This window comes from Olleya sp. UBA1516 (assembly GCF_002323495.1).
GTDB lineage: Bacteria > Bacteroidota > Bacteroidia > Flavobacteriales > Flavobacteriaceae > Olleya.
The window spans coordinates 116369-173820 of the sequence record NZ_DCQO01000020.1 but is presented as its reverse complement, the minus strand read 5'-3'; the positions used below and the strand labels follow the sequence as shown (position 1 = coordinate 173820).

At 31.8% G+C, this 57452-nt stretch carries 64 protein-coding genes (2 of these 64 running past the window's edge); 33 read left to right on the top strand and 31 right to left on the bottom strand.

The annotated features are described in order from the left end of the window. On the top strand, nt 1-136 hold the 3' end of the coding sequence (locus B2989_RS13140; RefSeq protein ID WP_292949249.1) for a universal stress protein. Its footprint begins 689 nt before the window's first position; only the last 136 of its 825 coding nucleotides appear in the window; the start codon falls outside the window, past its left edge; it ends in the stop codon at nt 134-136. A 25-nt stretch (nt 137-161) separates the two neighbouring features. On the opposite strand, the gene B2989_RS13135 is transcribed toward B2989_RS13140, so the two are convergent. From B2989_RS13135 to B2989_RS13100, 8 genes are all read right to left on the bottom strand, one after another. Beyond that, the gene (locus B2989_RS13135) at nt 162-797 is read right to left on the bottom strand and encodes a hypothetical protein (protein ID WP_292949247.1); all 636 of its coding nucleotides are present in this window, start codon (nt 795-797) and stop codon (nt 162-164) included. Between the two features lies 1 nt (nt 798). Next, the gene (locus B2989_RS13130) at nt 799-1242 is read right to left on the bottom strand and encodes a hypothetical protein (RefSeq protein WP_292949245.1); all 444 of its coding nucleotides are present in this window, start codon (nt 1240-1242) and stop codon (nt 799-801) included. 259 nt (nt 1243-1501) lie between these two features. After that, on the bottom strand, nt 1502-2875 hold the full coding sequence (locus tag B2989_RS13125; protein WP_292949242.1) for an MBL fold metallo-hydrolase RNA specificity domain-containing protein: 1374 nt from the start codon (nt 2873-2875) through the stop codon (nt 1502-1504). Nucleotides 2876-2879: 4 nt separating this feature from the next. Beyond that, complete coding sequence (locus tag B2989_RS13120; protein WP_292949240.1) at nt 2880-3725, bottom strand: ATP cone domain-containing protein; 846 nt, start codon at nt 3723-3725, stop codon at nt 2880-2882. 3 nt (nt 3726-3728) lie between these two features. Continuing rightward, nucleotides 3729-4562 carry a universal stress protein gene (locus tag B2989_RS13115; protein WP_292949238.1) on the bottom strand — a complete coding sequence of 278 codons (834 nt, stop codon included), beginning with the start codon at nt 4560-4562 and terminating at the stop codon, nt 3729-3731. 136 nt (nt 4563-4698) lie between these two features. After that, complete coding sequence (locus B2989_RS13110; protein WP_145001391.1) at nt 4699-5535, bottom strand: universal stress protein; 837 nt, start codon at nt 5533-5535, stop codon at nt 4699-4701. A gap of 86 nt (nt 5536-5621) precedes the next feature. Continuing rightward, on the bottom strand, nt 5622-6986 hold the full coding sequence (hemN, locus tag B2989_RS13105; protein WP_292949235.1) for an oxygen-independent coproporphyrinogen III oxidase: 1365 nt from the start codon (nt 6984-6986) through the stop codon (nt 5622-5624). A gap of 85 nt (nt 6987-7071) precedes the next feature. Beyond that, the gene (locus tag B2989_RS13100; protein WP_292949233.1) at nt 7072-7731 is read right to left on the bottom strand and encodes an HAD family hydrolase; all 660 of its coding nucleotides are present in this window, start codon (nt 7729-7731) and stop codon (nt 7072-7074) included. A 102-nt stretch (nt 7732-7833) separates the two neighbouring features. Between B2989_RS13100 and B2989_RS13095 the strand changes: the two genes are divergently transcribed. From B2989_RS13095 to B2989_RS13055, 9 genes are all read left to right on the top strand, one after another. Beyond that, nucleotides 7834-8607, top strand: a complete 774-nt coding sequence (locus B2989_RS13095) for a zinc-dependent peptidase (RefSeq protein ID WP_292949231.1) — start codon at nt 7834-7836, stop codon at nt 8605-8607. A 43-nt stretch (nt 8608-8650) separates the two neighbouring features. Then, nucleotides 8651-9283: a Crp/Fnr family transcriptional regulator gene (locus tag B2989_RS13090; RefSeq protein WP_145001399.1), complete on the top strand. Its 633-nt coding sequence runs from the start codon at nt 8651-8653 to the stop codon at nt 9281-9283. 64 nt (nt 9284-9347) lie between these two features. After that, nucleotides 9348-10142 (top strand): sulfite exporter TauE/SafE family protein, encoded by a 795-nt coding sequence (locus tag B2989_RS13085; RefSeq protein ID WP_292949229.1) that lies wholly within the window; start codon nt 9348-9350, stop codon nt 10140-10142. A 169-nt stretch (nt 10143-10311) separates the two neighbouring features. Next, nucleotides 10312-11727, top strand: coding sequence for an MBL fold metallo-hydrolase (locus B2989_RS13080; protein ID WP_292949227.1), 1416 nt, complete (start codon nt 10312-10314; stop codon nt 11725-11727). A gap of 226 nt (nt 11728-11953) precedes the next feature. Beyond that, nucleotides 11954-12223: a heavy-metal-associated domain-containing protein gene (locus B2989_RS13075; protein WP_292949225.1), complete on the top strand. Its 270-nt coding sequence runs from the start codon at nt 11954-11956 to the stop codon at nt 12221-12223. Nucleotides 12224-12233: 10 nt separating this feature from the next. After that, on the top strand, nt 12234-13232 hold the full coding sequence (locus B2989_RS13070) for a c-type heme family protein (RefSeq protein WP_292949223.1): 999 nt from the start codon (nt 12234-12236) through the stop codon (nt 13230-13232). Between the two features lie 11 nt (nt 13233-13243). Continuing rightward, nucleotides 13244-13540, top strand: a complete 297-nt coding sequence (trxA, locus tag B2989_RS13065) for a thioredoxin (RefSeq protein WP_145001409.1) — start codon at nt 13244-13246, stop codon at nt 13538-13540. Continuing rightward, a complete protein-coding gene (locus B2989_RS13060; protein WP_292949221.1) occupies nt 13540-14121 on the top strand; it encodes an SAM-dependent methyltransferase in 582 nt (193 codons plus the stop codon). Before trxA ends, B2989_RS13060 begins: the two co-directional genes overlap by 1 nt. 98 nt (nt 14122-14219) lie before the next feature. Next, the gene (locus B2989_RS13055) at nt 14220-14369 is read left to right on the top strand and encodes a hypothetical protein (protein WP_193600109.1); all 150 of its coding nucleotides are present in this window, start codon (nt 14220-14222) and stop codon (nt 14367-14369) included. A 79-nt stretch (nt 14370-14448) separates the two neighbouring features. Here B2989_RS13055 and B2989_RS13050 read toward each other — a convergent pair whose 3' ends face one another. Together B2989_RS13050 and B2989_RS13045 are read right to left on the bottom strand one after the other, a co-directional pair. Beyond that, nucleotides 14449-16545 (bottom strand): TonB-dependent receptor domain-containing protein, encoded by a 2097-nt coding sequence (locus B2989_RS13050; protein WP_292949218.1) that lies wholly within the window; start codon nt 16543-16545, stop codon nt 14449-14451. Between the two features lie 65 nt (nt 16546-16610). Next, complete coding sequence (locus B2989_RS13045; RefSeq protein ID WP_292949217.1) at nt 16611-16982, bottom strand: hypothetical protein; 372 nt, start codon at nt 16980-16982, stop codon at nt 16611-16613. Between the two features lie 192 nt (nt 16983-17174). Between B2989_RS13045 and B2989_RS13040 the strand changes: the two genes are divergently transcribed. From B2989_RS13040 to B2989_RS13020, 5 genes are all read left to right on the top strand, one after another. Further along, nucleotides 17175-17897 carry a peroxiredoxin gene (locus B2989_RS13040; protein ID WP_292949216.1) on the top strand — a complete coding sequence of 241 codons (723 nt, stop codon included), beginning with the start codon at nt 17175-17177 and terminating at the stop codon, nt 17895-17897. A gap of 72 nt (nt 17898-17969) precedes the next feature. Beyond that, entirely contained in the window at nt 17970-19316 is a 1347-nt protein-coding gene (locus tag B2989_RS13035) for an MBL fold metallo-hydrolase (protein ID WP_292949214.1), read from the top strand. Nucleotides 19317-19429: 113 nt separating this feature from the next. Further along, the gene (locus B2989_RS13030) at nt 19430-20761 is read left to right on the top strand and encodes a cytochrome ubiquinol oxidase subunit I (protein ID WP_292949212.1); all 1332 of its coding nucleotides are present in this window, start codon (nt 19430-19432) and stop codon (nt 20759-20761) included. Nucleotides 20762-20763: 2 nt separating this feature from the next. Next, nucleotides 20764-21837, top strand: a complete 1074-nt coding sequence (gene cydB, locus B2989_RS13025) for a cytochrome d ubiquinol oxidase subunit II (protein WP_292949210.1) — start codon at nt 20764-20766, stop codon at nt 21835-21837. 15 nt (nt 21838-21852) lie between these two features. Continuing rightward, nucleotides 21853-22149, top strand: a complete 297-nt coding sequence (locus B2989_RS13020) for a hypothetical protein (RefSeq protein ID WP_292949208.1) — start codon at nt 21853-21855, stop codon at nt 22147-22149. Between the two features lie 68 nt (nt 22150-22217). On the opposite strand, the gene pncA is transcribed toward B2989_RS13020, so the two are convergent. From pncA to B2989_RS13005, 3 genes are read right to left on the bottom strand one after another with little or no spacing between them, the layout of a single operon-like run. Continuing rightward, nucleotides 22218-22823, bottom strand: coding sequence for a bifunctional nicotinamidase/pyrazinamidase (gene pncA, locus B2989_RS13015; protein ID WP_292949206.1), 606 nt, complete (start codon nt 22821-22823; stop codon nt 22218-22220). Nucleotides 22824-22876: 53 nt separating this feature from the next. Further along, nucleotides 22877-24277, bottom strand: a complete 1401-nt coding sequence (locus tag B2989_RS13010) for a nicotinate phosphoribosyltransferase (RefSeq protein ID WP_292949500.1) — start codon at nt 24275-24277, stop codon at nt 22877-22879. 47 nt (nt 24278-24324) lie between these two features. Continuing rightward, nucleotides 24325-25323 carry a metal-dependent hydrolase gene (locus B2989_RS13005; protein ID WP_292949203.1) on the bottom strand — a complete coding sequence of 333 codons (999 nt, stop codon included), beginning with the start codon at nt 25321-25323 and terminating at the stop codon, nt 24325-24327. A 133-nt stretch (nt 25324-25456) separates the two neighbouring features. Between B2989_RS13005 and B2989_RS13000 the strand changes: the two genes are divergently transcribed. The 7 genes from B2989_RS13000 (at nt 25457) to B2989_RS12970 (ending at nt 33242) form a co-directional block, all read left to right on the top strand. Beyond that, nucleotides 25457-26764, top strand: coding sequence for a TolC family protein (locus tag B2989_RS13000; protein WP_292949200.1), 1308 nt, complete (start codon nt 25457-25459; stop codon nt 26762-26764). Nucleotides 26765-26875: 111 nt separating this feature from the next. After that, nucleotides 26876-27952: an efflux RND transporter periplasmic adaptor subunit gene (locus tag B2989_RS12995; protein WP_292949197.1), complete on the top strand. Its 1077-nt coding sequence runs from the start codon at nt 26876-26878 to the stop codon at nt 27950-27952. A gap of 229 nt (nt 27953-28181) precedes the next feature. After that, nucleotides 28182-31376 (top strand): efflux RND transporter permease subunit, encoded by a 3195-nt coding sequence (locus B2989_RS12990; RefSeq protein WP_292949194.1) that lies wholly within the window; start codon nt 28182-28184, stop codon nt 31374-31376. Nucleotides 31377-31544: 168 nt separating this feature from the next. Beyond that, the gene (locus tag B2989_RS12985; RefSeq protein WP_090838743.1) at nt 31545-31754 is read left to right on the top strand and encodes a YgaP family membrane protein; all 210 of its coding nucleotides are present in this window, start codon (nt 31545-31547) and stop codon (nt 31752-31754) included. Between the two features lie 93 nt (nt 31755-31847). After that, nucleotides 31848-32402: a YeeE/YedE family protein gene (locus B2989_RS12980; protein WP_292949186.1), complete on the top strand. Its 555-nt coding sequence runs from the start codon at nt 31848-31850 to the stop codon at nt 32400-32402. Nucleotide 32403: 1 nt separating this feature from the next. Further along, entirely contained in the window at nt 32404-32817 is a 414-nt protein-coding gene (locus tag B2989_RS12975; RefSeq protein WP_292949183.1) for a DUF6691 family protein, read from the top strand. A gap of 86 nt (nt 32818-32903) precedes the next feature. Beyond that, nucleotides 32904-33242, top strand: a complete 339-nt coding sequence (locus tag B2989_RS12970) for a DUF4870 domain-containing protein (RefSeq protein WP_292949180.1) — start codon at nt 32904-32906, stop codon at nt 33240-33242. Nucleotides 33243-33326: 84 nt separating this feature from the next. Here the strand turns inward: B2989_RS12970 and B2989_RS12965 are convergent, their stop codons facing one another. From B2989_RS12965 to B2989_RS12935, 7 genes are all read right to left on the bottom strand, one after another. After that, nucleotides 33327-33704 carry a hypothetical protein gene (locus B2989_RS12965; protein WP_292949177.1) on the bottom strand — a complete coding sequence of 126 codons (378 nt, stop codon included), beginning with the start codon at nt 33702-33704 and terminating at the stop codon, nt 33327-33329. Nucleotides 33705-33866: 162 nt separating this feature from the next. Continuing rightward, nucleotides 33867-34985, bottom strand: coding sequence for a DNA polymerase III subunit beta (gene dnaN / locus B2989_RS12960; protein ID WP_028283060.1), 1119 nt, complete (start codon nt 34983-34985; stop codon nt 33867-33869). Between the two features lie 85 nt (nt 34986-35070). Further along, complete coding sequence (gene gldG, locus B2989_RS12955; protein ID WP_292949167.1) at nt 35071-36750, bottom strand: gliding motility-associated ABC transporter substrate-binding protein GldG; 1680 nt, start codon at nt 36748-36750, stop codon at nt 35071-35073. Then, nucleotides 36731-37216, bottom strand: a complete 486-nt coding sequence (locus tag B2989_RS12950) for a hypothetical protein (protein ID WP_292949164.1) — start codon at nt 37214-37216, stop codon at nt 36731-36733. The genes gldG and B2989_RS12950 overlap by 20 nt, the downstream gene beginning before the upstream one ends. Before the next feature lies 1 nt (nt 37217). Next, nucleotides 37218-37931 (bottom strand): gliding motility-associated ABC transporter permease subunit GldF, encoded by a 714-nt coding sequence (gldF, locus tag B2989_RS12945; RefSeq protein WP_292949162.1) that lies wholly within the window; start codon nt 37929-37931, stop codon nt 37218-37220. 27 nt (nt 37932-37958) lie between these two features. Next, a complete protein-coding gene (locus B2989_RS12940) occupies nt 37959-38255 on the bottom strand; it encodes a putative quinol monooxygenase (RefSeq protein WP_292949160.1) in 297 nt (98 codons plus the stop codon). A gap of 42 nt (nt 38256-38297) precedes the next feature. Then, nucleotides 38298-39131 carry an SAM hydrolase/SAM-dependent halogenase family protein gene (locus B2989_RS12935; protein ID WP_145001443.1) on the bottom strand — a complete coding sequence of 278 codons (834 nt, stop codon included), beginning with the start codon at nt 39129-39131 and terminating at the stop codon, nt 38298-38300. A 108-nt stretch (nt 39132-39239) separates the two neighbouring features. Between B2989_RS12935 and B2989_RS12930 the strand changes: the two genes are divergently transcribed. Together B2989_RS12930 and B2989_RS12925 are read left to right on the top strand one after the other, a co-directional pair. Continuing rightward, complete coding sequence (locus B2989_RS12930; RefSeq protein ID WP_292949156.1) at nt 39240-40193, top strand: PhoH family protein; 954 nt, start codon at nt 39240-39242, stop codon at nt 40191-40193. Nucleotides 40194-40244: 51 nt separating this feature from the next. After that, complete coding sequence (locus tag B2989_RS12925) at nt 40245-41192, top strand: phosphoribosylaminoimidazolesuccinocarboxamide synthase (protein ID WP_292949154.1); 948 nt, start codon at nt 40245-40247, stop codon at nt 41190-41192. Between the two features lie 70 nt (nt 41193-41262). Here the strand turns inward: B2989_RS12925 and B2989_RS12920 are convergent, their stop codons facing one another. The 10 genes from B2989_RS12920 to B2989_RS12875 form a co-directional block, all read right to left on the bottom strand. After that, the gene (locus B2989_RS12920) at nt 41263-41805 is read right to left on the bottom strand and encodes a DUF4269 domain-containing protein (RefSeq protein ID WP_292949152.1); all 543 of its coding nucleotides are present in this window, start codon (nt 41803-41805) and stop codon (nt 41263-41265) included. 32 nt (nt 41806-41837) lie between these two features. Further along, on the bottom strand, nt 41838-42521 hold the full coding sequence (locus B2989_RS12915; RefSeq protein ID WP_292949150.1) for a haloacid dehalogenase type II: 684 nt from the start codon (nt 42519-42521) through the stop codon (nt 41838-41840). A 19-nt stretch (nt 42522-42540) separates the two neighbouring features. Beyond that, the gene (locus B2989_RS12910; protein ID WP_292949148.1) at nt 42541-42957 is read right to left on the bottom strand and encodes a hypothetical protein; all 417 of its coding nucleotides are present in this window, start codon (nt 42955-42957) and stop codon (nt 42541-42543) included. 10 nt (nt 42958-42967) lie between these two features. Next, nucleotides 42968-43630 (bottom strand): peroxiredoxin-like family protein, encoded by a 663-nt coding sequence (locus B2989_RS12905; RefSeq protein WP_292949146.1) that lies wholly within the window; start codon nt 43628-43630, stop codon nt 42968-42970. A 27-nt stretch (nt 43631-43657) separates the two neighbouring features. Further along, nucleotides 43658-44314, bottom strand: a complete 657-nt coding sequence (locus tag B2989_RS12900) for a DsbA family oxidoreductase (RefSeq protein ID WP_292949144.1) — start codon at nt 44312-44314, stop codon at nt 43658-43660. 51 nt (nt 44315-44365) lie between these two features. Then, nucleotides 44366-45037 carry a hypothetical protein gene (locus B2989_RS12895; protein WP_292949142.1) on the bottom strand — a complete coding sequence of 224 codons (672 nt, stop codon included), beginning with the start codon at nt 45035-45037 and terminating at the stop codon, nt 44366-44368. Nucleotides 45038-45040: 3 nt separating this feature from the next. Continuing rightward, nucleotides 45041-45355 carry an EthD family reductase gene (locus B2989_RS12890; RefSeq protein WP_292949140.1) on the bottom strand — a complete coding sequence of 105 codons (315 nt, stop codon included), beginning with the start codon at nt 45353-45355 and terminating at the stop codon, nt 45041-45043. 94 nt (nt 45356-45449) lie between these two features. Further along, nucleotides 45450-46001: a carboxymuconolactone decarboxylase family protein gene (locus tag B2989_RS12885; protein ID WP_292949138.1), complete on the bottom strand. Its 552-nt coding sequence runs from the start codon at nt 45999-46001 to the stop codon at nt 45450-45452. A 74-nt stretch (nt 46002-46075) separates the two neighbouring features. Further along, nucleotides 46076-46639 (bottom strand): TetR/AcrR family transcriptional regulator, encoded by a 564-nt coding sequence (locus B2989_RS12880; RefSeq protein ID WP_292949136.1) that lies wholly within the window; start codon nt 46637-46639, stop codon nt 46076-46078. An 85-nt stretch (nt 46640-46724) separates the two neighbouring features. Next, complete coding sequence (locus B2989_RS12875) at nt 46725-47813, bottom strand: heparan-alpha-glucosaminide N-acetyltransferase domain-containing protein (protein ID WP_292949134.1); 1089 nt, start codon at nt 47811-47813, stop codon at nt 46725-46727. 64 nt (nt 47814-47877) lie between these two features. On the opposite strand from B2989_RS12875, the gene B2989_RS12870 reads away from it, so the two are divergent. Further along, complete coding sequence (locus B2989_RS12870) at nt 47878-49254, top strand: alanine/glycine:cation symporter family protein (RefSeq protein ID WP_292949131.1); 1377 nt, start codon at nt 47878-47880, stop codon at nt 49252-49254. On the opposite strand, the gene B2989_RS12865 is transcribed toward B2989_RS12870, so the two are convergent. Continuing rightward, a complete protein-coding gene (locus tag B2989_RS12865) occupies nt 49251-50171 on the bottom strand; it encodes an AraC family transcriptional regulator (RefSeq protein WP_292949128.1) in 921 nt (306 codons plus the stop codon). The two genes, B2989_RS12870 and B2989_RS12865, sit on opposite strands and share 4 nt — an antisense overlap. A 173-nt stretch (nt 50172-50344) precedes the next feature. Between B2989_RS12865 and B2989_RS12860 the strand changes: the two genes are divergently transcribed. The 8 genes from B2989_RS12860 to B2989_RS12825 all read left to right on the top strand — a co-directional run. Then, nucleotides 50345-51844 (top strand): aldehyde dehydrogenase family protein, encoded by a 1500-nt coding sequence (locus tag B2989_RS12860; RefSeq protein ID WP_292949125.1) that lies wholly within the window; start codon nt 50345-50347, stop codon nt 51842-51844. A 69-nt stretch (nt 51845-51913) separates the two neighbouring features. Then, nucleotides 51914-52267 carry a DUF779 domain-containing protein gene (locus B2989_RS12855; protein WP_292949123.1) on the top strand — a complete coding sequence of 118 codons (354 nt, stop codon included), beginning with the start codon at nt 51914-51916 and terminating at the stop codon, nt 52265-52267. A gap of 158 nt (nt 52268-52425) precedes the next feature. Further along, nucleotides 52426-52845 (top strand): transposase-like zinc-binding domain-containing protein, encoded by a 420-nt coding sequence (locus tag B2989_RS12850; protein ID WP_292949121.1) that lies wholly within the window; start codon nt 52426-52428, stop codon nt 52843-52845. Nucleotides 52846-52951: 106 nt separating this feature from the next. Next, nucleotides 52952-54199: a hypothetical protein gene (locus B2989_RS12845; RefSeq protein ID WP_292949119.1), complete on the top strand. Its 1248-nt coding sequence runs from the start codon at nt 52952-52954 to the stop codon at nt 54197-54199. Nucleotides 54200-54211: 12 nt separating this feature from the next. Further along, nucleotides 54212-54472: a DUF4212 domain-containing protein gene (locus B2989_RS12840; RefSeq protein ID WP_292949116.1), complete on the top strand. Its 261-nt coding sequence runs from the start codon at nt 54212-54214 to the stop codon at nt 54470-54472. A 31-nt stretch (nt 54473-54503) separates the two neighbouring features. Further along, nucleotides 54504-56270, top strand: coding sequence for a sodium:solute symporter family protein (locus B2989_RS12835; RefSeq protein WP_292949113.1), 1767 nt, complete (start codon nt 54504-54506; stop codon nt 56268-56270). Nucleotides 56271-56437: 167 nt separating this feature from the next. Beyond that, entirely contained in the window at nt 56438-56632 is a 195-nt protein-coding gene (locus tag B2989_RS12830) for a hypothetical protein (RefSeq protein ID WP_292949111.1), read from the top strand. Continuing rightward, nucleotides 56625-57452, top strand: the beginning of a protein-coding gene (locus tag B2989_RS12825) for a sensor histidine kinase (protein WP_292949109.1). It continues 1863 nt past the right edge of the window; 828 of the gene's 2691 nt are visible here — the first part of the coding sequence; its start codon is at nt 56625-56627; its stop codon lies beyond the right edge, outside the window. Before B2989_RS12830 ends, B2989_RS12825 begins: the two co-directional genes overlap by 8 nt.

The following is a 57452-nucleotide window of genomic DNA, read 5'->3' as shown; positions in this document are numbered from 1 at the left end:
TTTGCAAACTAACACCATAGACTTTGAAGTGTTTATAATACAAAAAACTAGCTTTTTAGAACGTTTGTTTATGGGGTCTCCAATAACAAAACATAGTAAAATAGCTAGTGTTCCTTTATTTGTATTACACGACTAATAATAGGCGTGTGTTTAAAAAGTATTTATTCTATTTCAGGAATAATACCATCGTTTTCTAAGACTAATGTTAATAGTTTAGAGTAATCATTTACTGTTTGGTCAATGTTTTCTGGATCTACAATGTCAATATATCCTTTCCATATTAGTGTGCGGTCTTTTGTAGGACATAGACAATACACAGACGTTTCGGCATTATACACTTGATATTCTTTATAAGCATCCGGATTAAAAACCTGATCTTGATACATTAAAAAATCGTCATTAAATTTTTTATGATTTTTATCAAAATTAGAATAGTCTTTCTTGTATTGAATTTTGTTTTTTATTCCGGCTACTTTAGTAAAAATTACAGCATCAAAACCTTCCTCAATTAATTGATTTTCTAACACTTTTAATTCTGCGTCAGTTTTTTCTGATTCTAAAAAATCTGCTTCAAACTTATCTAAGCTAACAGAAGCATCAATCCCTCTAGCGATTAATTGTTTTTGTAATTTTTTTTCAAATTGTGATTTAGCAGTTTGATTGTTTGATAATGCCACAATAAAAACTTTTTGTAATGTGTAATCGCTGGCGTCTGGACTAATCCAACGCTCTCTTAATTGCGTGCTATCACATGCATATAGAGATATAAGTAATAATATAAGTAATGTTTTTTTCATATTATTTATTTAATAAGTGTTCGTCTTTTTCTGTTTTCATTAATCTTTTTACCAATTCAAAAACTTCAAACTTAACCGCTTTATAGTCGTAAAAAAAGGAACTCAGTGTCTTAGTTAACGTTCTATGGTCTTCTTTATATTGTTCTTCTTTTTCTATTTCATCCTTACCGTCCACCATTAAACTTAATTCTTTTTCATGCTTTGTTAAGTCGTTAATAAGTAGTTGATTACCTCTGGTAGTTCTAAGTAAAGCAGTGGTTACTATTTTGGCTCTAACTAATATTTCTGCCTCAATTATTTTATGTGTATAATCGGTCAGTAATTCTTCTAAAAAGATTTGTTCATCCTTTATAAAGTTAAGTTCTGATAACCATGTTTTAGACATGTTATGCATTCTTTCAGCACTATACCATTCTACAATTTTGGTTTTCTTTTCTGATTTCATAATTTAATTATTGTTTTAAAAAAAACAGGAAGTATAACATTGTCAACTTCCTGTTTATTGATTACAACTTTACGTACCACTTTTTGGTATTACTTTGACTTAGTAAACCGTTTAACAAAAAAATAATTTTTGTTGTTGATTAATAGCGTGTCGTGGTATTAATTATTGCAATCTCTTACTACTCAGTTATTATTTTCTATAGTTAAAGGTACTATTATTGTTAGTCTTAAACTATGATATATATCATGTAACTAACAGCTTACAATGTAATTTTAATCACTTCATTTAACGCTGGACAATAACTGTCCCATCCATAAATATCTTTTAATTTAACATGAAAGGCTTGTTGTGCAGTTGCCTCTCCATGGACTAAATAAATGGCTTTTGGTGTATTTTTGATAGCACTTAGCCAATCCAATAAACCTGATTGATCTGCATGAGCAGACAAACTATCAATATGTTTTACTTTTGCTTTAACAGGGTAATATTTACCATAAAATTTAACCTCATGTGTGCCTTCTTTTAATAAGCGTCCTCTGGTACCTTCTGCTTGGTAACCTACAAGTAAAATGGTTGTGTTGTCATGATCTATTAATTGTTGCAAATAAGTTAATACGCGTCCTCCTGTTACCATACCACTTCCTGCTATAATTATTTTAGAGCGTGGATCATCTATGGTTTTCCAGGTATCTGCATAAGAGGTAATAATATTAATATGATTACACATAGCTTCATAATCTGATGCTGACAATTTATGCCATTTTGGAAATTTTTTAAAAACCTCTAACACATTGTTTCCCATTGGGCTATCTACAAATATTGGAATGTTTGGAATTTTATTTTTTTGATATAATTTAAATAAAATAAACATTAGCATCTGTAAACGTTCTACCGCAAAACTTGGGATAATTAAATTACCTCTATCGTTTATGGTTTGTTTGATTATGTCAGTTAGTTTTTCTTCAATAGCCTCTTTAGGATGTAGTTTATCTCCATAAGTACTTTCTATAAATAAATAGTCTGCATTATCAGGACGTTTTGGGTCGCTAAGTAAATAATCATTTGTTCTACCTATATCTCCAGAAAATACAAAGCGTTTTCCATCAATAGTTAATTCTATAAATGTTGAACCTATTATATGACCATTATAATTAAATCTATAGGATATGTGATTATTAATACTAATCCATTTGTCTTGGGTTTGTACCTCAAATTTAGCCACAATTTGTTCTACCTCTTTTTGCGTATAAAAAGGTAATGCTGGATTATGTTTAGTGTAGTTTTCTGCATTAGCCTTTTTGGCTTCTTCTTCGTTTATTTTTGCGCTATCTTTTAAAATAATTTCGGCTATAGCCAAAGTTGGAGCAGTACCTATTATAGTGCCTTTAAACCCTTGTTTTATTAGTCTAGGTAAATAACCAACATGGTCTAGATGTCCATGAGTTAATAATATAGTTTGTATGGAAGACACATCTATTGGTAGTGGTTGCCAATTTAAAAGTCGTAAATCTTTTAAGCCTTGAAACAATCCACAATCTATTAATATTGAAGTATTAAAAGCTTCAATTAAATATTTGGATCCAGTTACTGTTTTTGCTCCTCCTAAAAAGGTAATGTTAACGTGATTATTCATAGCTTTATTTGGTATTACATAGTAACTTAATTTCGTTTAAAATTCTTTTTTTCCGTATTTCAGAGACGCCTAAATGATCTAAATAAAAGGCGTCATTTAATAAATCTTTGCAAAGGACAACCTCTCTGTTTAATAAAAACTGTTTTTCTCTTTTAGTTAATAATGTGGATGTTGTAATAGGGTAAAGTTTTAATTGATCGATACGCTCTTTTAACCCATTATTTAAAGGGTAATCCCAGCTTAATAAGTGTAAACCAATACAATTACCATATGTTTTTGCATCCTCTGTAAATCTTGTGTTTGTGACTACCCAACCTTGTGTCATAGTTGTGTTTGAGTGATATTTGATATTCCAGTTAAGTTGAATATCCTGAAATCTAGAATAGATATACATCGGTATTTTTACATTGCAATTTAATCCAGCTTCACCATGAAATTTGCACTCGACAAGTACTGTATTATTGGCTTTTGTTGCCAAAATATCGACCTCATGCTTCACACATTTTCCATTAATAATCTCGCCAACTTTAGTTGTATAACCTGAGGCTTCTAAAATGGCTGCTACATAACGTTCAAACGGAAATCCCGTAGGTCCTAACTCATAAATAGCTTTTTTTAATTTGTATTTAGACGCCAAGTGACTTTTGGTCGCCTTAAGCATAGCAAAAGCACGATTGTAAATTTCTTTAGTAGATATCCCTTGGTATAACTCATCTCTAACATTTGATGTGATTTTTTGGGCTAATGCTTTGTCTGCTCCAGATTTTATTAAAGAATTTTTAAGTTTATCTATAGAAAACTTAACGTGTTCTCCGGATGATTTTTTTATGTAAAGGTCCTGTGTTGTCATATTTTATTGGTTATCTGGAATAACTAAAAAAGGAATAGAGGGATTAAAGCCTATTTTTTTTATAACAGGTTCGTTTAAAAAACGTTCCATTATACTGTGTTTATAATTGACCATAATAAGTAAGTCGATATTTAAATCTTGTATAAATGTATTTATGATCTCAGCTTTTTTGTTATAATTGGGTACCGAATGGTAATGCGTTTTAAAACCTTGAAGTCCTTTTTGTAATATGGATAAATTATATTGTTGTAAAGGTGCCAAGTTATCATTAACCTGAATGTTGACAACCCTTAAGGTGGCATTGTTGTCGTAAGTAAAATCATTGATAGTTTTAATTTCTAAATCGGTATAAAACCTATTTAAATCTGTAGAGAAAACGATTTGTTTTATGGGTTTATAATCATATTGATCAGGTATAATTAAAATTGGGCATACTTTAATGGTGTTAACTAATCGCGTTGTATTACTACCAAAAAACAGTTGTTTGTTTCTTGAAGCACCTTTTGTACCCATAATAATTAAGTCTATTGGGTTTTCTGCAATATGTGCTTTTACTGCAACTTGTAAATCAATTAATTTTAGAACAGTCTTAAAGCTGTGATTAGCATTTGCATCACTAGATTCTATTTGGTCTTTAACTTCTTCTAGTTGTCGTTTACACTGCTGTATGGTGTTTTTTAAATATACATCTGACAAATTGGATAGGGAAGAGGCAGTTAACGGATTAGCATGTAATAAGTAAAATGTACAAACTTCGTATTTATACAATTTTACAGCGTAAACTATAGCACTCCATGCATTATCAGAAAAATCAGTAGGTAGTAAGATATGTTTCATATCCTTAAGTTTTAGGTTTACTTAAAGATATTTGATATAAATCTTATAGGATATGATATATATTAGTTTTACAAAAAAAGGGTATTAAAATGATAATTCATTTTAATACCCTTAAATATAACTAACTAAAAAAAAATTATTTAATACGGAAAGTGACTACAGGCAATGCAGCATGATTTGCAATGTCTTCAGAGATACTTCCTGATAAAAAGTGTGTAAATCCAGTACGACCATGTGTAGCAACAGCTATAGCGTCTGCACCAGAAACATTTGCGTAATTTAAGACTCCTTTTTCTACTGAGTAATCAGATATAAACTGTACTTCTGATAATTTATCTAAATTACCATCTGCTTTTTGTAAAAAGTTAGCAACCGTTTTTTCCATTTCAGAGGTGCTACTAAAGTTATCTCCTGGAGTATTGATATATACTAAATGTAAGTTTGAACCTAAAGTTTCAAATAACTTAGAAGCATTTAAATACGGAGTGACTGTTCCATCAGAAAAATCTGAAGCAAATACAACATTATCAAAACTTAAAGTTGTTGGTTTGTTTTTAACAACAAGTACAGGTATTTCTGCATGACGTACTACTTTTTCAGTATTTGAGCCCACAAAAATTTCTTTTAAACCACTACTACCATGAGAACCCATAACTATTAAGTCTGCATTATGTTCTTTAGCGACATCGTTTACTTCACTAAAAACTTTAAAGTGTTTAACTACAGGTGTTACTTTTACATCTTTTAAAAAGTCTTGATCTAAAAATTCTGTAAATCTATTTTCGGCTAATTTTAAAAAGAAAATAGTTTCTGATTGGATATCAGCTTCACCTTGGGTTAAGATGGTTTCAGAAATTTCTAACATGTGTAATGCAAATATTTCTGCATTATATTTTTTTGCCAATATAGCTGCTGATTCTAAAGCATATTTTGAATGTTCAGAGAAGTCTACTGGTACTATTATTTTTTTCATATTGATAGTTTTAAAGGTTGTGTTTTATGTTTTAAAGTTATCGATTGTGTAGGTAATTATCGAGCTTTTATAAATTAATTAACAGTCTAAATGGTCATGGAAAATAATTGCGTTTCTGGTTTGTTTCGCTGTAAAAGCAAATCAAAAGCCATACATATATTTCTAACAAACGGTTTTCCTTTTTCTGTAATAAAAATTTGATTTAATTCTATGTTTAATAAACCATCGTCTTGCATTTCTTTAAGCTTTAATAGGACTTCTGGTATGTCTTCAAAATATAAATTATTAGCCATCCAATTGGTTTTAAAGTGGCACATTAAATTTAAAATGTGCTGTCTAATAATTAAATCTTCCGAGGATAACATGTGTCCTCTAAAAACAGGAATACTGTTGTTTTCAATTAAATGATAATATTCTTCAATACCTTTTACGTTTTGTGCAAAAGCATACCAACTGTCACTAATAGATGAGACACCTAACCCTATCATCACTTTAGTTTTTGAGGCTGTATAACCCATAAAATTGCGATGCATAGTTTCGGTTTGACTTGCTTGATACAAACCATCTGTTTTAAGTGCAAAATGATCCATTCCAATATCATGATATCCTGCTTGTGCTAATAGTTTTTTACCTAATTGATATTGATTTTGTTTTATACTTGGTGTTGGTAAATCACTGTCTTTATAGCCTCTTTGTCCATTTCCTTTTATCCAAGGGACATGTGCGTAACTATAAAAAGCAATACGATCTGGCAATAATTGTTTTGTTTTTGTAATGGTGTCTTCGACATGTGCTTCCGTTTGAAAAGGTAAACCAAATATAATGTCATGGCCAATAGAGGTGTAACCTATTGTTCTGGCTAATTCTGTAACTTTTTTTACGTTTTCAAAGGGTTGAAATCTGTGTATGGCTTTTTGTACAATAGGGTTGTAGTCTTGCACACCAAAACTGACACGTCTAAATCCTAAATCAAATAACGTTTGTAAATGTGTTTTTGTGGTATTGTTAGGGTGACCTTCAAAACTAAACTCGTAATTATCTGCTAGTTTAGCTTTGTATTTAATACCATTGATTAAAATTTTTAAATTTTCAGAATCAAAAAAAGTAGGTGTTCCACCACCAAGATGCAGCTCTTTAATTACAGGTTTATCGCCTAATAAATCACAGTATAATTGCCATTCTTTTAAAACTGCATTTATATAAGGTAACTCTACATCATGACGTTTAGTGATACGTTTATTACAACCGCAAAACGTACAAAGACTCTCACAAAAAGGTAAGTGTATGTATAAGCTAATACCTTCAGTACTGTTGCTTTCGTCAAAAGCTTTTTTAAGGCTTAGTTTCCATTCTTTTAATGAAAAAGTATCTAAATCCCAATAAGGAACTGTAGGATAACTAGTATATCTAGGTCCAGCAACATTATATTTATTAACTAAAGACAAGCACATATTTTAACTATTTGATAAGTCAAAGTTAATGGGCTTGTGCCTTTTAAAATATGACATATGTCATACAGGTCGTAAAGCTTTAGTTTTAGTTTAGAATATTGTATATTTTGTTATACTGTATGTCCTTAAAGTGAGATACAACTAAATCTGCTTGTGTATAATCTTGGTTTTTAGAATGAAAACTATCATAACCAATACAATAGCTTCCTGCAGCTTTTGCTGCTTTAATACCATTGGTAGAGTCTTCAATAACTATACAGTGTTGCTGTAAATGACCAGCTAATTGTGCTGCTTTTTCAAATATTTCGGGATGTGGTTTTGAGGCTTTTAAATCTGCACCACTTATTTTAGCTTTAAAATATTGGTCTAAATCAAAACGTTTAAAAACATTATTTATAGTTAGCATAGATGCCGAAGAAGCTAAAACTAAGGTTAATCCATTACTATGATAGTCTTGTATTATATCCAATACACCATCAATAAGTTGTAAACTTGGATCACTATGAAAAAGATTTACAAATATATCACGTTTATATTGCACTAACTCCTCAGGCGCATTGTCTAGTTTAAATAGGTCACACATACGTTTACAAACATTAATTGTAGATTGTCCTGTAGTAGACTCATACAACGCCTCTGACACTTCAATTTTAAAATGATCAAACATTTTAAAGTAGGCTTTTTTATGTAAAGGTTCGGTGTCAACAATAACACCATCCATATCAAATAACACAGCTTTTAACATACGTTTTGTTTTTTGCGAAGATACTTAATATGTGGTTTTTTACCATAGATATATTTTTTAGTCTATTATAATTACAATATTTTGCGACAACACTTTTAAAATATGATTTACACCATTGTTTTTATAATTTTTATTGGGTTTATAATTTACGCTTTTGTGCTAATGAGGCCAAGGACAGTAAAACAAATTCCAAAACATTGGCACGCCATACTATTAGAAAAGGTTTTATTTTATAAAAAGTTATCTAAAGCAAATCAAGACGTGTTTAAAAAACGAATAGCGCTTTTTTTAACCGAAATAAATATTGATGGTGTAAATACAACAATTGATGAAACTGATAAATTACTAATTGCGTCTAGTGCTATTATTCCTGTTTTTGGATTTAAAGAATGGAGTTATAATAATCTATCAGGTATTATAGTGTATCCAGACAGTTTTAATGAAGATTTGCAATTTTCTGATATCGATAAAAACAGAAAAATTTTAGGAATGGTAGGTACAGGTAGGTATGAAAAACAAATGATTTTATCCAAAAAAGCAATTCGTTTAGCCTTTAATAATAAAACAGATAAGCATAATACACCTGTCCATGAATTTGTCCATTTACTGGATAAAATGGATGGAGAAACGGATGGTGTGCCTGAGTATTTTTTAGGTAAAGAATATATACAACCTTGGTTAGAGTTGATGCATACCGAAATGGAAAACATAAATAACGATACTTCTGATATTAGAAAGTATGGAGGAACAAGTCAAGCCGAGTTTTTTGCTGTAGCTTCCGAGTATTTTTTTGAACGTCCTAAGTTATTCAAACAAAAACATCCTGAGTTATATAAGATGTTGTCGTTATGTTTTCAACAACCAAAACAAAGTTAAATTAATTCAAATTAGTTAACTTTACAATTACAAAAAACAAACCATGTTAGAAGAGTTACAACAGCATTACGGATATTTATTTGAAGATGAATTAATTCAAGAAATTAATAATGTTGGTACTTATAAAGATATTCCTGAAGGATTTAAATTAATTGAAATTGGTGACTACATAAAAACAATGCCACTTTTAGTTAGTGGAGCGATTAAAATTTTAAGAGAAGATGAAGATGGTGATGAGTTAATCCTTTATTTTATAGAGCAAGGAGATACGTGTGCAATGACATTATCTTGTTGTTTAGGAAATTCTAAAAGCGAAATCAGAGCCATAGCAGAAACAGATACTAAGTTAATAATGATACCTGTTGCTAAAATGGAAGAGTGGTTAGGTAAATATAAGACTTGGCAAAAATTTGTCTTACAAAGTTATCATAATCGTATGTCAGAGTTGCTAGAAGCTATAGACACTATAGCTTTTTTAAAAATGGACGAGCGTTTATTTAAATACCTAAAAGACAAAGCAATGGTCAATCATAACGAGTTAATCCATGTGACACATCAACAAATTGCTAGAGATTTGCATACGTCGCGTGTGGTAATTTCAAGATTACTAAAAACACTGGAAATTGATGGTAAAATTGAATTGCACAGAAACAATATTAAGGTTTTAGATTTATAAGCGTAACAACTGTTACATATAATTACTATTTAAAATAGTAGTTTTGTTACCGATAATTTAACCTATGGATTTTACACAAATATTTACTTACGTTGCAGCTTTTTTAATTGGGGCTATTTTAGGTTTAATTGGCGGAGGTGGATCAATTTTAACAGTACCGTTATTAGTTTATTTTTTAGGATTTAATCCAATAATAGCAACAGCATATTCGTTATTTGTTGTCGGATCTTCATCACTTGTTGGTGTGGTTGAAAAATACCGTAAGGGATTAGTAGATTTTAAAACAGGCTTAGCTTTTTCTTTTCCATCATTTATCGCTGTTTTTGTTTCCAGAAGATATTTGGTACCAGCAATACCAGATGTGCTTTTTAATGTTGGAGATTTTGCTTTAACCAAAGATATGGCAATCATGATATTTTTTGCAATCATCATGTTTTTGGCAGCTTTTTCAATGATTAAAACAAAACAAAAAGAATCTGTTTCTGACGGTTCTCAACCTTATTACAAAACGTTTATTCAAGGTATAATAATTGGTGTTATAACTGGATTAATAGGTGCTGGTGGTGGTTTTTTATATGTTCCTGCACTAGTGCTTTGGGCTGGTTTGGATATGAAAAAAGCAGTCGGAACATCTTTAGTTATTGTAGCAATTAACTCATTAATAGGGTTTTCAGGAGATGTTCAAACCTTAGATATTGATTGGTTTTTTCTGTTAACTTTTTCCTCATTAACAATTGTTGGGATATTGGTAGGAGGTTATTTTTCTAAATTTGTTTCAGGAAAAAAACTTAAAAAAAGTTTTGGATGGTTTGTATTAGTAATGTCAATTTATATAATTTTAAAGGAGTTAGTATTTTAATTATGTATCTAAAGTTACTGTAAAAATTTAAAAACATTAGTAAATTTGAATAATTAAAAAAGATTTTTTAGCCTTACGGCGAATTTCTTTTAGTAAGAAAAATAGATTTAAAAATGAACCGAGCCATTTAGGCGAACACATTTTACAAAAACATAAAATAGAATTGAAAATGAAGATAGAGCAGATTTATACAGGTTGCTTAGCACACGCAGCATATTATATAGAAAGTAATGGAGAAGCAGCAATTATTGATCCATTAAGGGAAGTGCAACCATATATTAAAAGAGCACAAAAAGACAACGCAAAAATAAAGTACATTTTTGAAACGCATTTTCATGCAGATTTTGTGTCTGGACATTTGGATTTAAAAGAAAAAACAGGTGCTCAAATCGTATTTGGACCGACAGCACAACCATCTTATGATGCGGTTATAGCAACAGATGGTCAAATATTTGAAGTTGGAGACTACAAGATTAAAGCTATCCACACTCCAGGTCATACAATGGAAAGTACAACATACCTTGTTATTGATCAAAATGGTAAAGAACATGGTATAGTTACAGGAGATACGCTTTTTATAGGTGATGTTGGTCGTCCTGATTTAGCACAAAAAATAGCTTCGGATTTAACACAAGAAAAACTGGCAGGTTATTTATTTGATTCACTACGTAATAAAATAATGCCATTAAGCGACAACTTAATAGTGTATCCTAATCATGGTGCAGGTTCAGCTTGTGGTAAAAACATGAGTAAAGAAACTACAGATACTTTAGGAAATCAGAAAAAAGTCAATTACGCTTTGCGTGCAGACATGACTAAAGACGAATTTATTGCCGAATTATTAGATGGTTTATCAGAACCACCAGCGTACTTTCCTCAAAACGTTATGATGAATATTAAAGGTTATGAAAGCTTTGATAAAGTAATGACTAAATCTCAAAAACCATTAACACCAAAGGCTTTTGAAACAGCAGCTAACGAGACTGAAGCTATTGTTTTAGACGTACGTAATCAATCAGAATTTGTAAAAGGACATATTCCACGTTCTATATTTATTGGTATTGATGGTGGATTTGCGCCTTGGGTTGGTGCATTAATTGCAGATGTTAGTCAACCAATTTTATTGGTCATTCCAGAAGGAAGAGAAAAAGAGGTAATCACACGTTTGTCACGTGTTGGATTTGATAATGTAATTGGGTATTTAGAAGGTAGTTTTGAGGCGTGGAAAAGCGCAGGGATGGACTACGACACCTTAACATCAATCTCTGCAGAAGAGTTTGCAAAACGATACGAAGATAATAAAGACGTGGTTTTTGATGTTAGAAAAGATGGCGAATTTACTGCCGAGCATGTCGATGGAGCTAAACATACTGCGTTAGATAATATTAACAGTCATTTAAGCGAGTTTCCAGAAGACAAACCATTTTACATCCATTGTGCTGGTGGTTACAGATCTGTAATTGCAGCTTCAATATTAAAAAGCAGAGGTATCCACAATTTAATAGATGTGGCAGGTGGTTATGGTGCCATTAAAAAAACAGACATACCAAGAACAGACTTTGTTTGTCCTACAACATTAAAATAGTATTATAATTAATTTTATTAGTAAAAGCGCGTATTGCATTATTGTAATACGCGCTTTTTTGTGTAACATTAGTTACCGTTCAGGTGTATATATTGAGTTAACTTTATCTATTAATATAATGGTTTGCCTTACGGCGAAATAGTTTTACAAATCCTCAAACTTATATTAAAATTGAACCCAGCATTTTAGCGAACACATTTTACCAAAATTTAAAATAATATAAAAAATGAACACTTCAATAACAGTACAAAACTTAAAATGTGGTGGTTGTGCAAACACCATCTCTACAAAATTAGCGGAACTAGAAAATATCTCTGAGATTACAATAGATGTTGATAATAGTATAGTAGCGTTTAATCACAATAACCAAACGGAAGCTATAGCAGTAAAAGAACGCCTTAAAACGTTAGGTTATCCATCAATAGATGATGATAATAATTTGGTGTCTAAAGCTAAATCTTTTGTAAGTTGTGCTACTGGCAAGCTTTCAAAATAAAAAAAAGATTATGAAAAAATCCTATCTATTGGCTGCATTGACCTTGTTTTTATTAAGCTGCAATAATGCCAACAATAAAAAGCTTTCTGCTTTTGATTTACAAATGGAAGCCAATAAGCATCCAGGAAAAAAGTTAATGGAAATTAACTGCTATACGTGTCATAGCCCATCTGCAAGTCAGTCGGATAGGATTGGACCACCAATGATTGCCATTAAAAGGCATTACATTGATGAAAACACTACAAAAGCACAATTTGTAGAAAATATGCAAGCATGGATTAAAAATCCAAATGCACAAAATGCAAAAATGTTTGGCGCAGTAAAACGTTTTGGTGTTATGCCAAAACAATCCTTTCCAGAAGAGACAATTGCTAAAATAGCAGATTATATGTTTGATTATAATATTGATCAACCAGATTGGTTTGAAAAGCATTATAATGAAGAAAAAGGACATGGTAAAGGGTTTGGAAAAAGCCAACAAAAAGAGACTAAGCAACAACAAGCAGAAGTAAATTATCTTGATTTACCTTATGCGGAACGTGGCCTAAAGTATGCATTAGCAACAAAAGCGGTATTAGGAAAAAATCTAATGGGCTCTATCCAAAAAAAAGGAACCTTGGGTGCTTTAGCATTTTGTAATGAAAAAGCCTATCCCTTAACAGATAGTATGTCAGTGGTACAGAATGCATCTATTAAAAGGGTATCTGATAAACCAAGAAATCAAAATAATTTAGCAAATAAAAAAGAATTGACGTATATTAATTCTTTTAAAAACGATATTAAAAATAATATAGAACCAAAACCAATTGTTGATCTTTTAGACACTAAAGTGCAAGTGTATTATCCTATTACAACTAATACAATGTGCTTACAATGTCACGGTAAACCTAATCAGGATATTGAAAAACCTACGTTAAGTAGGCTTGCTAAATTATATCCTGAAGATAAAGCTACAGGTTACAATATAAATCAAGTAAGAGGTATTTGGACTGTTGTTTTTGATAAATAAATAATAATAAAATGAGTAAATTTTCAGAAATAATTAATCAAGACTCACCAGTTTTGGTGGATTTTTATGCAGAATGGTGTGGACCTTGTAAAACTATGAGTCCTATTTTAAAAGACGTTAAAGATAATTTAAAAGACCGTGTGTCTATTATTAAAATTGATGTAGATAAAAATCAAGAATTAGCATCTAAATATCAAGTTAGAGGTGTGCCAACGTTATTGTTATTCAAAAAAGGAAAACAAGTTTGGAGACAATCTGGCGTGCTACAAAAAAACGAATTGATTGATGTTATTACAGCAACATACTAATGGATTTAAGCGCAGATTTTTGGGATAATAGATACAAATCTAATGATATTGGTTGGGATTTAGGAGCTGTTTCTCCGCCATTAAAAGCTTATTTTGATCAGTTGACCAATTTGGATTTAAAAATTTTAATTCCAGGAGGTGGTAATAGTTATGAGGCAGAATATCTATTTAATAAAGGGTTTAAAAACGTGTATGTTGTAGATCTATCTCAAACAGCATTGGATAATTTAAAATACAGAATACCAGATTTTCCATCATCAAATTTAATTTTAGATAATTTTTTTGACTTAAATATAACTTTCGATTTGATTATTGAACAAACTTTTTTTTGTGCAATTAACCCTAGTTTGAGAGCTGACTATGCTAAAAAAGCTTCAGAAATATTAAATGTAAATGGTAAAGTTGCAGGATTATTATTTGATGCAGTTTTAAATACAACACATCCTCCTTTTGGAGGCAGTAAAACAGAGTATTTAGGCTATTTTATACCCTATTTTGATATTAAGATAATGGATGCTTCGTATAACTCCATAAAGCCAAGAGCCGGACGAGAATTGTTTTTTATTATTCAGAAAAAATAAAAATTAAAAACCTTATTTAAAACTGATAATTGTCATATTAAATATTAAACAGCAACAGTAAATTTGTGCTTTACGATAAATACTAAAATTTTAAAATTATGATTTCTCAAAACATCGCATTATATAGTTGGAGTAACGGAGTAGTAATGATTGCTATTTTTGGAGTAATTTGTTTATTACTTATTGGTTTTTTAGTGAAATCAATGTCTAGTAGTGATAGAAAAGATGACGAAGCAAAAGAAAGATAAGGTCCAGTTAAATTTATAAATAAAAAGAAGGAGCACATATTAAATGGGCTCCTTCTTTTTTGTTTACACTTTTTTTGTTTTAAAACTTATACTGTAAAAAAGCAGAAAAGTTACGTCCAGGCTCTGTTATTGGTGTTCTTCCAAAATCTTCCTGATTAGTAAATGAAAAGTTTAAATGGTTATTATAAGCTTCATCAAAAGCAATAATTACAGCAACACCTAAAGTTATATTCTTAACAGGATTTACTCCAAATCTGATATCTAAAGTTTGATATCCATCCGTTTCGGTTTCACCAAAACTTCTAGAAATATTATCTTGTTTGGATACGATGTTATATTGTGCATTTCCCCAAAATTTATCTTTCTTAAAACCTAAAACCAAGCGTGTATTAAATGGAGGTGTTAAAGGTAATGATTCTGCTAAATCTTTGTTTTTAGCATAGACATAAGCAAATTCAGTTTTAAAGTAATAATCATTTAAAAATTCGATTTCAGCCATAGCTTCAAAACCAGTTTTATAAGCTTCGTTTATATTTTGAAAGACTTTAACATTGGTTGGGTCTGAAGTTGGATTAAATTTTCTTGTTAATGTTGGATCTATAACACCAACAATATAGTTTTCAAAAAAGGAATAATAAAAAGAGGTTTCGTATTTAAAGCTATTAAAACCATTTTTTAAGGGTTGCTTACCTTTAAATCCAATTTCAAATTGATTGTTTACTTCTGCTTTCAAATTAGGATTTCCTACATATTCATAAGGGTCTTGTCCAACAGTAAAATGGTTAATAAAACGCTCGATCATATTGGCAGATCGCACACCACGACCATATGCAGCTTCTAAAGTAAAGTTGTCCGTTACTTTCTTTTTAATAGACAATGTTCCGCTTATATTATGTTCAGTACGTTTTTTTAAATCATATAAAGCTTCAAAATCGGCTTCTGGATCTTGAATATCTGAGGTGACATTATCATAACGCACACCTGCGGTGATAACCGTTTTTGGATTAATAGAGTATTTAGCTTCTGTAAACACGCCTAAATCTGCAATGTATGAATCTTGCCAAACCTTATCATTAAACGTTATGGGTGTTGTTAGCATGTTTCCATTCATAACTTTAACGGTTCTTTTTCTTCCTCCATCTCTAGCAATATGCATAGCATCTAGTCCAGTAAATACATTTAATTTTTCAAGTGGTTTCCAGTTTAATTCTAATTTACCACCTGCAGTTGTAGCGTTTACAGCAGATGATGCTTCCATCGTCATAAACGACGGTCTATTGTTATTGGTCATTAAGTGATCCACATAGCTGTAGTATACTTTAGCGGTTAAGGACTTAGCTATAACGCCTATATTATCTAATTTATAGTCTAAAGACAAAATGCTACTATTATCAAATTCGGTATCCATAGGTAATGCAGCATGTAGCACATCGCGACCAAAAGACTGCCTCCAATGGGCTTGTATACGTTGGTCTTCATTGATATTATACCCTAGTTTTATTCCGTAATCGGTACTTCTAAAAGAAGACGGTATTTCTACACCATTTCCATCTTTATAATTCCCGAAATCTCTATAGCCAGCATTAGCAACAATATCATATTTTTCTTGAATGTATTGTAATTGTACTAAATTGACTAAAGCGTTTCCGTTACTTTCATAACCACCAGATACTTTTCCGTGTAAACCATAATCTTCATAATCTGGTTTTTGCGTTACTAAATTTATAATACCTCCAAAAGTAGCACCATAACGTACGGTATATGGTCCTTTAATAATTTCAATTTTAGAAATTTCTTCAGGAATAATATGTGTCGTTATGGGATCCATTCTATTTGGGCAAGCATGCATAGCTTTGGTTCCGCCATCATACTGAATATTTAATTGCTCATATTGTGAAGCTCTAAAAGAAGGATCTATAGCATAATTACCTCTTTTAATTACTGAAAATCCATTGATGTTGTTAAATAAATCAGCAACATTTTTGGGTTGCACAATAGCTTGGTCATAATTATTAGCAACAACTGTTAATACAGGATCTTGGTTTAATTTTCCTGTAACAATAACTTCGTCTAATTTGGTTGTTTTTTGATTTGTAGTGTCTTTTTTAGTCTCATTTTGACCAAAAGACATAGCTGAAACAAGTATGCATAAAAGCACACTATTTATTGTTTTCATATATAGTAATATTATATTTAACTTAAATGTTTGGGGTAGATTAACTACCAATACTAAAAGTTAAATTATACCTGTGGAGGATGGAAACAATCGTTGATATTGTTATAACTATATAGGTTTTTGTAAATCGAAGTGTTTTGTTTTTTTAGATCGTTTTTTGGTTTAAAAATTAGCTTTTCTAAAGCTATAGTATATAAAAGTAGCTCTTTAAAATTAACTACATTTTCTGGTGTATCTTGATCTTTATCTAATGATTTTGAAACCTTATTCAAATGACATTTACCATTACATTGTAACTCAGGTTTATCTTTATTAATACATAAAGTCTCAATAAAACCAACAGGATCTAGTTTATAATAGGCATAAGTTAAGGAGACTCTTGTACTATTAAATAGTATAAGAATGGTTACACTTAAAGCGAATATATAAGTACTCATTTTCATTAGTGTAAAAATAAAATAACAGACTATCATAAAAGGTGACATTTGTTACATTACTGTAGATTTTATGTTAATAGCTAAATCTTATTTTAGTATAAGCTATAGGTATTGTTTAAGTGACAAATGTTACATATAGACACAGTCTTCTAAAGTAATTTTACAGTATCAATAAATTAAAATATATATACTATGAATACATTAGAAACAACACCACAAGAAACATTTGCAATGCCAAGAATTGGTGATAAAGCACCAGAGTTTACAGCAGTAACAACACAAGGAGATATTAATTACCCATCGGATTATAAAGGAAAATGGTCTATATTATTTAGTCACCCAGCAGATTTTACACCTGTTTGCACATCTGAGTTTATGACATTTGCACATTTAGAAGAAAAATTTGAAAAAGCAAATTGTAGTCTTATCGGTTTGTCAATTGATGGTTTATACAGTCACATTGCTTGGTTAAGAACGATTAAAGATAAAATTGAATTTAACGGAATGAAAAACATTGAAGTTAAATTTCCTTTAATCGAAGACATTTCCATGGAAGTAGCCAAAAAATATGGTATGATTCAACCAGGTGAAAGCAAAACGCAAGCGGTTAGAGCGGTCTTTTTTGTAGATCCAAACGAAACAGTTAGAGCTATTATTTACTATCCATTAAGCCTAGGTCGTAACTTTGATGAGTTATACAGAGCCTTAATTGCAATGCAAACATCAGATAAATTTAATGTAGCTACTCCAGCAGATTGGAATCCTGGTGACGATGTAATTGTATCTCCAGCTGGATCTTGTGGTGTTGCAGAAGAGCGTATGACTTCTACTGAGGATTTAGACTGTAAAGATTGGTTTTTCTGTACTAAAAAATTAGATAAGGATTTAGTTTTGGATTCAATCTTAAAAAAGTAAGCTAATTACCTATAAAAAGAGCCTCTTATTAAGGCTCTTTTTTGTACTTTAATATCTAAATAAAAAAAAATCATGATTATTAAACAATTTGAAGATAAGCCATTAGCTCACTATTCTTATGCAATAATTAGTGATGGTAAAATGGCACTTGTAGATCCATCAAGAGATGTAAAACTGTATTACGATTTAGCAGAAAAACATAATGCTAAAATTATTGCTGTTTTTGAAACACATCCACATGCCGATTTTGTGAGTAGTCATTTGCAAATACATAAGGAAACAGGTGCAAAAATTTATGTAAGTAAATTGGTTGGCGCTAATTATCCGCATCAAACATTTGATGATGGAAATACTCTTAATTTAGGAACGGTAACTTTCTCGGCTATTAACTCGCCAGGTCACTCGCCAGATAGTATTACAATTATTGCTAATGATGCAGATAATAATTATGCGATGTTTTCTGGAGACACCTTATTTATTGGTGATGTTGGAAGACCAGATTTGCGTGAAAAAGCAGGTAACATGAAAGCTAAAAGAGAGGAGTTAGCTAAAAGTATGTATCATACTATGCGTCATAAATTTAATCATTTACCAGACACAACAACTGTTTATCCAGCACATGGTGCAGGATCGTTATGCGGTAAAAACATGAGTACAGATGCATCAAGCACTTTAGGAAGAGAACGTATTGAAAATTGGGCATTTAAAGATTTAACTGAAGATCAATTTGTGAACCATATTTTAAAGGATCAGCCATTTATTCCTGCCTATTTTGGATTTAATGTTGATATAAATAAAACAGGTGCAGATAATTTTGAATCTACATTTTGTGGCATACCTTTTTCATTTGGGATAACCAATTTTAATAATGATGACAGTCTGATTATTGATGTTAGAAGCGCATCACAATTTAAAGAGAATCACCTAAAAGGAAGTATTAATATTATTGCAGAAACGGAAGATGATAAAGTAGAAACTTGGTTAGGTTCTATCGTTGCTCCTAATGAAGCGTTTCATTTAGTAATTAACTCAATTAACGACAGAAAAACAATACTTAGTCGTATTGCTAAAATAGGTTATGAAAAGCAAATTAAATCGATTATAACGCTAGGTGCCAATACTTTTGAAACATTTAAAGTATTAGATATTGAAGATTTTAAAAAACACCCAAATCAATATACTATTATTGATATCCGTAATGCAAGCGAGGTAGCAGAAGGTAAGATTTTTGAAACTGCGATTTCAATTCCTTTAAATCAATTAAGAGCCTCTAAAAGTCAAATTCCTACGGATAAACCTATTGTGGTGCATTGCGCAGGAGGTTACAGAAGTGCAGCAGGAAGTAGTATTATTTCTAATATAATTAAAACAGTTCCTGTATATGATTTAAGTGATGCTGTTAAAGCATTTACAACTTAAAAATAGATAACACACATTAATTTTGAAAAGCCTCTTTTTTGAGGCTTTTTTGTAATAAAAGTTACACAGCGTTTAAGCGTTGTGTCGTATTTTTACAATCTAAACACTTGGCTATGGAAGACATGCTCTTTTACGATAGGTTGCAGTTTGCATTTACTATCACATTTCATTATATATTTCCGCAATTAACCATGGGATTATCATTATTGATCGTCTTTTTTAAATGGAAACATTTAAGAAATAACATCGAAAAGTATAATAATGCAGCAAAATTTTTAATGAAAATTTTTGCTATTAATTTTACCATGGGAGTGGTTACTGGTATTCCAATGGAATTTCAATTTGGTACCAATTGGGCTAAGTTTTCAGAACTTACAGGAGGTATTATTGGTCAGACGTTGGCAATGGAAGGGATGTTCTCATTCTTTTTAGAATCCTCTTTTTTAGCACTCTTTATTTTTGGTGAAAAACTAATGGGACAAAAACTGCACTTTTTAACAGGTTTTCTAGTCTTTTTAGGCTCTTGGGCAAGTGGTTGGTTTATTCTAGCAACTAATGCTTGGATGCAACATCCTGTGGGATATGAGGTTTTAGAAAACGGTAAATTTGTTTTAGACAATTTTTCATCACTGTTTACAAATCCTTGGCTATTACCAGCCTTTTTGCATAATCAAATAGCTTCTGTAGTAACGTCTTCTTTTGTTGTGGCTAGTATTGGAGCCTTCTATGTACTAAGAAATAAACAAGTGGAATATGGGAAACTATTCTTAAAAACAGGTGTTATTTTCGGATTAATATCAAGTGTATTGGTTGCTTTCCCAACAGGTGATTGGAATGCTAAAAATGTTGCAGAATATCAACCAGCAGCATTTGCAGCTATGGAAGGGATTTTTGAAACAGAAGAGGCTGGAGCCGAAATTGTTTTAGTTGGACAACCTAATATGGTAGAAAAAAAGCTAGATAATAAAATAGCAGTACCTAACGTATTGAGTTTTTTAACGCATCAAGATTGGGATAAACAAATCCCAGGAATGGATCAATTTAAAGAAGAAGAATTGCCTAGTAATATTCCTGCACTTTACTATTCTTATCACATAATGGTTGGATTAGGTACTATTTTTATTGGTGTTATGGCGTTAGCGCTTTTCTTTTTATGGCGAAAAAAATTATACACATTAAAACCGTTATTATGGACTATAATGTTTTTGGTGCCATTTCCTTACATTGCAAATCTTACCGGTTGGTACACTGCAGAGTTGGGACGTCAACCGTATTTAGTTTACGGTTTATTAAAAACTAGCGATGGTATTTCGCCAACAGTATCTTCAGGAAACACATTATTTACCTTACTTGGTTTTGTCGCTTTATATATGCTTTTAGGCTTATTATTTCTAGTCTTAGTTGGTAAAACTATTAATCAAGGTCCAAAACCTCAAACACATTAATTATGGAAGTATTTTGGTATATAGCAATCGCTATTGTTTTAGCAGTATTTTTTGTTTTAGATGGTTACGACTTTGGTACAGGAATCATTCATTTGTTCTTTTCTAAAAAAGAAGAAGATAAAGAGGTTATCGCAAAATCTGCTGGATTATTTTGGGACTCTAACGAGGTTTGGTTAGTTGCTGCAGGAGGGATGCTTTTTATGGCATTTCCAACATTTTACGCTTCCGTTTTTAGTGGCTTTTATTTACCATTAATAATCGTGTTGTGGTTAATTATTTTTAGAGCAATTGGTTTAGAGTTTAGAGGGCAATTTAAATATCAAATGTGGAAAGACATTTGGGACACGTCATTTGGTGTCTCTAGTTTACTATTAGCCTTGTTTTTTGGTATTGCTTTAGGTAATATTGTTAGAGGTGTCAATTTAGGAGGTGTAGAAAATGGAGTTTCAGCTTACGAAGGACACTATTTTTTCTTACCCTTATGGGACAGTAGTTTTAGCCCATTAAGTGATACGCCAGGTATTATAGATTGGTTTACAATTATTATAGGATTAATTTCTGTGGTAACCTTGGCTATTCATGGTGCTAATTGGGTGATTTTAAAAACCAATTCGTCAATTAATACTAAACTTAAAGGTGTTATTTTTAAGTTGAATATCGCATTAGTAATACTAACCGTATTTTCGTTAATTGTATGGCAGGTGGTTAATCCAAAGTCGTTAGATAACTTTATGGATAGACCATATTTAATAATCTTTCCTTTTATTTATCTTACAGGATTAATTGGATTGTTTTTTATTAAAAAGTTAAAAAAAGAAAGTCACGGTTTTATGTTTTCTACCTTGTTGATTTTAGGAGGAATAACATCATCTTTGGCGTCTTTATTTCCAGTTATATTGCCTTCTATTAATACGACTCATCAGGATTTAACTATTTACAATACCGCAGCAGAAAATTATGGTTTGTCTGTAGCTGTAAATTGGGCAATTATTGGTTTTATTCTTATTGTTATTTACTTCATTATTCAAAAACGATTAATGGCAGGTAAAGTTGATAAAATGGATTACGGACACTAGTCAAAATTAACAATTATGACAGGTACTTTAATTTCATTAATTAGTATTCTTATTGGTATTATTGCTGCAAATACATTTGGTTATTTTAATAAAAAATATTCTTTTGGATTTATAGGTAATACGTTAGTTGGTGTTTTTGGGAGCATTTTTTTTATCAAGTCTTTTGGTAGATTAGGTTTTGATCCTTGGTCAATAATGCAAAATCAAGATATTAATATAATGTTGTTTTCTATTAATTGTATCGTCTCAGCATTAGGAGGTGTTTTAGGACTTGTAATTGCTAAATGGATATATAAAAAGTTGAATAAATAATAAAGTATTCATCAAGAGTGGTTTTGTTTCCAATCCAAAAAAAAATGAGAAAGAAGAGTTGAATACTTTTAAACAGATGCTGAAGTTGTAATATGCACACCCATAGCAATCATTTCAGTCTTAATAGCTTCAAAAGCTTCTAAATCTAAAGCTTTTGAAGCATCTTCAATAAAATAGCATTCAAACCCTGCTTTAACAGCATCACGAATAGAAAAGTAAACGCAAATATCTGATGCAAGACCACAAAAATACAGTTTTGTAGTTCCTTTTTCTTTTAAATAACTAGCTAATCCAGTCGATTTTAATTGGTTATTGTCAAAAAATGCGCTATAACTGTCAATATTAATATCGGTACCTTTTCTAAAAATGGCCTCGTATTTTGTGGTGTTTAATTCAAAGTGTAATTGGGCACCTTTACTGCCTTGCACGCAATGTTTAGGCCATAAGGTTTGCATTTGTCCTCGCCATTCAATACTATCAAAATCAGATTTTCCCTCATGGTTTAGAGCAAAGCTAGAATGTGCTTTGGGGTGCCAATCCTGTGTGGCTACAATCAAGTCAAATTTATCTTGTATGCTATTTATTACAGGTACAATGGTATTGCCATCAGGTATAGGAAGTGATCCTCCAGGCATAAAATCGTTTTGTACATCAATAACTAAAAGTGTTTTCATAGTTTGACTATTTTTAATATAGTAGGCTAAAGCTTATACAACGTGGTGCAAATTTAATTTTTATGTTTGTTAATTAAATCATTTCGTTCCTTTTTAAGTTGGCTACTCAATCCAACTTTATAGGTATGCGGATTTTGAAAACGCTTATATTCATCAGGTAGTTGGGCTAAACGCGATTGCGAATATTCTGCAATTTCGGTAACGGTTCTTGCAGGTACCACACGTTTTCCATGTTCCATGACTAACTCTAATAATGGTTCTTTTTTTAGTGCACTAATATCTATTTGCTTAGTAATATCAAATGGGTGTTCCATGTGATCAATTTCACCTTCAGTATACATAGCAACAGCATCTGCACCATAAAATAGCCCATCCGCATCAGTCATACGATACACTTGCTTTTTAAACGGTAACGATACTTTTATAATGTTTTCAGAGAGTTTAATTCTTGGAGCACCATTATATTCAGATAATTTATAAACACCATCTAACGCTGCGTCTGGTCGTCCTGTAACCAAATTAGTACCTACGCCAAAAACGTCAATTGGTGCTTGTTGTTCTTTTAAACTTTTTATAACAAATTCGTCTAACTGATTAGATACTACAATTTTCACATAACTTAAATCTGCAGCGTCTAATATGACTCTCGCTTTTTTAGATAAATAGGCTAAATCACCACTATCTAATCGGATTCCGAAAAGTTTTTCACCTTTTTCTTCCATTTCTTTAGCAACTGTAATAGCATTTGGAAGTCCTAATTTTAGGGTGTTATAAGTGTCTATTAAAAGCACACAGTTTTTAGGTCGCACTTGTGCAAAATCTCTAAAAGCATCTAACTCATTATCATAACTTTGTATAAACGAATGTGCCATAGTTCCCGTAGAGGCAATATTATAATCTTCGGCAGCTTTCACATTACTTGTACTATCAAATCCACCAATAGCAGCAGCTCTAGACGCATAATAACCACCTGTAGCATGGGCACGACGTAATCCCATATCTAGTAAAATAGCATCTTTGGCGCTATAGCGTATTCTGCTCGCTTTGGTTGCAATTAAAGTTTGAAAGTTTAAAATATTAAGCAAAAGGGTTTCTATAATTTGTGCTTCAATAATATTAGCTTCAACTTGTAAAATAGGACGATTAGGAAAAACAATATCACCTTCTTTACTAGAGCGGATACTACCTTTAAAACTAAAGTTTTTTAAATACTCTAAAAACTCATTTTCAAATCCTTTTTGTTTTAAATAAGAAATGTCAGACTCTGAAAATTTAAGCGACTCCAATATATCTAAAACATCCTCTAATCCTGTAAATATGGCATACCCATTATCAAAAGGATTACGACGGTAATAATAGTCAAACACCGCTTTACCATTTGGTTTGGTCACAAAATAGACTTGCGCCATTGTTATTTGATATAGATCCGTATATGCAGCAGTAATGTCCATGATTTTTAAGTTTAGTTTACTAAGATATTTAAAATTTTATTTAGTCGAAATTAATTCCCTTTCACACGTTGCCAAAGTTCTGATAGCAATTTTTTACCGTCATTAGAATCTTTTGGAGCTTCAATAAATGAAACTTTACCAGAAGGATCAACTTCTAACCTGTATTTAAAAACAAAGTTTTCTGATTTTGGTTTTAAGCTTAATAATCCAAAACGTAAATCATTAAAATAAAGGGTGTTTTCTGTTTTAGTAATAGTGTACCAACCTTCTGTTATGGCAATCATTTGCTTGACACTTTTATCTTCAACAAGACTACCTAATAAGTCGTGGTTTTTTGGATAGCTTTCAAAAGTGATGGGTTGGCTATCAAAAAACGAATAATTCCCAAGTAAATAAGCACCATCAGTTTGCACATTGGCACTCCAAAGTATCGTGTTTAATGCAGATGGTCTAGTGTCAATATCTAAATAAGCAATGTTTTGTTCTTTTAAAGCAGATTCAAATTTTGTGTAAGCTGCCCATTTTAAAAGTAGCGTAATGGCTAAGTACGTTGTACTTATAATTAATCCCATATTGTTGTAAAAACGTCGTTTTGCAGTGGTACGTTTTTGACGCATTGCTAAAATTAAAAATATCAGAAAAGGAACTGTGTACAATGGGTCAACTACAAATATGTTTTTAAAAGCTAATCGTAAATCAAAAGGCCAAAACAGTTGCGTTCCCCAAGTGGTGTGAGCATCTAATATAGGATGGGTTACAAATGCTAAAAAGAATAACCAAGTCCAGTTTTTAAAGTTTTTATAAGTTTCGTACCGCGTGACAATCCATGCCAAAATAGGCGCAAAAAGTACTGAAAACACAATAGAATGTGTAAAACCACGATGTACATAAAGCGCAGTGACATTGTCCGTAAAAAAGGAGGCTAAAACATCTAAATCAGGAATGGTTCCTGCAATAGCACCATAAAGCATGGCTTTGTTTCCAACTTTTTTTCCTAAAACAGCTTCTCCTACAGCTGCTCCTAATACTATTTGTGTTAATGAATCCATATAGCATGCAAAAGTAAGGGATACCAATTTATTTATAACAAGACTTCGGTTTTATGTTGCATTTGGCTTGGTAACTTATGTTACCGACCAGGCTATTTATGTAATGTACATTTGTACTGTAAATTAATAATTGATGAAAAAACACATTTATATACCATTATTGCTTTTAGGGTTAACACTTTCTGTTCAAGCGCAACAAGTTGTTCCTATTGCAAAATCTGATGTTTTGTCTAAAGTGTCAGAACGCAATACAAGCATAAAAATTTCAGAAGAAGATTTTAAACAAGCCAGAGCAGATTATAGACAAACCAATGCTGTGTTTTTACCAAATATTACAGCAAGTCACACAGCTATGGCGACCACTAATCCATTAATGGCTTTTGGGAGTAAATTAAATCAGGAGATTTTAACTCAAAACGATTTTAATCCGGCGTTGTTAAACGATCCTTCTCAAATTGAAAACTATGCTACCAAGTTCGAAATCCAACAACCATTAATAAATTTAGACGGTATTTACCAACGTAAGGCTGCTAAGTCTAAAATGGAAGCCATGTCTTTAAAGACAGAACGCACACAGGATTATTTAGCTTTTGAAGTAGATAAAGCCTACATGCAATTACAATTAGCCTATAAAGCAGTAAGTGTTTTAGAGAAAGCTTTGGACGCAGCAAATGCTAATAAGAAACTAGCTGACGATAGCTTTAAACAAGGGTATTTACAACGTGCAGACGTGTTGAATGTTGAAGTCCGAGTCACTGAGGTTCAAAACCAGTTACAAACCGCTAAAAGTAATGTGCAAAATGCATCTAATTATTTGTCTTTTTTAATGAATGATGAGGCTTATGTTGTGTACATGCCTAGTGACGATTTAACCATTGGCACATTTACAATGGAAGACAAAGCAGTGTCTGAAAATAGATCGGATATTAAAGCCATGCAATTGGCCTCAAACGCTTATGAAGCGATGAATAAAGCTGATAAAATGGCGTTTTTACCACGTTTAAATGCATTTGGGAGTTATGAGTTGTATGACGATAAAATTTTTCAAGGCGGTTCTAATGGATACTTATTCGGAGCACAATTAAGTTGGGATATATTTCAAGGCTCTAAACGTATTGGAAAAGCGCAAAAAAGTAAATCGGAATTCGAAAAATCAAAATTAGAATACAAGCAATATGTATCACAAAGTAATTTAGAATTAAATAAAGCGAAACGCGCCTTTATAGATGCTGACAATAAGTTGAAATTAACAACTTTAGCATTACAACAATCTGAAGAATCTTTACGTATAAGAACCAACAGATTTAAAGAAGGTTTAGAAAAAACGTCTGATTTATTATTAGCCGAAACGCAATATGCACAAAAACAATTGGAATACTATCAAACTATTTTTGAATACAATTACACACAAGCATACTTGCAATTTTTAACTAAAGAATAAAAAATATACAAGAATATAGAACCACGAATCAAGATTGATTTCCGAGAGTTTTTAATTATAAAAAATGTCACACTGAGCTTGTCGAAGTGTCCTAAATAAAAAATAATAACCATGAAAAACATATATACAATCCTAACACTTTCTGTAGCGCTATTAGTAGCAAGTTGTGGAAGCGAAGACAAAAAACCTGTTGTAGATAATACGCCAGCAATAAGCGTTAAAACTAGTCAAGTAGCAGCAAACAGTAATAGTCCTTTTTTATCTGTAAGCGGAAAAATTCAAGCGACAAATAGTGCAGATTTAAGTACTAGAATGATGGGTTATGTTAATAAAGTGCATGTTAACGTTGGTGATAAAGTACGTAAAGGACAATTATTAGTATCTATTAATAATAGTGATTTACAAGCCAAGAAAGCTCAAATAAATGCAGGAATAACCGAAGCTAATGCAGCTTTAAGTAATGCCCAAAAAGATTACAACCGTTTTAAAAACTTGTTTGCAGACAATAGTGCATCTCAAAAAGAAATGGATGATATGACTGCTAATTACGAAATGGCAAAAGCTAGAGTAGAAGGTGCCAATCAAATGAAAAACGAAATAAATGCACAGTTTGCTTACAGTAATATTACTGCACCTTTTAGCGGAACAGTAACTAGTAAAAATGTAGAAGCTGGTAACATGGCAAATCCTGGTGTACCATTGATAAGTATAGAAACACCAGGAAATTTTGAAGTTATGGCAATGGTACCGGAAACCGAAATTTCAGAGATTAAATCAGGAACTACCGTGGATGTTTTAGTAAAATCCATAAATAAAACGTTGAAAGGGAAAGTAAAAGAGGTCAGCACTTCAGCTAAAAATACGGGAGGGCAATATTTAGTAAAAATAGATTTATATAAAACAGAAGCCAATATTTTATCAGGGATGTTTACAACAGTTCTATTTCCTGTGGAAAGAAAAGCAACGTCATCTATGGTTTTAATACCTAAAGATGCTATTGTAACTAATGGGCAATTATCTGGTGTCTATACAGTAAGTCAAAGCAATACCGCATTATTACGATGGTTGCGTTTAGGCAGAACTTTTGGGGATCAAGTAGAAGTATTATCTGGTTTAAATGCAGACGAAGCATACATTGTTTCTGCTGAAGGAAAACTATTTAATGGTGCAAAAATTACAATTCAATAACTAATAAGCTGCGTTAAGGATAGAAACGACATCCTTTTTTACTTAATAAATAAGCTGTCATTACGAGGAGTGCAACGACGTGGTAATCTCCCAATCGATTAAGAGATTGCCACAGCAAATAAAAAATGTACTTAGTAAGGACAAGTAAAAAAGATACAGTGTATAGCCTGTTAAAACGCCCAAAATATAAATATTTCCATTGTCATGGGAATAAAAAAAAGTAATAATTATGAAAGAAGGAATCGCAGGTAAAATTGCCAAAGTCTTTATGCAATCGAAGCTTACAGTGCTTTTGATGATTGTATTTATGGTGGTTGGTGTGTACAGTTCGTTTTTAATTCCGCGTGAAGAAGAACCACAAATTGATGTACCTATGGCAGACATTTTTGTAGGGTATCCTGGAGCAAGTCCTACGGAAGTGGAGTCGCGCGTGATTAAGCCTTTAGAGCAATTAATTTCGAATATTAAAGGTGTGGAATACGTGTATTCTACGTCTAAGAAAGAGCAAGGAATGGTCATTGTACAGTTTTATGTTGGCGAAGATATTGAGCGCTCTTTTGTAAAATTATACAACGAAATTAACAAGCACATGGACCAAATGCCTGCTGGTGTTACGTTTCCGTTAGTAAAAACGCGTGCGATTGATGATGTGCCAATGTTGGGATTAACGCTGTGGAGTGAAAATTACGATGATTACCAATTAAACCAAATGGCTCAAGAGTTGGAAGCCGAAATTAAAAAGATTAACGACGTAGCAATCACGCATAAAATTGGAGGTCGTGACCGTCAATTACGCGTCGTTTTAGATAAGGATAAATTAGCTGCTAGCGGATTGGATTTCTTGTCTGTTTCGGAAATGATTAAAGCAAATAACAGTCAATTAAGTGCTGGTAGTTTTGATAAAAGTGACACGGAGTTTTTGGTAAATACAGGTGCTTTTTTAGCTTCGGTTACTGATGTTGAAAATTTGGTGGTTGGTGTGCAACAAAATCAACCTATTTATTTAAAACAAGTCGCTACAATTATTGATGGACCAGAAGTACCACAAAATTATGTGAGTTTAGGTTACGGAAAAGGAAGCGTAAAATCGGGGGATTATAAGTCTGAATATCCTGCGGTAACCATTTCGGTAGCAAAACGAAAAGGTGCCGACGCTATGAAAATAGCAGAAGTTATTATTGATAAAGTCGATCATTTACGTAGCACATTAATTCCGGATGATGTGCATGTTGAGGTTACCAGAAATTATGGTGAAACAGCATCGCATAAAGTATCAGAATTATTGTGGCACCTTATTGGGTCTATCTTTGCAGTAACACTTGTGGTTATGTTGGCAATGGGTTGGCGTGGTGGATTGGTGGTGTTTTTATCGGTTCCAATTACATTTGCTTTGACATTATTGAGTTATTATATGATGGATTATACGCTAAACCGAATTACATTATTCGCGTTAGTGTTTGTTACAGGAATTGTGGTGGATGACTCCATTATTATTGCCGAAAATATGCACAGGCATTTTAAAATGAAACGTTTACCGTTTAAAGAGGCTGCTTTGTACGCAATTAATGAAGTTGGTAATCCAACCATTTTAGCAACATTTACCGTAATAGCGTCTGTTTTACCTATGGCTTTTGTGTCTGGATTAATGGGACCATATATGGCGCCAATGCCAATAGGTGCGTCTATTGCCATGATATTATCCTTGTTTGTAGCGTTAACGATAACTCCTTATTTAGGATATATTTTTCTAAGAGAAAAAGATAAAAAAGGAGCAGCGGAGAAACCAGAAAAAGCAGTTGAAGACACACTAATTTATAAGGTTTATAACAAGTTTGAACGTCCGTTATTAGAAAGTAAATCAAAACGTTGGTTGTTTTTAGTGTTAACTTTTATGGTATTAATGGCGACAATGGTCTTGTTTTTTACAAAATCGGTTGCTGTAAAAATGTTACCATTTGATAACAAAAATGAATTCCAAGTAGTTATTGATATGCCTGAAGGCACAACATTGGAACGTACAGGCGTTGTCGCGCAAGAAGTGTCGCAATACTTGTCAACACGACCAGAAGTGGTTAATTATCAAAATTACGTTGGTACATCTGCGCCAATTACATTTAACGGTTTGGTGCGTCATTACGATTTACGTGGTGGATCTAATATGGCAGATATCCAAGTAAATTTAATTGATAAAGGAGAGCGTGATATTCAAAGTCACGGAATAGCTAAATTAATGCGTCCAGATATTCAGAAAATAGCAGCTAAATATAATGCGAATATTAAATTGGTAGAAGTGCCACCAGGACCTCCTGTATTATCAACGATTGTTACAGAGGTTTATGGACCTGATTATGACGAGCAAATTAGAATTGCTAATAACATTCAAAATATACTAAAACAGACTGATGATGTGGTAGATATTGATTGGATGGTGGAAGCGGATCAAACCGAATACCAATTTGATATTAACAAAGAAAAAGCCATGTTGTATGGTGTTGCACCACAGCAAATAGCGTACACCATGAATATGGCATTGTCAAACAGAGCCATAACAAATTTGTATGACGAAGATGCGGTAACTCAAGTTGGTTTAGTATTGGCTTTAGATGAAAAAGAGAAATCTACAATTACGGATATTTCTCAATTAAAAGTGAAATCAAAACAAGGTAATATGGTGCCTATTGCAGATTTGGTAACTATTACAGAAACAACTGCAGCAAAAAGTATATACCGTAAAAACCAAAAGCGTGTGGTTTATGTTATGGCAGATATGGCTGGAGATTTAGAAAGTCCTGCGTATGCAATTCTTGGAATGGAAGAAAAGTTGAATGAGATTCCGTTACCAAAAGGCTACGAGTTAAACGAGATGTATTTAGGTCAGCCAGATTTTGAAGATAATTACACTGTAAAATGGGATGGCGAATGGCAAATTACTTTGGAAGTCTTTAGAGATTTAGGGATTGCTTTTTTAGGTGCTATTATCTTAATATACATCTTAATTGTAGGATGGTTTCAAAACTTTAAAGCACCAATTGTTATGATGGTTGCAATTCCTTTATCGTTAATAGGAATTATTTTAGGGCACTGGATTATGGGAGCCTTTTTTACAGCGACTTCTTTTATTGGTATGATTGCTTTGGCAGGAATTATGGTTAGGAACTCGGTGTTATTAATTGATTTTATAAATATAAGAACTGCCGAAGGTGTGCCACTTAAACAAGCATGTATTGAAGCAGGAGCAGTGCGTACAACACCAATTTTATTAACAGCAGGTACTGTGGTAATTGGTGCATTTGTGATACTTTTTGATCCTATTTTTCAAGGATTAGCGATATCATTAATGGGAGGGACTATTGTGTCTACCGTTTTGACTTTGTTGGTTGTGCCTCTTGTTTATTATATGATAGAGAAGAAGAATTATAAATAGTGGGTAATTGTGTTGTGAATGATGGGATTCTGAAACAAGTTCAGAATGACGTAAGGTTTGCAGATAAGATTGGGTAATAAAAAGAAATTTGAGTTGTGAATAATTAGATTCTGAAACACATTCAGAATGACGTGAATATTAAGTTTTAAATTTAAAAAAAGAAGAAAAATGTTGAATACATATTTTAGAGTAATTGTTGGTGTGATGGTATTGTTAAGTGTGGTGCTTTCGGTTTATGTTAGCCCAAAATGGATGTGGTTTACTGTATTTATAGGTGTAAATTTAATACAGTCTGCATTTACAAAGTGGTGCTTATTAGAAACAATATTAGTAAAGTTAGGTGTGAGAAAAGAAGGCGCAGGTTGTAGCGTTAAATAGCATTAGTTTTATAATAGGTTAATTCCTATAAAATTAGTAGACTAAAAGTCCATAAATTGAATTGTAGCACGTATTTTTGCGCAAATTTAATTTATGGATTTTTTATTTGAACCTTGGCATTGGTTTGTTTCAGGATTTTTAATAGCTTGTACAATGCTATTTTTATTATTAATGGGAAAAAAGTTTGGTATGTCATCAAACTTAAGAACTTTTTGTGCTGCTTGTGGTGCCGGAAAAGTCAATTCGTTTTTTAAATTTGATTGGAAATCGGATGTATGGAATGTATTAGTTGTAATAGGAGCAATGATTGGTGGTTTTATAGCATCACATTATTTGTCATCCGCAGATATGCCTGACATTAGTGATGCTACAAAAGCATCATTGTCTAGTATAAATATTTCGACTGAAAACCAATACTTACCTGTCGAGTTATTTTCTATTTCCGCTTTAAGCGATATAAAAACAATTGCTATTTTAGTTGCTGGAGGAATCTTAGTTGGTTTTGGAGCACGATATGCTGGCGGTTGTACTTCTGGTCATGCCATTTCTGGTTTAAGTAACTTACAACTTCCGTCTTTAATTGCTGTTATTGGCTTTTTTATTGGTGGATTGGTTATGGTTCATTTATTATTCCCTTTAATTTTTTAATATGAAAAAACTACTATTTATTTTTATAGGGCTTTGTTTTGGGATTATAATGTATAAATCTGAGGCTGCTTCGTGGTTTAGAATTTATGAAATGTTCCGTTTTGAAGCGTTTCATATGTATGGTATTATAGGTACTGCTTTAGCGTTTGGTATTTTGTTTGTTCAAATTATTAAAAGGTATAACGTAAAATCGTTTGATGGTAATCCAATTGTAATTGCGCCAAAAGAAAAATCGTTTTCTAAATACTTGCTTGGAGGCATTATTTTCGGGTTAGGTTGGGCATTAGTTGGCGCATGTCCAGGACCTATATTTGTTCTTGTAGGTGCAGGTTATTTACCTATAGTTATAGTATTTTTATCTGCTGCTTTAGGGACGTTTTTATATGGTGTATTAAAAGATAAATTACCACATTAATTACATTTTATTTTTAAAATCTGTAACATTTTTACAAATTATACGTCATATAAGTAGAAATCTAAAAAAGCGAATTAAAGTAAAAAATGAAAACAGACAGACAATTATTAGTATTAACCCATTTAAGTCAATTAGTGTCTTTAATTATAGGTTGTGGTAGCTTAATTTTACCACTAATCATTTGGTTAACACAAAAAGATAAAATATATCAAATGGACGCTCATGGTAAAACCATTGTTAACTTTCAACTAAGTATAGTGGTTTTATATATTGTATGTGTACCTTTAATTTTACTTTTTGGTTTAGGACTATTAGGCTGGTTTGTTTTAGGATTAGTATCTATAATTTACCCAATAATAAATGCCATTAAGGTTAGTAATGGCGAAGAACCGCATTACCCTTTATCTTTTAATTTTATTAGTTAGTTTACATTACATTGATAAAGAAGAAAAACGCAACCTGTTAAGGTTGCGTTTTTTGTTATGTGATTATATGAAGGGTGTTTAGAATTATTGTTTTGTGAATTCTAAATCAGAAAAACCTTCAATTTTTAGATGACCGTCTACAGTATATTCTACTGTGGTGTTATGCTCAAAATCTTCATTATCAACAATAGTAAGTATTTCATTATGAATAGACCATTCAAAAGGATTTGCACTTGATATTACATTGTCCTCTGTTATTACCATAGTTACTATTTTACCAAAATTTTCACCTTCAAAATGTATGTGATACTCAAAAGAGGCAGTAGCATCTTCGCGAAGCCAATCACCAATAATAGGATTGGTAGTGGTGTTATTTGCGTTAGAAGCATCGTCGTTATTATTACAAGATAATAGAGCGATACTAGTTATTAGTAAAAATAATAATTTAAAACTGTACTTCATATTCTAGATTAATTGTTTTAATCAATTGCTAAGTTGTTTAATGTTGAGGGTAACTTAGATTATTGCGCTGTAAAAGTATTAAAATTAAGGGAATATAATATTTATTATAACAAAAAAAGCAACTCTATTGAGTTGCTTTTTTTATGCTATAGGTTTAAGTTATTAGCTGTTTAACATTACAGGCATCACTAACATAGTTACTTGTTCTCCAACCTCTAAATCATCAATAGGTGTTAATATACCTGCTCTGTTAGGCATGCTTAACTCTAATTGTACATCGTTAGATCCTAAATTGTTTAACATCTCTGTTAAAAAACGAGAATTAAAACCAATTTGCATGTCGTCTCCTTGGTAATCACAAGTCAAACGCTCTTCAGCTTTGTTAGAGTAGTCAATATCTTCTGCAGATATATTTAATTCTGCTCCAGCAATTTTTAATCTAATTTGGTGTGTTGTTTTGTTAGAGAAAATACTAACACGACGTACAGAGTTTAAAAACTGAGTTCTGTCTATTGTTAGTTTGTTTGGATTCTCTTTTGGTATTACCGCTTCGTAATTAGGATATTTACCGTCAATTAAACGACAGATTAATATTGTGTTTTCAAAAGTAAACTTAGCGTTAGAGTCATTATATTCAATAGTAATTTCCTCGTCACTTGCACCAAGTATTCCTTTTAATAAGTTTAAAGGCTTTTTAGGCATAATAAACTCGGCTACCTGAGAGGCTTTAACATCTTCTCTAGAGTATTTAACTAATTTATGAGCATCTGTAGCAACAAAGGTTAAACCTTCAGTTGAAAACTGAAAGAATACACCACTCATAACAGGTCTTAAATCGTCATTTCCTGCTGCAAAAATTGTTTTGTTAATAGCTGTTGCTAAAATATGACCAGGCATTTTTGTACTGCTTGGATCCTCTAGGCTAATGGCTTTTGGAAACTCGTTCCCGTCTGCATAAGCTAATGCGTATTTACCATGATTTGAGCTAATTTCAACGGTATTGTTTTCTTCAATAACAAACGTTAAAGGTTGTTCTGGAAATGTTTTTAAAGTATCTAAAAGTAATCGTGCAGGAATGGCTACGCTTCCTTCGTTGTCACTATCTACATCTAAAACAGCAGACATTGTTGTTTCTAAATCGCTTGCAGATACAGTTAATTTAGATTCATTTAATTCAAATAAAAAATTATCTAAAATAGGTAATGTATTTGAACTGTTAATTACACCTCCTAAAACCTGTAATTGTTTTAGTAAGTATGTGCTTGATACGATAAATTTCATCTATATGTGTAAATTAATACTATTAATAATTTGTCTTACAAATATATTGCTAATGTGTTAAAATAAGAAACAAACTTATTAACACTTACTTGGCATATTTTTTCTTACGAAGGTAGTTAAATATTAAACCAAAAACACCTAATAAAACCAATGGTAATAAGAGGTTTAGTAGTTGCCATTTTGTTTTTTCTTCTGTAATTTTTTCAGGATTTAAAAAGGCAACTGCAATTTCTTTGGATCTAATGTTTATAAGTCCTGTGTCATCTAAAAGATAATTAGCCACATTTGTCAAAAATTCTTTATTACCAAAGGTTTGTCCTGTGTATTTGTCAAAACCTAGCTCTTCAGGACCTAATCTTCCAACGTCATTTTTAATGACGTCACCATCAGATACGACTATCATTTTGGTTGGTATACTAGTATTTTTAGAGTTTGAAATAGCCACAGGTTTTACTCGGTTATTATATGCCGACGTAAAGATGCCTTCTAGCAATACAGCTAATGTTTGTGGACCTTTATTAAAGGTTTTAGGCTCTAGCTTATTATTGACCATATCCAAGCTGATTTCGCGAGGCGTACCTTCTAATTTAGTTAAAGGCGCAGTTTGGAGCAATATTGTTTTTTTGGTACTACTTTTAATAGTATCCATAGGATTAGCAAAATCAAATTTTAAGAAATCTAAATTATTGACAATAGGATGATTGCTGTTTCCTTTTGCTAAAGGCGAATAGGTCCAAGGATAGCTTTGAAACTGACTCTCACTACCTTCTCCTGACGCTAAAGTTATAGGAGCAGAGTACATAGAGCTTACTATAAGTGGATTAATACGTATACCATATTTAAAGAAAAAATCGGTTAGATTTAAATCTAATGGGATAGCAATATTTTTACCATAATCGTTATAAAGACTATCTTTATCCATTGCGACTTGCTCTACTAACCATAGGCTTTTACCACCATTCATGGTATACTGATCTAAAACAAATTTTTCTTTTTCTGAAAATGCTTCTGTTGGCTTAGCCGAAATAATTAAATCGTATTCCTGTAATTTTTGCAGAGTACTTTCCGCGTAATTAGAAACGCTATCTAATGTAAATGGAGCAATAAAATAATAGTCTCTAATACTTTTAATATAGTCTGCAATGTATTTGTTTTCTAGCTGTCCATTACCCTTTAAAACTGCTATTTTACGTCGTTTAGGATTAACTAATTTACTAAGACCATCTGCAAAAGCATATTCTAATTGTTGTACAGAGTTATTAACTAATTGTTGTTGAGTCGCTCCAATGGTATTTTTTACTAACGGAATTTTTACCGTTTGATCATTATAACTTGCTAAAGCCCATGGAAAAATAACAGCTTGACTAGTTTTTCCGTTTTCTTGAACGTTTAATTGCATGGGTGTTAACCCTCTTGCATTTAATTTCTGGATATTTTGATCTCTAGTAGCTTCGTCCTCTATTGGATTTATAAAATTGAAACTAATGTTATTATTATAAGCGACTAACTCTTCTAATAATTGTCTGGTTTCAGATTGTAATTTTCTAAATTCTGAAGGAAAATCATCACCTTCTAAAAATACATCAACCAAAATAGGGGATTCTACCTTTTCTAGTATGGTTAAAACCGAAGGATTTAAAGTGTAGCGTTGATCTGTCGTTAAATCAAAACGTTTATAAAAGGTATTGGCTATTACATTAATTACAATTAACCCAATAACTACAAATGCGATATTTTTGATAGACTTATTCAAATTTTTTCTCAAGTTGATAGGTTTTTACTGCAACAACAGTATCGTTTTTAAATTGTAGCTCAATACATTCTTGGTCTTTAGTAAAAGCACCAGGTTTAAAGCCCATATTATAATTCCATTGATCTTTAGAGTTGGCTTTAATACTATCATCCCAACCATACCATTCTGCTGTACCAAAATCTGTTTTAATTTCAGCTTTAGTTTTGCCAATTAATTGGTTATTATCATTTAATTGATCCATCATTTCAAACCTAAGTTCTGGGTATTCAGCCCAATTTTCAGCATTAAAATGTTTTTGGTGATGGTAACTAGAAAAGATATTAACTATTGGATAAAATAAGTAAAAATAGAGTAGAGGTGTTACTATTACTGTAAGTAGTAAGCTTATCCATTTATTGTCTCCAATGGTTTTTATAAATAGCCATGCTAAGATAAATACAACTATAAACGATATTATTAAAATGGGTGTAATTACCATACTATTGTTTTTTAATAATGAATTTGGTTAGCGCAATAAACAAAATAGTAATACTTAAAAAGTATATTAGGTCTCTAGTATCCAGAACACCACGACTCATACTTTTATAATGTGCATTCATACCCAATTGCTCCACAGTATTACTAGATATTACATCTGCAATGCCTTCAAAACCAATATAAAAAAATAGACATAAAAACACAGCAATTATAAAAGCAACTATTTGATTGTCTGATATAGTTGATGCAAAAACACCAATTGCAGTATAGGCTGCTACTAAAAATAATAAGCCAAAATAGGATCCTAATGTGCTTCCAAAATCTATATTACCTAATGGGTTACCTAATTCATAAACAGTATAAACATATAATAGTGTTGGTATTAGCGCTATTATTATTAGTAATAAGGCTCCAAAATATTTACCTAATACTAATTGTAATGTGGTTATTGGTTTAGTTAACAGTAGCTCTAAAGTGCCTTGTTTTTTCTCGTCACTAAAACTACGCATGGTAACCGCTGGAATTAAGAATATTAAAATCCATGGTGCCAATAAAAAAAACGTTGACAGATCTGCAAATCCGTTATCAAGGATATTAAACTCACCTTTAAAGACCCATAAAAATAGTCCGTTTAACAACAAAAATATAGCAATTACTAAGTAGCCTATTGGCGAAGCAAAAAATGAGTTTATTTCTTTTTTAAGTATGGCTAGCATGCTTTATTTATTAATGTTATTTATAATTTATTTTAACGAAGCTAATTTGTCAACACTCCAAGCTTCTGGTTTTGCATTAAACAGTGGTTTAGTTTTAGCCCAAACGCCTTTAAAAAGGTCTGAGTTGCGATAGTTTTCTAAATCACTTTCATTATCCCAATAACTATAAGTAAAAAATATATTGGGATTGGTTTTGTCCTGATATAATTCTAACAATTGGTTGCCTTTAAAATTTCTTATTTTAAATTTTACGGTTTCAAAATTAGCTAAAAAGGTGGCTATATTTTCTTCAGCAAAACTTAATTTAACAATTCTTACAAACATGGCTTAGGTTTTAATGTGTTTCCGCGAAAGCGATACTTTTATTTATTTAAAAAAATTAATGGTTACTGTATCTCGCAGTCCTAATCCCATTAGGCTACTTGCACTACCAACCGTTTGGTTATTACTTTTATATATGGCTATTTCTAGATAGTTGGAACTGTTAAAGACGACTAAACCACGTCCTTCGTCATTACGTTTATCTTCTGGTGTGTCAAAGTTAACAATATCGCTATATTTGGATTGTATTTTTTTGAACTTATAATTTCTTGCAGACACTTCGTAAGAACGTCCTTTTTGCAGCGTTTCAAAAAAGTTTTTTCTAATATTAGTAACGACATTACCATAATTGTCAATGTAGATTATGCTGCCAATTATTTGCGTTTGCTCCTCATTAACGTAAGGCACTAGATTTTTAATTGGTTTTATTTTATCAATAGCTTTGCCTATAACTTCTAATGTTCCACCACGTGCTATGTGGCATGCTACTTTTACAAAGACATCTAAAACAGGAAAACTGGTTTCTATTTTATCATGTATATTAATTTCTACTAATTTAGAATGTGCAATCTCATTAGCTATCATGCTCATAATTCCGTTATTGGCACATATAAAATAATGTTCGTCCAGCTCTACAGCAATATGCTTGTTTTCTGGATTAATTTCGGAGTCAATACCAATGACATGGATTGTACCTTTAGGAAAACTACTATAGGCATTTTGTATAATATAGGCTGCCTCAGCAATATTAAAAGGAGAGATACTATGAGAGATATCAACAATTTTAACTTCTGGCAATTCGCTGTAAATAGCGCCTTTTATTGCGCCAGCAAAGTGATCTTTCTCTCCAAAATCTGTGGTAAGCGTTATAATTGGCATGAATTATTGTTGATATTTTTTTAACCTAGAACACACAAAAAATGTGTAAATTTGTTAGATACACAAAACTAATAAAATTGTACAGATTAATTTAATAAATCAGCGCTTTTGAACGAAATAATTATTGAACTACAGGAGATCTCTCCAAAAGAGTTTTTTGGAACCGGAAATGAGAATATTACACTACTAAAAAAATACTTTCCAAAACTCAAGATTGTAGCTAGAGGAAATACCATTAAGGCTTTTGGAGACGAAGAGTTATTGGATGAGTTTGATCGCAGAATGACCATGCTTTTAAAGCATTTTTCTAAATACAATAAATTAGACGAAAATGTAATCGAGCGTGTTTTAACTAGCCAAAGTAGTGATGATTACAGCATTTCTGAAAAAAGTGGCGAAGTCTTAGTCCATGGTGCCAATGGTAAACCTATTAAGGCTATTACTGCTAACCAACGTAAAATGGTAGAGTTAATGCGTAAAAACGATATGGTATTTGCTATTGGACCAGCAGGAACAGGTAAAACGTATACAGGAGTAGCATTAGCAGTTAAAGCATTAAAAAATAAAGAGGTAAAACGTATTATTTTGACACGTCCAGCAGTGGAAGCAGGTGAAAATCTAGGTTTTTTACCTGGAGATTTAAAAGAAAAATTAGATCCTTATATGCAACCATTATATGACGCATTAAGAGATATGATTCCTGCGGAAAAATTAGCGCAGTATATTGAAAATGGTACCATACAAATTGCACCTTTAGCATTTATGCGTGGTCGTACATTAGATCATGCTTTTGTTATTTTGGATGAAGGTCAAAATACAACGCACGCCCAAATGAAGATGTTTTTAACCAGAATGGGTAAAAGCGCTAAATTTTTATTAACAGGTGATCCCGGACAAATTGATTTGCCTCGTCGTACTATTTCTGGTTTAAAAGAAGCTTTGCTTATTTTAAAAGGAGTAGAAGGTGTTGGGATGATATTTTTGGATGATAAAGATGTGGTAAGACATAAATTGGTTAAAAAGATTATTGAAGCTTATAAAAATATTGAAAATAGAGATTAAACAACAACAACAACAACAACAACAACAACAACAACAACAACAATACAACTAATGAGTAATACTATTATAGACACTAATTTTAAATTTCCTGATCAAAAAAGTCTATACAAAGGAAAAGTAAGAGCAGTTTACAATATTAATGATGAAGAATTGGTAATGATTGCAACAGACCGTTTAAGCGCGTTTGATGTTGTTATGCCAAAAGGAATCCCGTATAAAGGACAAATCCTTAATCAGATCGCCACAAGCATGATGAAAGCTACCGAAGATGTGGTGCCAAATTGGTTAACAGCAACTCCAGATCCAAATGTTGCGGTTGGACATTTATGCGAGCCTTTTAAAGTAGAAATGGTTATACGTGGTTACATGTCTGGTCATGCAGCGCGTGAGTATAAAGCTGGGAAACGCATGCTTTGTGGTGTTGCTATGCCTGAAGGAATGAAGGAAAACGATAAGTTTCCGGAGCCTATTATTACGCCTGCAACAAAAGCAGAAATGGGTGATCATGACGAAGATATCTCAAGAGAAGATATCCTTAAAAAAGGAATAGTTAGCGAAGCAGATTATATTGTTTTAGAAGACTATACGCGTAAATTGTTTAAAAGAGGGACAGAAATAGCTGCTTCTCGTGGATTGATTTTAGTGGATACTAAATATGAATTTGGTAAGACTAAGGATGGGAAAATTGTTTTAATTGACGAAATCCATACACCAGATTCTTCACGCTATTTTTATGCTGAAGGTTACCAAGACCGTCAAGATAATAACGAAGCACAAAAACAATTGTCTAAAGAGTTTGTAAGACAGTGGTTAATTGCTAATAATTTTCAAGGTTTAGAGGGACAAACTGTACCAGTTATGTCTGATGAATATATTGAAACCGTATCAGAACGTTATATTGAATTATACGAGAATATTATGGGAGAACCATTTGTAAAAGCAGATGTGTCCAACATTGAAGAACGTATTGAAGCTAATGTTTTAGCATATTTGAAATAAAATATAATATATTTTTGAAATAAAAAAAAGAGCTTGCAATTGCAAGCTCTTTTTTTATAAAATAGTTGAATTAATTTTTAAGATAGTCACCTTCCAACGCTAGTAAAGCTAAGTATGGATTACCTTTTAAGCCAAGCAGTTTAGCAAAAGCAGGTTCGGTTTTAAAACCTTTTAATTTTAACGAAACGATATCTTTTTTAAACTGATGTCCTTTTTGTTTTAAAATTTCATTTTCAATAAGCATATGTCTGTATGCATTTTGTTGTTTTGAAGGAATAGCTTGACCAAAAATTTCATATAAAAACTGATCAGTTTTAAAAGTAGCAATGGTTGATGGTATTGTATTTTGAATGGTTTGGTAGACTTTAAAATCTTGATATTCTGAAAACTGTTGTTTTAAAAATAAAGAAAAGGCATCATGGTGTTTACACTCGCAAATAATATCTAAGTCACTATTAGGTAAATCTATATCAATTGGTATCGTGCCTGTTAAAATGGGATTAAAAGCTAATAACTTGTCTAAAACAGTATGTTTTTTTAAGTCTAAATAAGCCCTTTTCTGTTTCTTATTTCCGTATTTTAAGTATTCAATAGTTGTAAAATCTACGTTCAAAATGTTAGTTTATAGTTGGTTTTAAAAAATCACTACTTATAAGTCACCAAAATATCTGCTACTTTTTGTAAATCACTTTCATTAATCTCTGTATTTGGTGCTAACGGAAATGTTTGTTGTCCTGGTCTACCAACAAAAGCAGCACGCCAACCAGCCCAAAGTGCACCAGCAACATCCCAACCATGCGCAGCAATAAGCATACAATCTTCTGGTTTTATGTTCATTTTATTTGAAGCCCAATTATAAACATCATTAAAAGGTTTAAATTTTCCAACCGATTCAATACTAAACAAATCATCAAAATATTGGGTTAAACCAGCTTTTTCAATTTTAATTTTAAGGCTTTCATCGTTAGAATTGGTTAAAGCTACAAGGGTATAACCTTCAGTTTTTAACGTGTTTAAAGCGTCTTTAACTTCCGGATGAGGCGGTAAATTTTGCATCGATTTTACAACAATATCTCTGGCTTCTTCTTCAGAAATCACAATGTTATTATTGGCTGCAACCATTTGTAAAGCAGCAGCACCAATGTGTCCAAATGGTTTATATTGTCCACTTGCCGAAACCACTAACGAGTATTGTAGCATGGTTGTAAACCATAAAGACAATAAATCGTCTTTACCGCCTAAAGCATCTCCAACCTGTTTTTTCATTACGGTTAGATCTAAAAGTGTTTCGTTTACATCAAAGAATAATACTGTAGGTTTAGTTATCATTAGTGTCGTTTTTTAGGATTTACGATTTTGATTTTTTATATAAATAGAGGTTTAAAAATACCAATACAATATAAGAAATTGGCATTACAGGTGGTTTAAATTCTAATGGTAATACATCTGCAGGAATATCTGGATGCAAGTGCGTGTACACAGCAACTACCATCATTATAATAATGGTTAAATTGCCTAAGTAGAATATTTTTTCTCTCAGGTTTTTGCTTAGGCTATTCGCTTTAAATGCTAAAAATAACATGGCCAAACCAACACCAACTTCGCTAAATTTCACAACATATTGCATAACATCTGGTAACGGAAAACCAATACCTGTAAGGTGTTTGTAAATAAAAGTTTTAAAAGGTTCTCTAAATTTTGCTAAACCAGGAACAAGCATTATAAAACCTAAGATTCCTGTTAGTATTCTTACTGATTTTTTCATTTTAAAAATGTTATTTCAATTGTTTTAAAGCTGATAATATTTCCGAAGGTTCTGCACGTTGTGTATAATCTGCATCTAGAAAAGCATAGGTGATTATTCCGTTGGTATCTATAACGTACGTTGCAGCTAAAGGCAATTCATTACTTGTATCTCCATTAATTTTGTTTAGTCCAAAACCAGCATTATAAATACTAGCGACACTATCGGTTAAAGTGTAAACCACACCATATTCCTTACCAATTATGTTTTCAACATCACTTAAAACCGTAAATTCAAGATTGTTTTTTTCTGAAGTACTTAACGAGTTATCTGGCAATTCGGGAGTTAAAGCCAAAAGTGTAGCACCTTCTTGTTTAAATTCTGGTAATTTTTCTTGTAAAGCGTGCAAAGTAATATTGCAATATGGACACCAACCACCTCTATACCATGTTAAAACTACTGGTCCGTTTTTTAATTCGTTGTATAAACTAACCGATTCGTTTAAAGCATTTTTTAAAGTGAAATTATGCGCTTTGTCACCAACTTTTAAAGCAGAATCTAAAACTCCAGAGTTTTGCACACTAGAAATTCCATCTGCATATATTTTTTTCTTTTCTTCTGTAAATTTAGTTGCACTTGCTTGACGGACTTCATCTAACAATACATCTAACTCCCCTTTTTTATTTGAACTCATACCTTTCTTTTTTGAAAAATTATAAAATTAAACCGCTTGTTGTTCAGCAAGTAACTCCGTTAATACTTGTTTAAAAGTATCTACAGGTTGTGCTCCTGTAACAGCGCTTTTTCTATTAAAAACAATAGTTGGCACAGAATTTACTCCCATGTTTTTCCAATAGTTTTGTTTATTTCTTACTTCCAATCGTGCTTCATCGCTATCTAATTTCGCCAATGCTTCATCTGCATTTAAGCCAACTTCTAAAAGGGCTTCTTTTAAAATGTCTTTTTTAGATACATCTTTTCTATCACTAAAAAAGGCTTTAGTTAAAGTCATTTTTAGTTCGGTTTGCTTTCCGAAGTCTTTAGCATATTCTAATAAAACATGAGCATCAAAAGTATTAGCCATTCGCATCTCGTCAAAATAATCGAATTTAAACCCTAGTTCTTCACCAGCATCAGTCATCATTTGTTGCGATTCTCTTTGTTGGTCTAATGTAGAACCATACTTTTCGGCTATATGTTCAATAACATTTTGACCTTCGGCTGGCATATTCGGGTTTAATTCAAACGGTTGCCATTCTATGTCAATTTTATCTGCTACACCTAATCCTTGTATTGCTTTTTCTAAACGTTTGTAGCCAATGGTACACCAAGGACACACAACGTCTGAAACGATATCTATTTTTAATTTATCTGCCATAATTTTATTTTTTATTTGAAATTTATATTGATTTCTATAACACTAATCTAGTTATTTACTAATTAAATCACTGTTTAGAAAGATGCTTTCTTTTTTTTCGTCTTCCGTGATTTTATCTGTTGAAACAACATTTAAAACCATAGAATTTACAATTCTGCTTTTGCTTAAATCTTTATTTAGAATTGTTGCTTTATGAAATAATCCTAAAGTCTCTAAATTCGATTTTGGATTACTATTATTAATAATTACAATGGAATAATTATCTTTATTAAACGTATTTATTTTAGTAACATAAGGCTTTAATACATCCTCATCCTCTTTAAAAATAGGCGTAAACCTATTAAAGTAATCTTCTGGGGTTTTGTAAGCTTGGTTAGCATATTTATGATAATCTGCTAGCTGTAATTCACTTTCTATGTCGCTGGGTTCGTAACCTAAAAGTAAAATAGATTGATCTGCAGCATTGTCTACATGAAAAGGTGTGTTTACTTGCTGATCAAAGCGAACAAGCCAATGATAGCTTAGTTTTTTGTTGAATTTTGAAACACTTAGTGCTGATAATTCATTCTTTAAATCTATCATAATAGATCTAAATTGATATGGAGTAAGTTGTTTTTTATCGAAAACAAGATGCATAAAACCAGAAGCTTCGGTAGTTGTTCTAAATACTTTTTTAAAACATGGCTTGGCTAGTGGTTTTATGTTAATCTCTTGTGTTTTCATTTTTTAAAATGTTATAACTTCACTAATTTGAAGTTCAGCTTGAACATTAGTATAGTTTTTTACATCTGCAGCAAAGGTTTCTCCATGTGGTCCAAAAGATTCTTGGAAAGCCTCAATACTATCAAATTTTAAATGTGCTATAGCTACATAAGGCGCAGGCTCACCAGGAGTTCTACTCGCTATACCTAAGTCTAATTCTAAACTTTTTAATGCGCTACCAACTAATTTGGATACCATTGGTAAGTGCGTGTTTTTATAATAGTCTGCATCAAACTGTACATCTTTACTGTTTGGATACATTACTGATACTTTTATCATGATTGTTTTTGTTATAAAATTAGTAAACCTTCCTTAAAGTTAAGAAAGGTTTACAGCTATTAATTAACCTATAGATTTTAATTTAAAAGCTAGATTATTTTTTTGACCAAGCAAATTTTTGAAAAGCCTCATCAACAGGTGTATTTGCGATGTGGTTTGTGTAATTACTAATTACTTTTTGAGATAATCCTAAAATTATTTCTAATACTTGTTGCTCTCCATATCCAGCAGCATAAAACGCTTCTAAATCTGCTTGCGAAACATTTCCACGATTACGTGTTATAGATAATGTTAAAGTACGTAGTGCTTCTAATTTTGCATCTGCAAGAGGCGTTTCATTACGTAAAGCGTCAATAATTGCATCATCAACTTTCATCATTTTAGCAATACCTGTATGTGCTGGTACACAGTAATGACAAGCATGTTCTACGTTAATGGTTTGCCATACCACAGTAAGCTCGTCGTTATTAAAAGATGTTTCTGTAAATAATTGGTGTAACTCTTGGTATGCTTTTAATAATTCTGGTGAAGCAGCTAAAACTCCGTGTAAACCAGGAATCATTCCGTATGCTTTTTGAGAGTTTTCTAATAATGGTTTTGCAGCTTCTGGTGCAGTTTCGATGTTGTGAACTTTTAATGTTGTCATAATTTCTTGATTTTATTTTAATATTCTGTTAATCTTTTCTAAACGTTCGTTTAGTTATTGTGTAAAAAAAAAGTTTATAAATTTTTGAAGACCATTTCTATATAATCCTCAATTTCTTCTTTTGTGTTAACTCTAGATGCTGCAGCTAAACCGTGTTTAGCTAGCAATAAATAGTTAGCTTGTTTTGCTATAGTTTCTTCGTTTTTTGAAGCATCCATTTCTAGCTTTTCAATAATTATGGATTTTAAATTATCCATAAAACTATTCATTTGCTTTTGAATGCATTCATCTTCTTTGTCTGAAAACTCATTGTAGGTATTAGTAACAAAACAACCTTTAACTTTGTCGCTTTTAAAATTAGAACTTACAGAGTCGTGAAAAAATTGTTTAATATCTTCGACACCTTTAGTTCCTTTTTTTAACTTATCTAATACAGTACTTACATTAGATTTGTAAAGCTTTAAACTTTCTAAAAACAAACCATGTTTGTTGCCAAAACTAGAATATATAGAAAACTTGTTAATGCCCATTTCTTTCTCAAGCATTTGCATTGAAGTAGTTTCATAACCATTTTTCCAAAAAAGGTGCATTGCTTTTTCGACTACTTCAGCTTCGTTATATTGTTTTGTTCTTGCCATTTTTAATTTCCGTGTAAACGGTAACTTCTAATTACATGACAAAACTAAACGATTGGTTAGTAATAAAAAAATTTTTAACACTTTTTTAGTTTTTAAGCTTTAAATAAAGCTTGCGAATCTTATTGTATAAATAGGTGTTAGTTTGCACATAATAAAAAGAAATAAAGCACACAACCACCATAAAAGCAATAGCACCAAGGATAGCTTGGGTTGGATTTAAACTTTTATAAAAAAAGTGTTTTAAGCTTAAACCTGTAAAACTACCGTAGATAATCATAAAATGAATGACATAAATAGACAACGTTTTTTGACCGATTTTAGTAATTATAGCTTGTTTAAGATAAGTTTCAAAAGTGTAAAAGATCCCAAAGATTACCAATACATTTCCAAGTCTGCTAAACAAATAATTGTAGTTAGCACTTCTGGTAAATAAAGGTAAATTAAATAGGCTATCTAGTAGTTTTAAAGTTGGACTAGAATAATAAATCATAAACACACCTATAATTAAAAAGGCAGCAATTTTAATAGGTTTATAGTTGTTTTTATGTCCAAATTTAGCAAATAGTACAGCAATAAAACCACCAAATGCAACGTAGCCAAACCATGGAATTATAGTAAATACCGATCCATGTTGTAAGCTTAAGTAATTAGAGAATAATATTGGAGCGTTTTCAATTTTTAAGGTTCGGTATAATGGCTCTGACACAAAAATGCTAAAGCCTATTATTAAAAATAATGCGGCTAAAACCCATTCATTTTTAAAACTTATTTTAAATAAAAAAATTAAAATTAATAAGGATAAACCTATGCATTGTAAGACATCTACTTGTAAAAAATTCATGTTAACTTGCCCATACATTAAACTAATAAACGAAAAGCGCAAGGCATAACCCAGTACAATTAACAGTAAGCCTCGATTTATTCCTTTTTTAATTCGCTCTTGTTCTGTACCTTTTTCTTTAGCTTTTAATAATAAAAATACAAATACTAAACCTGTAATAGTAAAAAAGGTTGGAGCTGTAATCCCTCTAAAATAAGCCCAAATATTATAAATAGTATTGGAAGTGTCCCGATAAATTGGGTTTAAAAGCGAGTCTATAAAATGACCTTGTAACATCATTAGTATAGCAAAAGCTCTGACAGCATCAAGAAAAAAAAGTCTGGTTGGTTTCAAATGGTATTTTTGTTAGGGTTGTAAAGATAATAGTTATATTTAAAGTCTAAAACTTTGTAGTTATATGTATGATAAAATAAATGACTTTATAGCAGATTTCGCCTCTTTTGTTTGGGGTTTACCACTACTAATTTTATTAATTGGAGGTGGATTATACCTGCTAATTTTGTCTAAGTTTTTACCGTTTAGATATTTAGGTCATGCCATACAAATATTACGTGGTAAGTATGATAATCAGGATGACGAAGGAGAAATCACTCATTTTCAAGCATTAACAACAGCATTGTCCTCTACCATTGGTATGGGTAATATTGCTGGCGTTGCAGTAGCAATTTCTATTGGAGGACCAGGAGCAGTATTTTGGATGTGGATTAGCGCTGTTGTTGGGATGTCAACCAAGTTTTTTACTTCAAGTTTAGCTATAATGTACAGAGGTAAGGATAGCGAAGGTAATACACAAGGTGGTCCAATGTACTTTATAATGGAAGGATTAGGTAAACATTGGAAACCATTAGCGGTTTTGTTTAGTTTTTGTGGTTTGATTGGTGCTTTACCAGTATTTAACGTTAATCAATTAACGCAAGCTATAAATGATATTGTATTAAAACCCAATGGTATTACAGTAGATTTCACCTCTAATTTAATTATAGGTTTGGTATTAGTAACCATAACATCCATAGTAATTCTAGGAGGTTTAAATAGAATTAGTAAAGTAGCATCTAAATTAGTACCAAGTATGGTATTGCTATATTTTGTGTTAATTCTTATTATTTTGTTCGCTAATGCGGAAGTCGTGCCAACTTATTTTAAGCTAATTTTTACAGATGCTTTTGCAGCAGAAAATTATAAAGGAGACGCCTTTTTAGGTGGGCTTTTAGGCGGATTGATAGTTTTGGGTATCCGCAGAGGTGCCTTTTCAAACGAAGCTGGTATTGGTACAGCACCTTTAGCACATGGAGCAGCAAAAACTAACGAACCTATTCGTGAAGGTTTGGTTGCTATGTTAGGACCAGCAATAGATACTTTAATAGTTTGTACGCTTACTGCTTTGGCAATTTTAGTAACAGGTGTTTGGCAAACTACAGAGGCTAATGGAGTAAGCCTAACAGCTAATGCTTTTGGAGCAGCAATGCCAACTTTTGGACGTTATTTGTTATTGCTTTGTATTGTAATATTTAGTGTGTCATCATTGTTTTCTTATGCCTATTATGGCGGAAAATGTTTGTCGTTTTTAATTGGAGATAAACACAAACATTATTACAACTATTTTTATATACTAAGTATTATTTTAGGAGCAACAACGTCACTGGCTTTAATGATTAATTTAATTGATGGTGTTTTTGCTTTAATGGCAATACCAACTATGACAGCAACTTTAATATTGGCTCCTAAGGTTTTAAAAGAAGCAAAAGCATATTTTAAAAGGATGAAAGAAGTTTAAATTTTATTTACCGAAGCTTTAAACTGTTGAGGCGTCATTAGTTCCATTTTTTTAAACTGTCGGTTAAAATAACTGGTGTTATTAAATCCAGATTTAAATGCAATTTCGGACATTCTAAAATCTTTGGATTCTTTAATCAGTTTTTTAGAAAATTTAATTTTTTCAGAATTTATATAATCAATAGGAGAGATACCTAAAGTGTTTTTAAACTGTTTATGAAAGTGAGACGTACTCATGTAGGCTTTTTTAGCTAGTAGGTCTACACTAATATCTTTATTGGTTAAATTGTCTTTAATAAATTTAATAACCGTTCCAATTCTAGTATCGTTAAAAATCTGATTAGGATCGTTTATAATTAAGGACTTTGCTTTAGTTTGAAGCAGTCTAACAATCAATTCTTGTATCATTAAATCTAGTAATACATCTTTAGATTTATTGTTGTTAGTAAACGTGTAGGTTAGTCTTTCAATTAAATGATTAACATCTGTATTGTTTATTAAATGAGAAGTAGTTTCATTTAAATCCCAACTGTTATTTTCATTTTCAATAGCCACTTGTTGATTAAATTTTTCTACAACCTCATTAATTTTAAAAGCATCAATACCTAAGGCTAAACATTGTGTTGGTTGTTCTTTTGTGGCAATAGGAAAATCAATTACCATTTCTTTATTGGTTGGCATCACTACAGATTCACCTGGAAAAAAATTAAAAGGGTCAAAACCATCTAAATGCATAATTTTCTGTCCAGTTAGCATACTTGCAATAATCGGAAAGTTAAACGTCAACGAGACTTTTTCCGCGAAAGCGTGAGTTTCAAAAATATTAAGCTCGGCATAATCTGCATTATACGTTGTTCTGTTTTCCACTAATGTGGTCAGTTTTCTGTTGCTTTTATGATTGTTTAATAAGGACTGCATAATCAATACTACAATAAAATTTGAACATAAATTTGTTAATAATAGATATGTTCAAGATTATGATAATTCTGTTCAATTAAATTAGAATATGATAAAATAACTTTATCAAAACTAAAGATAATCTATTTTTTAAACTAATAAATTATCTAATTACTAATTTAACATGAAATTATATGAGTTATTCTAAACCTGAATTTAAAGAAAAATATGGCAATTTTATAAACGGAAAATTTGTAGAACCTTTAGGTGGACAATATTTTGAGAACACCTCTCCAATAGATAATAGTTTAATTGCTAAATATCCAAGATCTCAAAAGGAAGATGTCGAAATGGCTTTGGATGCAGCCAATGCAGCAAAGGAAGCTTGGGGAAATACCTCTGCAACGGAACGTTCTACTTTATTAAATAAGGTAGCAGATATTATAGAAGCCAATTTAGAAGAATTTGCTTTAGTTGAAACTTGTGATAATGGAAAACCAATAAGAGAAACGTTGAATGCAGATGTCCCTTTGGCAGCAGACCATTGGCGTTATTTTGCAGCTTGTATTAGATCGGAAGAAGGAAGCGCAACAGAGTTGGACCAACACACATTATCCATGAATATTAAGGAGCCACTTGGTGTTGTAGGTCAAATTATACCATGGAACTTCCCATTATTAATGTTGTCATGGAAGTTGCCTCCAGCTTTAGTAACTGGTAACTGTGTGGTTTTAAAACCAGCCGAACAAACACCTTCTTCGGCAACTTTATTAATGGAGAAAATTGCAGATGTATTTCCTCCAGGAGTTGTAAATATTGTACATGGTTTTGGACCAGAAGCTGGTAAACCTTTAGCATCAAGTCCTAAAGTAGATAAAGTTGCCTTTACAGGAGAAACTACAACAGGACAATTAATTATGCAATACGCATCCAAAAACTTAAATCCTGTAACAATGGAGTTAGGTGGTAAATCACCAAATGTATTTTTTAATTCTGTAATGGATGCAGACGATGCGTATTTAGACAAAGCTATTGAAGGAGCAGTTTTATTTGCGTTTAATCAAGGTGAAGTTTGTACGTGTCCTTCCAGAATTTTAGTTCAAGAAGATATTTATGATGCTTTTATGGAACGCGTGATAGAACGTACTAATGCAATTGTACAAGACAATCCTTACGATGTTAATACCATGGTTGGTGCACAAGCGTCTAACGATCAATACCAAAAAATACAATCTTATTTTAAAATTGGTAAAGACGAAGGTGCTAAAGTACTAGCAGGAGGAGATGCTAAAAAACTAGAAGGAGATTTAGCAAATGGATTTTACATTCAGCCAACTATTTTAGAAGGACATAATAAAATGAGAGTTTTTCAAGAAGAAATTTTTGGTCCTGTAGCTTGCGTCACAAAATTTAAAGATGAAGCAGAAGCAATAGAAATTGCTAACGATACACTTTACGGACTTGGAGCAGGAGTGTGGACTAGAGATGCACACCAATTATATCAAATACCAAGAGCCATTAAAGCTGGTCGTGTTTGGGTAAATTGTTACCATGCTTATCCAGCACATGCGCCATTTGGTGGTTATAAAAAATCTGGATTTGGTAGAGAAAACCATGTCATGATGCTTAATTATTATCGTCAAACTAAAAATATGTTAATTTCTTACGATAAAAACAAATTAGGTTTCTTTTAGTAGAAACAGATTAATAGTATAAAAGGCTGACTTAAATTATAATTCAGCCTTTTTTAATAACTTTAAATTATGGAAAGAGTAGCAATCACAGAAGAGGCAGTAAAAGTATTAGAACAATTGAAAACAAAACATGGTGATTTAATTTTTCATCAAAGTGGAGGCTGTTGTGATGGTTCTGCTCCTATGTTATTCGAAAAAGGCGATTTGTATTTAGACGAAAGTGATATCCTTTTAGGAACTTTAAATGGTGTTAATTTTTATATGAATCAAGACCAATTTGAATATTGGAAACACACACATTTAACGGTAGACATTACAGAAGGTCGTGGTGCAAGCTTCTCTTTGGAGATTCCGTTAGGTTTACGATTTTTAATTCATTCAAGATTATTAACTAAAACTGAAGACGCATTTTTTAATAAGTGATACTGTAAATTAGTTTTATTGTCATTTTAATATTTTAAGCTTTAAAAATTAGTGTTATTCGCTATTTTAAAGCTTTTTTTATGGGTAATATTTAAATAATTAACGAATGCATGTATGTTATATTGCTAAATTGATATATTTATGCTAAATTAATATATATGACAGTAGATTTGTGCCCAAATTGTGGATCAGACCATTACATTAAAAGCGGAATTGTTAACGATAGACAACGTTATAAGTGTAAAAAATGCAACTATTTCTTCTCTGTTAATAAAATAGGTAAGAAGATAGACGACTACTACGTTAATAAATCACTTCAATTATACTTAGAAGGCTTAACCTATCGGGAAATTGAACGCATTTTAGGAATTTCTCATGTAAGTATCATGAATTGGGTAAAAAAGTACAACATAAAACGTCCTTATAATTCAAATTACCATCCTACTTACAAGATTTTAAATGCTTCAGAATTAGCAATTTATTTTAGTAATTCAAAAAATATAAAAGGCGCAGGTGTTGTAGTTACAGAATTAGGAGATAAATTTATGTTGATTAAATGGGAGCGTTTTAAGGATTAGTATAATAAATTAACAAAAAAATATATTAATTTTTTGTTAACACATTGTTTTTAAGAGCTTAGTAGTGCACACAAAACCAATTAACTACTAATTAATCCTTTAAACAATGAAAAAAACAACCGTATTATTGGTAGGACTCTTTTTAATGTCCTTTCAATTAATGACAGCTCAAGGCTCTCCCGATTACGATGGAGGTCTTAAGTTTAAGTTTAACGAAGATGGTTCTAAATATCTTCGGCTTATTTCTTGGGCGCAAGTCCAAGCTAATTATAACACAGACGATACTTTTGATGCAAACGGAAATGAGAATAGTAAATTAAATTTTAATTTGCGTCGTGCTAGAATTTTGATGTTTGCACAAATTAATAAAGACTTTTTAATCGTAACACACTTCGGATTAAACAGTTTAACAAGTTCTACATTAAGTCCAACGGGAAAAGGAGATGGTTCTCAACTCTTTTTTCATGATGTTTGGGCACAATACAATTTAGGCAAAGACCACACAGTTGGTGGAGGTTTGCACTATTTTAATGGGATTTCTAGATTAAATAATCAAAGCACGCTTAATATGATGACGTTGGATAATAACCGACAATCATGGGCAACTATTGGGTTGTCGGATCAATTTGCGCGTCATTTAGGTGTATTTGCAAAAGGTAAATTTGATAAACTTCAATATCGCGTAGCTATTAATGATGCTTCTGTATCATCGTTAGATGCGCGTACTGCTGTTGCAGGTGGCGAAGCAGTTTATAATGGTCGTGCAACTTTAGGATCTAAAGATGCAGGTAAAACTTATGCAGGTTATTTCGATTATAATTTCTTAGATCAAGAATCTAACTTTTTACCTTATAAAGTAGGTAGTTATTTAGGTGGTAAAAAAATATTTAATGTTGGAGCAGGATTCTTCTTGCATCCAAAAGGATCAGTAATAGACACAGGTACAGAATTAACACCAAACTTAGAAGGTGAGGATGTTTCAATCTTTGCAGTAGATGCTTTTTATGATGCGCCTCTAGGTGATAATGGAAGCGCAATTACTGCTTATGTGGTCTATCAAAATAGCGATTACGGTAAAGATTATTTATATAGCGCTTATGGTACAGGAAGCATGATTTACGGTCATGTTGGTTATGTTATTAAAGGTGACAAAGCTAAAACACGTTATCAACCTTACGTAAGTTACGGCACGCATAGTTATGATGCTGTAAGTGATGATAGATCTACTTTAGGCATTGGAGTAAATGCGTATATGAGTGGACATAATTCAAAATTAACTTTAGAATATACAAATCAAGAATTTGGAGCATTGGATGCAAATACTATTTCGCTTCAAGCAATGATTTATCTATAAAAACTAACAACTATGAGTGATAAACAAAAACACGCAACAGCGTACTGGAAAGAAAATATTAAATACTTAGCAATATTACTTGTAATATGGTTTGTAGTGTCCTTTGGATGTGGCATTTTATTTAGAGAAGAATTAGATCAATTTAGGCTAGGAGGCTTTAAACTAGGCTTTTGGTTTGCCCAACAAGGATCCATTTATGTATTCGTAATTTTAATTTTCGTGTATGTAAGATTAATGAATAAACTAGATAAAAAATACGGTTTTGACGAGTAGTCTAAACTAATAACTTAAAAACTATAATATTATGAGTGTACAATTTTGGACATGGTTATTAGTAGGACTTACTTTTGCCTTATATTTTGGAATCGCAATTTGGGCAAGAGCAGGCTCAACAAAAGAATTTTATGTTGCTGGAGGAGGTGTTTCACCTTTAGCAAATGGTATGGCTACTGCAGCCGATTGGATGAGTGCAGCCTCCTTTATTAGTATGGCTGGTATTATTTCCTTTTCAGGTTATGATGGATCGGTTTATTTAATGGGTTGGACTGGTGGATATGTGCTTTTAGCTTTATTATTAGCACCATATTTGCGTAAGTTTGGAAAGTTTACAGTGCCAGATTTTATTGGTGATAGATATTACTCCAATACCGCAAGAACAGTAGCTGTAATTTGTGCATTAATTGTATCATTTACATATGTTGCAGGTCAAATGCGAGGTGTTGGTATTGTATTTTCTCAATTTTTACAAGTGGATATTAATATTGGAGTTGCTATTGGTATGGCAGTGGTTTTAACCTTTGCTTTATTAGGAGGAATGAAAGGTATTACCTATACACAAGTCGCACAATATTGTGTGTTAATATTTGCATTTATGGTGCCTGCATTTTTTATATCAATGCAAATGACCGGAAATATTATTCCGCAAATAGGTATGGGAAGTAAGGTAGAAGGTGGTGCATTTTTGCTAGATAAATTAGACACTTTACACACACAACTAGGTTTTAATGAGTATACCAGCGGAACAAAATCTACTTGGGATGTGTTTGCAATTACATTGGCTTTAATGACAGGTACAGCAGGATTACCACACGTAATTGTGCGTTTTTTCACAGTACCAAAAGTAAAAGATGCTCGTAAATCTGCTGGTTATGCGTTATTTTTAATCGCTATTTTATATACTACAGCACCTGCAATTGCAGTGTTTTCAAGAACTAATTTAATAGAAACGGTTAGTAATAAAGAATATAAAGAAATCCCAGAATGGTTTAAAAATTGGGAGAATACAGGATTGATAGCATGGTCTGATAAAAATGGAGATGGAAAAATTCAATATGTTGCTGGAGATGCTTTATCAGGTAAAAAACCAGAATATACAGATGCACGAGGCGCAAGTGGAGAGCGTATAGTAGCTAATGTAAGTGATGCTTCAAACGAGCTATATGTAGATAGAGATATTATGGTATTGGCAAACCCAGAGATTGCAAATCTGCCTAATTGGGTTATTGGTTTAGTGGCAGCAGGAGGTTTGGCAGCAGCATTATCTACAGCAGCAGGATTATTACTGGTAATTTCTACATCTGTGTCTCATGATTTAGTTAAAAAGCAATTAAAACCAGATATTTCTGACAAAGACGAATTAAAAGTAGCTAGAATAGCCATATTTGTAGCTATATTAATTGCAGGTTATTTTGGTATTAATCCACCCGGATTTGTGGCAGCAGTCGTCGCGCTAGCATTTGGTTTGGCAGCAGCCTCCTTTTTTCCTGCTATTATTTTAGGAATATTTGATAAACGTATGAATAGTCAAGGTGCCATTTCCGGTATGGTTGTCGGTATTGTTTTAATGCTGTTCTACATGATGAAATTTAAACTAAACATGTTTGGTGGTGGTACAAGTGCAGATTGGTGGTTTGGTACATCTCCAGAAGGATTTGGTACCATTGCAATGTGTGTAAATGTAGTAATATCATTAGTGGTGTCTAGATTAACACCTGCACCACCTCAAGATGTACAAGATATGGTTGAAAGTATAAGAATCCCTTCAGGAGCTGGAGAAGCTCAGGACCATTAAAATATTGAGTTCGGTCTGAGTATTTTTCCGCGAAAGCGAAAATATATTGAGCATAAATTTAATTTAGTTAGTTAGAAAGTCAGCATTACAAATTGTAGTGCTGATTTTCTTATATTAGTAACATCATAAATTTTTCGCTTTCGCGGAAAGCAAAACCAATTAACCTAATGAAAAAAAGACACGAACAAAAGCTAGTGGTATTATCAATAGCATTGTGTTTAATTTTTAATATTCCGTTTATTTTAGTTTTCAATTTTGAAGGTGCCATTTTTGGAATCCCAACCTTATATTTTTCAATATTTTCAATTTGGTTGTTATCCATAGTTATTTCATATATCGTATTAAAACGCCACTATGAATAATTACGCATTAATAGCCATAATTGTCATCTATTTAGCAGTGTTATTTTACATTGCTTTTCTTGCTGAAAAAAAACGACAAAGCAAATGGGTTAATAATCCCTATGTATATACGTTGTCATTAGCAGTCTATTGTTCGGCATGGACGTATTACGGAAGTGTTGGAATTGCAGCAAATTCAGGAATCAATTTTTTACCAATTTATTTAGGACCAGTTATAGCTGCGCCTTTATGGATTGTAGTGCTTAGAAAGATTATTAGGATTTCTAAACAACATAAAATTTCATCTATTGCAGATTTTATATCCTTACGTTATGGAAATAGTCGATTTCTGGGAGCCTTAGTAACTATTATTTGCTTATTCGGAACCTTGCCATACATTTCATTGCAATTAAAAGCAGTTTCAGAAACGTTTGAAATCATGTCTGACGATACTAGTTACGTATCAACCGCAGTAATTGACGATTCTACTTTTTACGTCGCTTTATTACTAGCAATATTCGCTACTTTTTTCGGGACTCAAAATGCGGATGCTTCCGAAAAACATAAAGGTATTATTGCTACAGTAGCTTTTGAGTCGGTTTTAAAACTAGTCTTCTTTTTAGCAATCGGTGTTTATGTCACGTTTTATCTATTTGATGGAACAACAGATATTTACGAGAAAATTTCAGTTACCGAAAACTTTAAACAGCTCACCACACTTAGTGGAATAGAAGATGGTTTTAACTGGTTTTTCTTGATAGGCTTGTCCTTTATGGCTATATTTTTATTACCAAGACAATTTCAGGTTTCGGTTTTAGAAAACAATAGAGAAAAACATCTT

What these genes read in the sequence shown, in the direction of transcription:
- B2989_RS12905 (WP_292949146.1), bottom strand. Translation starts at nt 43,630, where the DNA reads ATGAGTTCAAATAAAAAAGGGGAGTTAGATGTATTGTTAGATGAAGTC.
- B2989_RS12915 (WP_292949150.1), bottom strand. Translation starts at nt 42,521, where the DNA reads ATGATAACTAAACCTACAGTATTATTCTTTGATGTAAACGAAACACTT.
- B2989_RS13135 (WP_292949247.1), bottom strand. Translation starts at nt 797, where the DNA reads ATGAAAAAAACATTACTTATATTATTACTTATATCTCTATATGCATGT.
- B2989_RS13080 (WP_292949227.1), top strand. Translation starts at nt 10,312, where the DNA reads ATGAAGATAGAGCAGATTTATACAGGTTGCTTAGCACACGCAGCATAT.
- pncA (WP_292949206.1), bottom strand. Translation starts at nt 22,823, where the DNA reads ATGAAAACACTTTTAGTTATTGATGTACAAAACGATTTTATGCCTGGA.
- B2989_RS13110 (WP_145001391.1), bottom strand. Translation starts at nt 5,535, where the DNA reads ATGAAAAAAATAATAGTACCAGTAGACTTCTCTGAACATTCAAAATAT.
- cydB (WP_292949210.1), top strand. Translation starts at nt 20,764, where the DNA reads ATGGAAGTATTTTGGTATATAGCAATCGCTATTGTTTTAGCAGTATTT.
- B2989_RS12900 (WP_292949144.1), bottom strand. Translation starts at nt 44,314, where the DNA reads ATGGCAGATAAATTAAAAATAGATATCGTTTCAGACGTTGTGTGTCCT.
- B2989_RS13130 (WP_292949245.1), bottom strand. Translation starts at nt 1,242, where the DNA reads ATGAAATCAGAAAAGAAAACCAAAATTGTAGAATGGTATAGTGCTGAA.
- B2989_RS12985 (WP_090838743.1), top strand. Translation starts at nt 31,545, where the DNA reads ATGTTGAATACATATTTTAGAGTAATTGTTGGTGTGATGGTATTGTTA.
- B2989_RS12995 (WP_292949197.1), top strand. Translation starts at nt 26,876, where the DNA reads ATGAAAAACATATATACAATCCTAACACTTTCTGTAGCGCTATTAGTA.
- B2989_RS12840 (WP_292949116.1), top strand. Translation starts at nt 54,212, where the DNA reads ATGAGTGATAAACAAAAACACGCAACAGCGTACTGGAAAGAAAATATT.
- B2989_RS12975 (WP_292949183.1), top strand. Translation starts at nt 32,404, where the DNA reads ATGAAAAAACTACTATTTATTTTTATAGGGCTTTGTTTTGGGATTATA.
- B2989_RS13045 (WP_292949217.1), bottom strand. Translation starts at nt 16,982, where the DNA reads ATGAGTACTTATATATTCGCTTTAAGTGTAACCATTCTTATACTATTT.
- B2989_RS12855 (WP_292949123.1), top strand. Translation starts at nt 51,914, where the DNA reads ATGGAAAGAGTAGCAATCACAGAAGAGGCAGTAAAAGTATTAGAACAA.
- B2989_RS13035 (WP_292949214.1), top strand. Translation starts at nt 17,970, where the DNA reads ATGATTATTAAACAATTTGAAGATAAGCCATTAGCTCACTATTCTTAT.
- B2989_RS13040 (WP_292949216.1), top strand. Translation starts at nt 17,175, where the DNA reads ATGAATACATTAGAAACAACACCACAAGAAACATTTGCAATGCCAAGA.
- B2989_RS13075 (WP_292949225.1), top strand. Translation starts at nt 11,954, where the DNA reads ATGAACACTTCAATAACAGTACAAAACTTAAAATGTGGTGGTTGTGCA.
- B2989_RS12935 (WP_145001443.1), bottom strand. Translation starts at nt 39,131, where the DNA reads ATGCCAATTATAACGCTTACCACAGATTTTGGAGAGAAAGATCACTTT.
- B2989_RS12965 (WP_292949177.1), bottom strand. Translation starts at nt 33,704, where the DNA reads ATGAAGTACAGTTTTAAATTATTATTTTTACTAATAACTAGTATCGCT.
- B2989_RS12980 (WP_292949186.1), top strand. Translation starts at nt 31,848, where the DNA reads ATGGATTTTTTATTTGAACCTTGGCATTGGTTTGTTTCAGGATTTTTA.
- B2989_RS13055 (WP_193600109.1), top strand. Translation starts at nt 14,220, where the DNA reads ATGATTTCTCAAAACATCGCATTATATAGTTGGAGTAACGGAGTAGTA.
- B2989_RS12885 (WP_292949138.1), bottom strand. Translation starts at nt 46,001, where the DNA reads ATGACAACATTAAAAGTTCACAACATCGAAACTGCACCAGAAGCTGCA.
- B2989_RS12850 (WP_292949121.1), top strand. Translation starts at nt 52,426, where the DNA reads ATGACAGTAGATTTGTGCCCAAATTGTGGATCAGACCATTACATTAAA.
- B2989_RS12950 (WP_292949164.1), bottom strand. Translation starts at nt 37,216, where the DNA reads ATGGTAATTACACCCATTTTAATAATATCGTTTATAGTTGTATTTATC.
- B2989_RS12910 (WP_292949148.1), bottom strand. Translation starts at nt 42,957, where the DNA reads ATGAAAAAATCAGTAAGAATACTAACAGGAATCTTAGGTTTTATAATG.
- B2989_RS12830 (WP_292949111.1), top strand. Translation starts at nt 56,438, where the DNA reads ATGAAAAAAAGACACGAACAAAAGCTAGTGGTATTATCAATAGCATTG.
- B2989_RS12880 (WP_292949136.1), bottom strand. Translation starts at nt 46,639, where the DNA reads ATGGCAAGAACAAAACAATATAACGAAGCTGAAGTAGTCGAAAAAGCA.
- B2989_RS13050 (WP_292949218.1), bottom strand. Translation starts at nt 16,545, where the DNA reads ATGAAAACAATAAATAGTGTGCTTTTATGCATACTTGTTTCAGCTATG.
- B2989_RS12870 (WP_292949131.1), top strand. Translation starts at nt 47,878, where the DNA reads ATGTATGATAAAATAAATGACTTTATAGCAGATTTCGCCTCTTTTGTT.
- B2989_RS13095 (WP_292949231.1), top strand. Translation starts at nt 7,834, where the DNA reads ATGATTTACACCATTGTTTTTATAATTTTTATTGGGTTTATAATTTAC.
- B2989_RS12990 (WP_292949194.1), top strand. Translation starts at nt 28,182, where the DNA reads ATGAAAGAAGGAATCGCAGGTAAAATTGCCAAAGTCTTTATGCAATCG.
- B2989_RS12895 (WP_292949142.1), bottom strand. Translation starts at nt 45,037, where the DNA reads ATGAAAACACAAGAGATTAACATAAAACCACTAGCCAAGCCATGTTTT.
- B2989_RS13070 (WP_292949223.1), top strand. Translation starts at nt 12,234, where the DNA reads ATGAAAAAATCCTATCTATTGGCTGCATTGACCTTGTTTTTATTAAGC.
- dnaN (WP_028283060.1), bottom strand. Translation starts at nt 34,985, where the DNA reads ATGAAATTTATCGTATCAAGCACATACTTACTAAAACAATTACAGGTT.
- B2989_RS13085 (WP_292949229.1), top strand. Translation starts at nt 9,348, where the DNA reads ATGGATTTTACACAAATATTTACTTACGTTGCAGCTTTTTTAATTGGG.
- B2989_RS12940 (WP_292949160.1), bottom strand. Translation starts at nt 38,255, where the DNA reads ATGTTTGTAAGAATTGTTAAATTAAGTTTTGCTGAAGAAAATATAGCC.
- B2989_RS13125 (WP_292949242.1), bottom strand. Translation starts at nt 2,875, where the DNA reads ATGAATAATCACGTTAACATTACCTTTTTAGGAGGAGCAAAAACAGTA.
- hemN (WP_292949235.1), bottom strand. Translation starts at nt 6,986, where the DNA reads ATGTGCTTGTCTTTAGTTAATAAATATAATGTTGCTGGACCTAGATAT.
- B2989_RS13060 (WP_292949221.1), top strand. Translation starts at nt 13,540, where the DNA reads ATGGATTTAAGCGCAGATTTTTGGGATAATAGATACAAATCTAATGAT.
- B2989_RS13120 (WP_292949240.1), bottom strand. Translation starts at nt 3,725, where the DNA reads ATGACAACACAGGACCTTTACATAAAAAAATCATCCGGAGAACACGTT.
- B2989_RS12845 (WP_292949119.1), top strand. Translation starts at nt 52,952, where the DNA reads ATGAAAAAAACAACCGTATTATTGGTAGGACTCTTTTTAATGTCCTTT.
- B2989_RS13020 (WP_292949208.1), top strand. Translation starts at nt 21,853, where the DNA reads ATGACAGGTACTTTAATTTCATTAATTAGTATTCTTATTGGTATTATT.
- B2989_RS12835 (WP_292949113.1), top strand. Translation starts at nt 54,504, where the DNA reads ATGAGTGTACAATTTTGGACATGGTTATTAGTAGGACTTACTTTTGCC.
- B2989_RS13000 (WP_292949200.1), top strand. Translation starts at nt 25,457, where the DNA reads ATGAAAAAACACATTTATATACCATTATTGCTTTTAGGGTTAACACTT.
- B2989_RS13005 (WP_292949203.1), bottom strand. Translation starts at nt 25,323, where the DNA reads ATGGATTCATTAACACAAATAGTATTAGGAGCAGCTGTAGGAGAAGCT.
- B2989_RS13115 (WP_292949238.1), bottom strand. Translation starts at nt 4,562, where the DNA reads ATGAAACATATCTTACTACCTACTGATTTTTCTGATAATGCATGGAGT.
- B2989_RS12865 (WP_292949128.1), bottom strand. Translation starts at nt 50,171, where the DNA reads ATGCAGTCCTTATTAAACAATCATAAAAGCAACAGAAAACTGACCACA.
- B2989_RS12860 (WP_292949125.1), top strand. Translation starts at nt 50,345, where the DNA reads ATGAGTTATTCTAAACCTGAATTTAAAGAAAAATATGGCAATTTTATA.
- B2989_RS12925 (WP_292949154.1), top strand. Translation starts at nt 40,245, where the DNA reads ATGAGTAATACTATTATAGACACTAATTTTAAATTTCCTGATCAAAAA.
- trxA (WP_145001409.1), top strand. Translation starts at nt 13,244, where the DNA reads ATGAGTAAATTTTCAGAAATAATTAATCAAGACTCACCAGTTTTGGTG.
- B2989_RS12890 (WP_292949140.1), bottom strand. Translation starts at nt 45,355, where the DNA reads ATGATAAAAGTATCAGTAATGTATCCAAACAGTAAAGATGTACAGTTT.
- B2989_RS13030 (WP_292949212.1), top strand. Translation starts at nt 19,430, where the DNA reads ATGGAAGACATGCTCTTTTACGATAGGTTGCAGTTTGCATTTACTATC.
- B2989_RS13100 (WP_292949233.1), bottom strand. Translation starts at nt 7,731, where the DNA reads ATGTTAAAAGCTGTGTTATTTGATATGGATGGTGTTATTGTTGACACC.
- B2989_RS12970 (WP_292949180.1), top strand. Translation starts at nt 32,904, where the DNA reads ATGAAAACAGACAGACAATTATTAGTATTAACCCATTTAAGTCAATTA.
- B2989_RS13090 (WP_145001399.1), top strand. Translation starts at nt 8,651, where the DNA reads ATGTTAGAAGAGTTACAACAGCATTACGGATATTTATTTGAAGATGAA.
- gldF (WP_292949162.1), bottom strand. Translation starts at nt 37,931, where the DNA reads ATGCTAGCCATACTTAAAAAAGAAATAAACTCATTTTTTGCTTCGCCA.